Here is a 56,427-nt window from a genome sequence, read left to right on the forward strand (position 1 = left end):
CCCAATCGAAGCCACCTGAAACATCGAGTTCGGCGACTTCGCGCTCAAAATGGCAGGCGCGGAAACATAGGCGGCAGTGTGTTTGAGAAAGGAGCGGCGGTTCATGGACAGCATGAACGTGGTCACACGGATTGCTCTCTCACGCGACAGCGTCCAGACGCAACGCTATCGCGCGTGCGATTGCCCGCAGCTATCGCTTCACCCACGGCAAGACGATGTGCGAGGGATGCTCGCCGCCGTAGTAAATCGTGTTGGTGGCGATCACGGTGCGGCGCTGCTGCTGGAGCGGTTCGCCGGTGTTCGGGTTCACGTCAAAGCGCGGGAAGTTGCTGCTGCTGATGTCCACGCGGATGCGGTGGCCTTTTTTGAAGACGTTGCTCGTGGGATACAGCTTGATCGTGAAGGGATACACCTTCCCGGGCTCCATGAGCTTTTCCTCCTGCAGCGACTCGCGAAAACGGGCGCGCACGATGCCGTCGGTGAGGTTCAGATCGAAGCCATGCGGCCAGTCGGCGCTGGGTGGGTAAACGTCGATGAGCTTCGCGGTGAAATCGGTGTCCAGGGCCGATGACGAAGCCCACAGCTTCACTTCGATCTCGCCGGTGACCTCGATGTCCTCGCCCAGCGGTGGGGTTTCGAACACACAAACGTCCGGTCGGGCCGAAAGCGGGATCGGCTTCTGCCAGTTCCAGAATTTTTCGCCGCCGCGTTGATCCCAAGCGCCCTGCTGCATGATGCCGTCGCCGGAGGAAATGTTGCCGCCGAGTGTGGGCACTGGATTTTTCGGATCGAAGTCGTAGCTGACCGACCCGCCATCGTTTGTCCGCCTCACATCACTCAAGAGGCCGTCGGCATGCAGGTAGAACGGCGTCCGTTTCGCACGGGCCAGCGGCCATTCGTTTTCATCACGCCAGCTTCCGCCGTGATTGAGCAGACCGTCTTTCGTTTTGCCACCGTCACCCGTGCCCATGACGAAGAGGCGCACTTTCGAGGCGAAGGGCGCGGCTTTGCCGACGCTGTTGTCGATCCCCTTCATCCAGTGGTCGAACCACTCCTTGCGCCAGGCGAGTTCGTTCGCGATGGCGGCCTCGGCACCGAAATCGACCTGTCCGTGCTTCGATTTGCCCTGCGCGCCGTGAATCCACGGCCCCATGATGAGATAGACATCACTTTTCAGCGTCTTCGACAAAGCGGTGAAATTCGCCGCAGTGTTGCCAGCCCACGAATCATACCAGCCGCCGACGAGATAGACGGGCATGTCCTTGTAGCGTGAAGGATCGGCCAGGATGTTGTTCTGCGCCCAGAAGGCGTCGTCCTTGCCGTGGCGCATGGCCTGGATGAGCCAGTCCTCGTATTCGGGCGCCAGTTTCAGCGGCGTGGAGCCCGGACGCAGCGGCAGCAGCGAAAGATAGTCCCAGCGATGGTCTGCCATCTCCTTCAATTCAGCCTGCGTGGCCGGATCGAGCGCCGCGTTGCTGCCTTTGCCGGCGTTCAGCATGATCCAATTCCAGAAGCGCATCTCAAACGCGCCCGCGTTGCGCATGCTCTGCCGTCCCATGTTGGACACGGCATCGACGGGAATGACCGTGGTGAGCTGCGGCACTTTTTCGAGTGCCATCGCGTGCTGCGTGCCGCCGACATAGGAGGTGCCCACCATGCCGATCCTGCCGTTCGACCACGGCTGCGCCGCGATCCATGCGGCGCAATCAGCGCCGTCCTTGCCGTCGTCGGTCATCCAGTGCCAGATGCCTTCGCTGGCGTAGCGACCCCGCGTGTCCTGCGCAACGAACGCGTAGCCGTTCGCGGCAAAGAACTCGCCGTAGCGCTTGTTGCCGTCCTTGTTGTAAGGCGTGCGCGTGAGGATCACCGGCAGCTTTTCCGCGTTTCCGGCGGGAAGGTAAACGTCCGTGGCCAGCTTCACCCCATCTCGCATCGGCACCATGATGCTTTTCTCGACCTTGATGGCCGGTTCCTGGGCGTGCAGGCCGAAGACGGCCAGGAAAACCGTCGCGAGTGCGATGCGCTGGATCATGACCTTACTCCGCGAGCAGCTTCGCCACATTCTCCTCAAGACCGCCACGGGCGTTCGTGCTCACGACCATGCCCTTCTTGTTCACGAGCCACATGGCGGGAATCGAGCTGATGCCATACTTGGTCGAGATCTCATTCTGCCAGCCTTTGCCGTCGAAATACTGCGGCCACTCCATGCCACGCTCCTTCACGAAGGACTCCAGAGCGGCCTTGTCCTGGTCGAGCGAGATGCCGACGATCTCGAAGCCCTTCGGATGCAGTTCCTTGTAGGCTTTGAGCACGTTTGGCAGCTCCGCCACGCACGGGCCGCACCACGTGGCCCAGAAGTCGATAAGCACAACTTTGCCCTGGAGCTTGGAGAGATCGACCTCGCGGCCGTCCACGGCGGTGAACTTCATCTCCAGCGGTTTGGTTTTCAGCTCGGCGTTCACTTTGGCGCCCTGGATCTTGCCCTCGACCATCTTGTTCATCTTCTCGGCCGGGAAGTCCTTCAGGTGCTTCTCCGCCTTGGCGATCCATCCATTGATGTCCCCACCGGGCGCATCGGCGGCCTCGAGCGACTCCATCACATCGATCACGCTGGCCTGGGACTTCGTCTCCGGCTTGGCATCCTCGGCTTTGAGCACCTCGGCCAGTTCGACGGTGGATCCGGCGGGAGCAGGCACTTCGGCCATCTCACGTGCCCGCCCGACCATCTTGTCGAAGATCACCGCATCCCAACGCGACGGATGATTCGGTCCGGCCTTCAAAGCAGCCGCACGTGCGGTGTCGAACTCACTGATGCCTTTTTTCAGAAAGGCGACCGCCTCTTCACGCGAGTTGGGCCGCTCCTTCGGGTTCTTCAGGTTTTCCATGGCGTCAGCCACCTTCTGCCATTCGGCGTCGCCGTCAGCAGCTTGAAGAAGAGAAGAGATGGCCAGGACGACAGTCGTGACCCCGAGTCGGAGAAGGCGTTGGGCGTTCATGCGGGCAGCCTAAACGGCGGCAAAGGCTGCTGGCAATCTTTTACGCGAAGATTTCCGTCACCGCTTTGCCCTTGCCGTCCTCGGTCACGTAGAAGGGCCGGCCTTCGATCTCGAACTCGGTTTTCGGACTGATGCCCATGGCGGTCATGATGGTGGCGTGCAGGTCCATGACGCTGACGGGGTTCTTCGTGGCGATGAGCGGGCGTTCATCGGCGGTTTCGCCGTAGAGGTAGCCCTTCTTCACGCCGCCGCCGAACATGACGACGCTGGTGCCGCCGGTGAAGTGGCGATGCAGGCCGTAATGCTGCGCTTCCTGGATCTTTTCGACTTTGAAGGTCGCCTGGTCCGCCGCGTTGGAGCCGGGTTTGCCCTCGATGAGCGCATCGCGGCTGAATTCGCTGGCGATGACGATGAGCGTGCGGTCGAGCAGGCCCTTCTTTTCGAGATCGAGCACGAGTTGGGCGATGGGCGCGTCGATTTCCTTGTGCAGGCCTTCCACGGTATCATGGCCGCTCTTGTGCGTGTCCCAGTAGAGGAAGGGCACATATTCGGTGGTGACCTCGACAAAGCGTGCGCCGGCCTCAACGAGTCGGCGTGCGAGCAGGCAGCCGCGGCCAAAGCGGCCGGTGTCGTATTTTTTGCGGCTCTCCTCGGGCTCGAGTGTGATGTCGAAGGCCTCGCGCTCCTTCGCGCTGAGCAGGCGGTAGGCGTTGTCCATGCTGCGGAGCATGGACTGCTGCTGGTAGTCGCTCATGAAGTCACGCTGCGGACTTTGATCGACGAGTTTGCGGAAAAGGCGGTCGCGATTGGCGAAACGGTTCGCGTCCATGCCCTTCGGCGGCTTCACGGACTGCGCGGCGTCCTCGGGGAAGGGGAGATTCATCGGGCCGAACTCGCTGCCGAAGAATCCGGCGGTGGTGAAGGCCTTCAGCTCCTCGCTTTCGCCCACGCCTTCGAGACGCTGGCCGATGTTGATGAACGCGGGCATCACGGGATTGCGCGGGCCGAGCACCTTCGCCATCCATGAGCCGATGTGCGGGCACGCGACGGTTTGCGGCGGCACGTAGCCGGTGTGCCAGTGGTATTGATGCCGCGAGTGCAGAATGCTGCCGAGATCCGGCTGCACGGCGCTGCGGATCAAAGTCGCGCGATCCATCACCTTCGCGATGTTTTCGAGACCCTGGCAGATTTTGATGCCATCGACTGCGGTGTCGATCGCAGGGAAGGTCGAGAGCATGCGTTTCACTTCGAGGCCCTTCTCGAAGGGCAGGTAGCCTTTCGGATCAAAGGTGTCCGGCGCGGCCATGCCGCCTGCCATCCACAAAAGGATGCACGCATCGGCCTTCGCAGGCGGATGGGTGACTTTTTCCCCTGTTTTGGCCCAGATGGCCCGCGGCTCGCCGGTCATCCACGCGGCGGTGGAGGCGGCGGCGAGCTTCTTGAGGAAATCGCGGCGGACGAGGTGCTCGGGGAGGCTGGGATCAAGATCGGACATGATGTTAAAACGGAGCGGCTTGCAGGCCGTGTTGCAAGCAGTTCGAGGAATTGCCTCCCCTCCCCAAGATTCCTCGTTTGACGTGCGTCTCGCTGTCGCCATTTCCATACACCGTGCACATCGCCCACCAACTGCTGTTCGTCCTGCTGCCCCTCGCGCTCGCCGTGCGTCTGGCGCTGCGGCCATGGCCGCCGGCTGCGGATGTGGCGGGTGGGGTGATGCGTTTCAGCCTCGGCATTGGCAAAGCCGTGCTGCTGGTTCACCCTCTGCTGCATCTGAGTTCGATGGTTTTGCGTGGCGGCCCGGACAGCCTCAGCACCAGCGTGGCATGGACAGGCTTCCTGGCGCTGATGCTGGCGTTGCATTTCCTGATCACATCCGCGGGAGACCTGATCGCCGGTCTTTGCGGGCTGGCTGGAATCAAGCTGACGGACAAGGTGGAAGACGCCTTCAGTCTGCGCAGGCTCAACCACGGCAATCTTGCGCGACATCTGCCGCTGCTGATCTTTCTGGCAGCTGTCGGCACGCTGGCGCACGGCACCTGGCTGCCCTTGAAGGCGTTGTTCAGTCCGGCACCGCGCAGCATTGCCACGGTGTTCCAGGAAACGCGTGTGTGGACGGACTTTCACGTCGTCACGATGATCGCAGGGTTTGCCTGCCTGCTGGGCCTGCCATGGTCCCGGGACTTTTTGCGCGCCCCGCTGCCGTGGAAGGGCGTGATCTGCCTCTGCGTCTTCTTCCTCGCCGCCGTGATGCTCTGGACTCGTGTCTCCCCGATGTGATGAAACCGACCACGCCTCCCATCGATCCGAAAAAGCGCTCGTTCATTCCGCCACCGCCGGAATTGAGCGAAAAGGCGGCGTTGAACCTCATCCGTGCCTTCGCCTGCCTCCTCGCGTTGCCGTTCGTGTTCGAACTCGCGTCGTGGTTCACGGCGTCAAAGACGAACATGGCCGCCGCGACGGTGCGCAGCGGCATGCAGTGGCTGCTGACGCATGCACTGGGTGAAGGGAACCTCGCGGTGCATCTCGGCCGCGAAGGCTGGTTGTTCGATCAGCGTGAAATCGACCGCCTGGTGCATGCGAAACGCGATGAGGCCAGCCTGCAGGCCCGTTTGATCAAGCTGGCGGCCGATTTGAAGGCACAGGACGCGTCTTTGATCGTGGTCGCCATTCCATCACGAGCCGCCTTGTATCCGGAGCAGATTCGTTCCGGCAACTACCTGTCGCCCGTGCGGCTGCCGGAAGAAAACGCGAAGCTGGAAGAGCTGCAGGCCGCAGGGATCGATGTGATGGACACGACCGACGCGCTGTGGGAGTTCCGGGACCGGAACATGGTGTTCTTCGCCCAGGACAGCCACTGGACGCCCGATGCCATGAAGGCGGTGGCGCTGGCGGTGAACAAACGGGTGCGGGAAAAGTTCCCCCGCCTCGTCAGCAGCGAAACACCGATCATCAACGCCACGATCCTCGAACACACGGACAGCGGCGATCTGGCGGACCAGCTCGATCCGCTTCATGCGGACAGCCTCCTCGGACACGAGGAAGCAAGCCTCATGGCCATCAAAGGCATCGAACCGGACGCCAAATCGCCCGTCGTGCTGCATGGCGGCGAATGGATCCGCGTGTTTGATGAGGCTGGACTCAGCTTTGGCGGTGGTGAAAAGCCGCCGCTGGCGGGTTTTTCCACGCACCTCGGCATGCTGCTGGGCAAACCGGTCGATGTCCGCGGCATGCCTCAGCCGGGCGAGAGCTACGAGGGGAAAAAACTCGTCATCTGCGTGCTGGCAATCCCGGAACTGGTGCCATAGTCCGCGCTTTCCATGCTGCGGCTGCTTCTCCATTTCTTCTTTGGCGGCGTCTTCGTCTATGCAGGCCTGCTGAAGGTGGCCGACCCGATGTCATTCCTCGACGACATCCGCAGCTTTGACCTGCTGGGCGATCCGTGGGCCGCGTGGCTGGCGATGGGCCTGCCGTGGCTCGAAATCCTGGCCGGACTGGCCGTGATGAGCGGCTTCCTGCGCTCCGGCGGCATGCTGATCCTGAACGGCTCGCTGGTAGTCTTCCTGATCGCGATCTGCCTCGCGTGGTGGCGCGGCATCGACATCCGCTGCGGCTGCTTCGGCCACTCCGACGCCACCTCCAGCTATCGCGACCTCATTCTGCGCGATGTGCTGCTGCTGCTCGCCGGGATCGTGCTGGTCTGGCATGGCAAACCCAGGGTGCGTTCCTAGAATTTCGCTCAACTCAGCTTGCCTGAAACGCCTGACTCGGCTAAGCCCGATTCCATGGAGGCGGCTGAACAAAAGCACGGCAAACGCCGGCACAGTGGTTGTTTCATCCACGGGAGGCCCATTGAACATGGCCTCTGATCAAGCATCTCCTGGATCTGACCCGGCCGGATGGGCACCGCCCGAGCCGCAGGAGCTCCAGGCCATGCTGCCGAAGTATGAAGTTTCCTCGCTCATCGGACGTGGAGGCATGGGAGCCGTGTATCTCGGCCGGCAGGATGCGCTCGACCGGCCGGTGGCCATCAAAATCCTGCCGCCAGGGCTGGAGGAGATCGATCCGGCGTATGGAGCCCGCTTCCGGCAGGAGGCGATGGCTTTGGCAAAGCTCAACCATCCCGGCATCGTGGCCGTGTATGACTTTGGCCGCACGGAGCAAGGCCTGTGGTACATCGTCATGGAGTATGTGGACGGCACGGATGTGGCGCGCATGATCCAGGAGCGAGGCCGGTTGAGATCGAAGGATGCCATGGCCGTCACCGCCCATGTGTGCGATGCGCTGGCCTATGCGCATGCCAGGGGCATCGTGCATCGCGACATCAAACCGGCGAACATCCTCATCGGCGTCAATGGTGCCGTGAAGGTGGCGGACTTCGGGCTGGCGAAGGCCTGGCAAGCAGGAGGCCACAGCCTGACGATGAGCGGCATGGCGATGGGAACACCCGATTACATCGCTCCAGAGGCGCTGGCGGCGGAGGGAGAGGTGGGGGCGCAGGCCGATGTGTATGCTCTGGGAGTGATGCTTTACCACATGCTCACAGGTGATTTACCGCGTGGGCTGTTTGAGCTGGCATCCAAGAAGATCAACGGCCTCGACCCACGCTTCGACGACATCATCGCCCAGGCGATGAAGAATGATCCCGCACAGCGTTATCCCGGGGTGGAGGCACTGCGGCGTGATCTGGACGCGTTGTTCACGACGCCTGCGGTGAAGGTTGATCCCGCCGCCTCTCAGGCCCCCGCCGCCTTGAACACGGTGCCTCAACCAAGAAGGCCCGCGCCACCACCGGCGCGCCAGCCGACCCGCCCACAGCCCCGGAAAAAATCCTTCGATTGGAGCTTCTGGGGGCCTGTGGGGGCGATGGCAGTGGGTTTAGTGTCGTTCGTGGCGTCGCAAAACCTTCCGCCGTCCGAACGGAAGACCATTCAGCGCCTCGAAGGCGAGGCATTGCAAGTCGAGGAGGTTACCGCGGGCCGGGCGGCGACGCAGAAGACCGGGGCCTTCCACGCAGGCGTCTGGAGCGCTGATGCACATCTCTGGTGGGTGGGCGGAAAGCTGGGCGAGCGTCTCAAGCTCCAGTTCTCCGTATCCGAGCCAGGATTACAGCGTGTGAAGGCCGTGCTGACGGGGGCTTATGACTACGCAGTCGCTGAAGTGTCATTGGATGGCCGTGTCGTTCAGGGATCGCCTTTTGACATGCAGGTGGAGGCCATCGTCACCTCGGACATTTTGGATTGGGGTGTCTTCGATCTACGCGGCGGCGATCATGTTCTGGAAGTCAAGCTGGTGGCCAATCACGGCAAGGTGTGGAAAGACCGCGATGGGTTCTGCTTCGGGCTGGATTACCTCCAGTTCGAACCACAGGAGGTCCGAACGACGCCCGCCGTCGCAGGCACCGATGTGGCCCCGCAGGCGCGGCCAAGCAGTTCGCAGTGCTCTGGAGATCATGTGCGGCACATGAATGACGGCAAAGCCATCACGAGGCCAGATTCCGGCCGTGCTCAGCGCATGACCTGGCACCCGCATCGTGGTGGCATGGAATGGGTGCAGCTCGAATGGGAGACACCGCAAATCCTTGGAGAATGCCAGGTCGTCTGGTTTGTGGATGCGGCTTCGGCGCTGCCAGAGTTTTGGCGGTTGCTTTACCGGGAGGAATCCGGTGCCTGGGTGCCGGTGGATGCAGCCATGCCTGCCGCAGAGCAGAACAAATGGTGCGTGGTGAAGTTCCCTCCCATCAAGACCACCGCGCTGCGAATTGCTGCGCAATGCAAAGAAGGCTTTTGGGCGGGCATCTGCCACTGGCGGGCCATCACCGCGGATCCGGCTGATGCCATCCCAGCGCCCGTCAAACGTGATCTCCTGCTCTCAGAACTGTCGCCACTGCATGCGCAGTCCGGGTGGGGGCTCTACCGGGCCAACAACTACGGTGCCGTGGATGAGCGTCATGGACGCGGCGTCTTCCTCGGCGGGGTTCGCTGCACCCATTACCTGTGGGCGCATCCGATGAGCCGCACGGTGTTTGCCATCCCCAGCGGCTGCACCAGCTTCACCACCACCGGGATCGGGCCATCCGATCTGAGGACTGGCAAGCCCTCAGGCGGTTATGGGAGCTGGAAGCACATCATCGAAGTGGACGGGAAGAAGTTGTTCGAATCGAAGGAGCTCAAAACCTATCCCGGTCAGGAACTGCCCATCGCCATCAGCTTCCCGGCAGGTTCCAGACAGCTCACCCTCATCACCGACAATTGCGGTGATGGGAACAGCGATCACGCCTTCTGGGCGTATCCCACGCTCCAGGCGTCCGATGATTCCATCAAGCCGTTGGCCGCCGACGCTCAAAACCCGCCTGTGATCACGCTGCGGCTTGCCAGTGATCCCAAGAAAGCCTTCGGGGCTCAGCCGGGCGGAGATTTGAGGCACGGCACACAGCCCGTGGCATTCAGAGTTGTTCCAGGCATCGCCGACCGCAAACTCGTCTCCTTGGAAATGGTGGGCAGTCCGGGGCATTTCGTCCGGCATTCCTGGGCGGTGGCTCGTGTGCAAAAAAAAGCAGGCCCGGAGGATGATGTCTTCGACCTCGATGCCACCTGGAAGATGACTTTGATCGGAGATGCCAGGGCGCGTTTCGAGTCGCTGAACTACCCCGGCACCTTTTTGGTGGCCAAGGACGATGGCAGTGTCGTCCAGGTCAATGCCGCCCCTCTCAGCCATTCCGTTTTTCTTTTGAAGTAAACTGCAACCGCCGCCCGCACTTTCCGAATCTGTTCTTGAACTGTATGTCCTCTGAAGACTCCCCCACGTCAAACGACCCGCTTTTCGGCAATGCCGCCAGCGACCTCCTCCGAGGTGCCGCAGGCGGCGATGCACAGCCGCCTTCCGATCCACGTTACTGGCAGCCGCCAACGCCCGAGGAACTGCAATCCCGCCTCGAGGGCTACGTCATTGAGGCCTTCCTCGCCCGAGGCGGCATGGGCGCGGTGTATCGCGGCATGCAGGCCTCGCTGGAGCGGGCGGTGGCCATCAAAATCCTGCCGCCTTCGCTTGGTGAGCACGATCACAGCTTCGTCCTCCGCTTCAAGCAGGAGGCCCGCGCCATGGCGCAGCTCAACCACCCCGGCATCGTGAAGGTCTATGACTTTGGTGAGATGAGCGATGGCACGCTCTACTTCGTGATGGAGTTCATCGAAGGCACCGATGTGGCGCGCATGATCGCCAGCCAGGGGCGGCTGCACTCAGCGCATGCGATGGCCATCACCGCGCATGTGTGTGATGCGCTGCAATACGCGCACCAGCTCGGCATCATCCATCGCGACATCAAGCCGGCCAACATCATGGTGGGAAGTGACGGCACGGTGAAGGTGGCGGACTTCGGCCTCGCGAAGTCCTTCAACAGCGGGCACACCACGCTCACCATGACCGGCCATGTCATGGGCACGCTCAATTTCATGGCCCCGGAGGCGCTCATGCTCGGCAGCGCGGTCGATCACCGTGCGGACATCTATGCCGTGGGCGTCATGCTTTACCAGATGCTCACGGGAAGGCTGCCGCAGGGCCTGTTTGAGATGCCCAGCCTCCTCGTGCCGGGACTCGACCCGCGCTACGACGCCATCATCGCCTATGCGATGCGTGAGAATCGGGATCATCGCTATCAGAGCATCTATGACATGCGCTGCGCGCTGGATTCCATCCTCACGCAGCCGGTCTTACAAGTTGCCACGCTGCCTCAGGTCACCGAACTGCAGCAAACGACGGCGGCAACTGCCAGCGCCACGGCACCGGCCCGCACCAGTTCGCCACCGCCACCCCGTCCTGGCCAGCCGCGTTCTCCACAGGGCCCACGCCCTCCGCAGGGCAGCAAGGCGGCACCCGTGGTGAAAAAATCATCGGGCTCCGGCGTCTGGCTCGTCGTCGCCATCATGGTGCTGGGTCTGGGCGGCTTTGCGTGGATGCAGATGGGCAAATCGCACACGGATTCACCCAGAACGAATCTCCAGAAGATCGGCGATACCGTCATTCCTCAACTCAACTTTTACAAAGCCAGCCTCGCGGAAGCCTGTGAATTCGTGCGGGTCAAAGGCAGGGAAATCTCTGGCCAGCATGTGAACATCATCATCGGACCTGAGTTTGCGGAGAGCAGGCATGAGATCACCTGCAACTTCGCCCAGGTCTCACTCGCTGACGCGCTCGCCTACATCGCGGACATCTGCGATGCCGAGGTCGCCACTGCTCCGGAGTCATTTCGCCTCCGGCCCAGATCGACCAGGTCGCAGGCGCTCGATCCCTGGGCCGTCCAGTCCTTCGGTGAAGCAGGCAAGATCGTCATCCCCAGCGTTCGCTTCCAAAACGCCACCATTGAGGAAGCGGTCGAGTTCCTGACACTCAAGAGCCGTGATCTGGATCCCCAGAAAAAGGGCCTGGTGATCCTCCTGGACGAGACTGCCATCAGCGCCGCCGGAAAAGTCACCTACGACAGCCACAACATCACCGCAGCCAACGCTGTCGCACAGGTCGCCGCTGCGGCAGGGCTCGAGATCCACCGTGTGGGAGACGCCGCACGCCTGCGGGCATCGGCAAAGCCGAAGCAGCTGGCAACAGCGCCTTCACCTGCGCCAGCTCCCGCTACCGCGCAGCCTGTCACGCCACCCGCTGGCCCCATCAAGCTCCGCCCCTCCCGCGAGGACGGCGAGCCTTCGATCCTCCGCTTCGTCAACAAGCTCTCCGAAGAGGTGAAAATCCAGCTCGTGGACAGTCGTGGGCGACTCATCAAGGCATCAAACCTCAGAGCCGGTGCCACGAGCGGAAGGCACACCTTGATCGGGCAGGTATGGCTCATCACGTCGAAGAGCGGGGTGCAGCTCGGACTGGTGGAATCACGCACGGCGAAAAGCATCATCACCATCAGCACGGCAGGCATCGAGGAGAAGGTGGATCAGACGCCGGATCGCGAACTGGTCACCATGGTCCAGTTGACCGGTGCCAGCATCGGCGATGCCGTTTCCCTCCTGCGCCAGCGTGTCGCGGCTGCCGGACTCGCCACCAGGATCGAACTCGATCCGCGGGTCGATCCAAAGGCGGGCAGCATCCACCTGGATGCCCAGACGACAGCGCTCGAAGAAATCATCGAGATATGCGCCTACCATGCTGGCATGAGACCCAGCAAAGATGGCGTCAATTATCGCATCGTCCCTCGCTAACCCCTTTCTCATCCCCTCCTCTCAAAGACATGAAAACACACACCATCCTCATCGGCTTTTTCCTCACCCTCAGCGCCGCCGCGTTTGCCCAGGTGAAAGACATCCAGATCAACGCCAAGGTCGTCAGCGTGCCGCTGGACCCCGCCGCGCTTCGTGACGCCGGCCTCACGCTCGACAGCACGGCTGCCGTTTCAAAGCTCGGCGTCATTCCGGCGGAAAAAGTCGCCGAAGTGCTCGCCAAGCTCGAGAAAATGCCTGGCCACACGTTGCTGAACGCCCCCTCCGTCACGACCAAAAGCGGCACACGGGCTACGAGCCAGAGCACGCGCGAATTCATCTACCCAACGGAGTTCGTGCCGCCACGTTTCTCACCCGCAGCAGGTGACAAGCCAGTCACCTTGGCATCTGGTCAGGCCGTTACTGCCATTCCGTCCACCCCGGAGAGCTTTGAGATGCGAATGACCGGCTTCCGTCTGGAAATCGAACCTGTCATCGGTCCCGATGGCAACACCCTCGATCTGAATCTCGCCCCGGAACTGGTCACCTTTGAGGGCTTCGTCAATTACGGCTCCCCCATCAAGGCCGCGGCGCTCGACAAGGACGGCAAACTTCAGGAGGTCGTTCTGACGGAAAATCAGGTGCTCCAGCCAGTCTTCAGCACCGTGAAGAGCACCACCGGTGCCACGATGCCGAGCGGCCACGTGCTGGTCCTTGGAGGGGCCAGCAGCGGAACGCTGCCCTCCGCCACCAACAAGCCTGATCTCAAGCAGGAAGCCAAGCTCGACGGCAAGCCCACTCACGCCGTCTTTTTCTTCATTCAAGCCAAGGTGTTCACACCTTGAAAAAGGTATCCAATGACATCCAACATCGCGCCGTTGGGACAAAGAGTTCCATTTGAGGCAATACCGAAGCAATTCACAGGAAAGCTTGGCTTGCTGCCTTTCCTGCGCAGACATGCGCGGCGATGAGCATCGAACTGAAATACCATTTCGCTTCTGACAACACCTCCGGCGTGTGTCCGGACGCGTGGCATGCGCTGGAGGAAGCCAACAGGGGCTATCAGCCGAGTTATGGCGCGGATTCGATCACGGCGGAGGCCTGCGAAACGTTCCGGCGGTTCTTTGAGACGGATTGCGATGTGTATTTCGTCTTCAACGGCACAGCCGCGAATTCACTCGCACTGGCGACGCTGTGCCGCAGTTACAACAGCATCATCACCGCGCACGAGGCGCATGTGGAAACGGATGAATGCGGCGCGCCGGAGTTTTTCAGCCACGGGTCGAAGATCCTGCTCGCACGCAGCCCGCTGGGCAAACTGGACCCGGCGGATGTGGAACGCATCGTTTTGAGCCGCAACGACCTGCATTTTCCCAAACCGCGGGCGCTGAGCATCAGCCAGAGCACGGAACTGGGCACGGTGTATCGCCCGGGTGAGATCAAGGGCCTCGGGGCGGTCGCCAGACAGCACGGACTGGCGATCCACATGGATGGCGCGCGGTTCTTCAATGCGCTCGCTGGCTCCAACTGCACTCCGGCAGACATCACCTGGCGGGCGGGGGTCGATGTGCTGTGCTGCGGCGGCACCAAACTGGGCATGGCTGTGACGGAGGCTGTGGTGTTCTTCAACAAGGAGCTGTCGCAGGATTTTCAGTATCGTTGCAAGCAGGCCGGACAGCTCTGCTCGAAGATGCGGTTCATTTCCGCGCAATGGCTGCGCATGCTGACGGACGAGACCTGGCGCAGGCATGCGCAGAATGGCAACACGCTGGCAAGGCGGCTGTCAGATGCGCTTGGTCACCTGCCGGGCGTGCAAATCTTGTATCCGGTGGATGCGAACGCGGTGTTTGCGAAGCTGCCGGACAAGATGAAGGCCGGCCTCAAGGAGCGTGGCTGGGTGTTTTACAGCTTCATCGGCGGCGGCACGCGCCTGATGTGCTCCTGGCGCACCACGGCGGAAGATGTGGACGCGTTTGTCGCGGATGCGACAGCCTTTGCGTGAGGTAAATCAGTCTTCCACCGCCTCAGCGACCACTTTGCTCGTGCGTTTGAAGTTCAACTGCTGCACGCGGCGCAAATCGGCCTTGGTGGTGGTGACTTCGTAGTCCTCGATGGTCACGGTCTCGCCGACCTTCGGCAGATGGCCGAGCAGGTGCGTGACGTAACCGCCAATGGTGGTGACTTCATCACTTTCGAGCTCGATGCCGGTCTGTTCGGTGAGTTCGTAGAGGTTGAGAGTGCCTTCGACGACGAACTCGTCATCGCTGATGCGCCGCAGTTCGCTGGTCTCGTGGTCGAACTCGTCTTGAATGTCGCCGACGATCTCCTCAAGGACGTTGTCGAGCGTGACGACGCCGACGGCTCCGCCGAATTCATCGACCGCGAGCACGAAGTGGACATGCTTGTCGAGGCAGAAGCGCAGGAGCTTGTCGATGGGCATCAGTTCCGGAACCATGTGCAGCTCGCGTTTGATTTTGCGCAAGTCAGGCTGCGGTTTGCCGACGAGGGCGAGCAGGTCCTTGATGTGGATGATGCCGATGGCGTGGTCGAGGTGGCCTTCGACGAGCGGGTAGCGGGTGTGCTTGCTATCGATGGCGACTTTGAGGTTCGCCTCGAAGCTGTCATCCGCGTCCAGGGAGACGACGGAATTGCGTGGCGTCATGACATCGCGGACGCAGCGGTCGTTGAGGGCGAGCGCGTTGAGCAGGATGTCCTTTTCCGTCTCCGTCACCTCCTTGGACTTCTGGCTTTCGGCCACGATGTGGCGCAGCTCCTCTTCCGAGTGGGCGATCTCGTGCTCGGAGACGCTGGTGATGCCAAACAGGCGAAGAACGAGGTTGGTGCTGTTGCTGAGCAGCCAGATGGCCGGACGCGTGCAGACGTAAAAGAGGTGCAGCGGCCGGGCGATCCACAGCGTGGCGGTGAGGCTCTTGCGGATGGCGAGCACCTTCGGCGCCTGTTCACCAAACACGACGTGCATGTAGGTGACGAGCGCGTAGGCGGCCAGGATCGAGATGAGACTGACCGCCGCCTCACTACTGACGCCGATTTTGAACAGCAACGGCTGCAGCACGGTGGACACATACGGCTCGCCAAAGATGCCAAGCGCGATGCTGGTGAGGGTGATGCCTAGCTGCCCGGCGGAAAGGTAGGCGTCGAGGTCACGTGTGACGCTGCGGGCGAACTTGGCACCACGCACGCCGTCCTCGATGGCGGCCTGGAGCTGGCTGTCCCGCACTTTGACGATGGCAAACTCCGCGGCGACGAAGAAGGCGTTCAGCAGCACGATGGCGAGGATGATGACGACCCGCCAGAAGTGGTAGGAGGCGTCCGGTTGCCATTCGTGGGCCAGTTCGACGGCGGCGTTGGCGAGCAGGAGGGTCATGAGGGGACGCGGCAGGCTTTAGAGCTTCTCGTAGTTCCCATCGCATCGTTTTTCGAGGATGGTGAACCCGGCGGCCTTGGCGTCGGAAACAGATAGAGGTTTGGTGACTTTCGGCGTGCTGAAGCTGGAGATGAGCTTCTTCACGGGCTGTTTGCACAGCGGACACACTTCCAACGCGGGCCTGCTCATGGGACGCCGCAGGTCAAAACCTCTGCGGCAGGCAGGACAGCCCTTTTCGGGATCTTCCGCGATGTAGGAGTAGGTCGGCATGAAGAATGATCAACGCTCCGCCTCTCCGGGCGGCCAGCATCAGACGTGCTGGGCCGCCAGTTCGGACGTGGGGACTACCAACTGGACTTCGTCACGCCAGGAATCATGCCCTGGGAGGCGAGTTCACGGAAGGTCATACGGGACATCTGGAAACGACGAATGAAGGCACGACGGCGGCCGGAAACGCGGCAGCGGTTGGTGAGGCGCGTCGGGCTTGCGTCACGGGGAAGCAGGGAGAGGCCGACGAAGTCGCCCTTCGCCTTCAATTCAGCGCGAAGCTTTGCGTACTTTTCGACAGTTTTACGTTTGCGCTTTTCGCGCTCGAGCCAGCATGTTTTTGCCATAGGGGCGCGGAGTCTGCCCCAAAGCTTTCCGTTGGCAAGTTAAATTTCCGCTGGCAGACCCGGCGTTTCGCGCTAAAAACCGCCGCACTATGGTCATCTTTTCTGGAATGGTTCTCGCCGCCGCCCTGCTGTTTCTCGGCGTCCTTGTCTTCACCTATCTGGTGAAGGGCTGAGCCGGCAAAGCGCCGCGGCGCTCACTTGTAAAGAAAGGTCGTCAGCGGACTGGTGGCCGATGCCTCCTCCGTGCCCTGCCCCAGGCCAGTCTCATAGGCACTACGGCCGGCTTCCACGGCCATTTTGAAGGCCACCGCCATGCGCACCGGGTCGGATGCGACCGCGATGGCCGTATTAACCAGAACCGCGTCCGCCCCCATCTCAAACGCCTCCGCCGCATGACTGGGAGCGCCGATCCCAGCGTCCACCACGACCGGAACGGTGGCCTGGGTGAGAATGATCTCGATCTGCCGCCGTGTGGTGATGCCCTGATGCGAGCCGATGGGCGAACCGAGCGGCATGACCGTCGCTGTGCCCACGTCCTGCAAGCGGCGGGCCAAAACGGGGTCCGCATTGATGTAAGGCAGCACGGTGAAGCCTTCTTTGACGAGGATCTCCGCCGCCTTCAGCGTCTCAATCGGGTCCGGCAGCAGGTAGCGGGGGTCGGGATGAATCTCGAGCTTCACCCAGTTCGGCAACCCGGCCGCCACGGCCAGACGGGCGAGGCGCACGGCCTCCTCCGCGTTCATCGCTCCGCTGGTGTTTGGCAGCAGGAGCACTTCCTTGGGTATGAAATCGAGGATGTTGGCAAAAGGATCCCCCTTTCCCGTCAAATCGGCCCGCCGCAGGGCCACGGTGACGATTTCCGTGCCAGAAGCGACAATCGCGTCGCGCATGAGTTCGCCGCTCGCAAACTTCCCGGTCCCAAGCATGAGCCGGGAATTGAACTGACGATTGGCGATGGTGAGGGGCTGATTCGGCACGGGGCGTGAGCAATGAACCAAATCGAGCCTCACGCAAGCATCACCCGCTGCAGCAGCTCGGCCGTGGGCGTCTGGATGCCGATGTAGAAGTCGCCGAATTCGCCATACTGCGCCGTCACCTCGTCAAAGCGCATCTCATAAACAATGCTTTTGATCTGGAACACATCGTGCGCGAACAGCGTCACGCCCCACTCGTAGGCGTCGAGGCCGGTCGAGCCGGTGATGAGCTGGCGGACCTTGCCGGCATACTTGCGGCCGGTCTTGGCGTGACCGCCCATGAGTTCGCGTCGCTTCGCAAACTCGTTCGCATACCAGTTCGCGCCCACGTTGCGGCGCTTGCTCATCGGGTAAAAGCACATGACCTGCCAGTCCGGCATGTTCGGATACAGGCGGTCGTTGAAATACTTCGTCATGTGGCCCTTCCACTCGGCGAGACGCTTCTCGAAGGCTTCGGAACCCGGCGTGAGATTCTCCGTCTTCTCGAGCTGCGCCTTGAACTCATCCTCGCTCTGCGAGTACTCGGTCCATTCAGTCATCGAAAGGTAGCTGTAGCTCGGGGTCAGCACGTCCGGGCCGAGCGCCAGGCTGATCTGCTTTTCAAACTTCTGCGAGTCATGCAGGTCCGGCGTGAGGAGCATGAAGCCCAGCTCGGACTTCGGCGAAACCATCGCAAAGGCCAGCAACTGCGTGCCAGGGTGTTTGCGGATCGCTTCGACAGTGCGGGCCAGATTCTCACGACGTTCCTGCCGCTCCTCCGGCGTCAACGCGGCCCAGTAGCCATGATCGATCGTGTAAAACAGGTGCTGCACGATCCAACCCTCCTGGGAGATGAGCGGCTTGGATTCAGCGGGGCCGTTGGACGTGGGAAACGAGGTCGGGATGAGCATGGTCGGTGGTCAGGATGGGGTTGGGTTCCCCTTACGCTGAATTTTTGGCGGCTCAATGGACGATCCTTGGCTTTTGTTGGGATCGCGACAGCTCACTCACAGCCGATGTCATAGACCTGCACCTTCTTCGCCAGCGGCATGAGCGTCTGCTTCACAGCATTCACATGCACCGGGTGCTTCTCATAGGCGTCCATGTCCGCCTTACTGGCAAAGCGCATCACAAAGCCGACATCGAAGCTGTCATCCACGATCGGGCGCTCGCTCGGCACCGCCGTGCCAACGCTGAGGTGCTGGATCTGCTTGATCTCCGCCAAGAACTTCCTCGCCGTGGCGATCAGTGTGGCCCGGTCAGCGGCATTGCCCGGACGTTTCAGCCAGACGAGCACGATGTGCTCCACCTTGCCCTTGGCCGTCGTCTTGCAACCCAACGGACACGTGGTGCAGGAGCTGAAAATCAGGGAAACGAGGGCGGCGAGGATGAGATTGGCGTTCTTCATGACGTTCGGTAGTCTGGCACCTCATGAAAAATCCGTCGAGACTGTTTCTGCTCGTTTTCACCGCCTGGACCTGCGTGACTGCGCAGGAACCTCAGCCGTTTGACCGTCTCGTTTATCACGGAAAACCACGTCCGCTGGCCAAGGATGCCGTCACCAGCGACTGGCCGCGTGTTCTTGGCCCGACGGACGATGCGAAGTCGCCCGAGACCCACCTTTTGAAAAAGTGGGCCTATGGCGAACCACGACCCGTGTGGGAAGTCCAAATGGGCGAAGGCTACAACTCGCCCGCGATCAGCGGCGACTCCTGCGTCATCTTCCATGCGCTGGACGGCAAGGAGACCATCGAGTGCCTGCATCGCGAGACCGGCAGTCGGTTCTGGGACCATGCTTACCCGATCTCCTATCAGGATCGTTACGGCTTCGGCAGCGGCCCGCGCGGCAGTCCCGTGATCGCCGATGGCATCGTGGTCACCTATGGCGTCACCGGTGAACTGCGTGCACTGGAGCTGAAGACCGGCAAACTGCTGTGGAAACACGACCTGCTGGCCGAAATGCACGTGCCGCAGGATTTCTTCGGCGCTGGCGGCACACCCCTCATTCTCGATGGGAAGGTCATCCTGAACGTTGGCGGCAAAAAGAACGCCATCGATGATGCCGAAGGCCTGCGCGATCGCAAAGAACGCCTCGCCGAAGCCGGCGTGAGCGTGGCAGCCTTCGATCTGAAGAGCGGCGAGATCGTGTGGAAGGTCGAAGACGCGTGGGGAGCGAGTTACGCGTCTCCCATTCCCGCAATGCTGCACGGGCAGCTTAAAGTGCTCGTTTATGCCGGCGGCGAAAGCGATCCGGCCACCGGCGGCCTCATGTGCATCGATCCGGCCAGCGGAAAGCTGCATTCGAAGTTCCCGTGGCGTGACGACGAGTACATCCAGGCCATCGGCACCTCGCCCGTGGTCATTCCCGACAAAAATCGCGCCTTCATCACCACTGCGTATCCGAAAGGCCGGCCACTCGGCGGTGTGATGGTGGAATACGACGCTGACTTTCAGCCCAAGGAAGTCTGGCAGTCGAAAAAGCTCGGCGTCCACTGGATGAACCCGGTTTACCACGACGGCCACCTCTACGCCATCGATGGCGAGACGGAGCCCAAGTCCCGCCTCGTCTGCGTGAATGCCGACACCGGCAAGGAAGTGTGGGAGCAAAAGGTCGAGTGGGAAGACCCTGCCCTCTCACGTGAACTCGGCCGGGCCAATCCGGTGCGCCTGAGCATCCTGCGCGCGAGTTTGATCCATGCCGACGGCGCCTTCCTCTGCCTCGGCGAGGTCGGCTCACTCCACTGGCTCGATCTCAGCCCCGAAGGAGTCAAAATCATCTCCGAAGCCCAGCCGTTCTACGCCCTGAACACCTGGAGCCTGCCCGCCCTCAGCCACGGTCTGCTTTACGTCCGCCAGCAGGCCAAAGACCTGATGCAGAAAACCGGCGAGCGGATCATCTGTTTGGATTTGAGAGGGGACTGAGCGGCTCAAAACCGGATCACGCAGACACCGTAATCCAGCAGCGGCCTTCCCGTGTCCGTCATCGCACGGAAGCGTTTTGGAATCTGGTCATACTGAACCCGAGAAATTGTTTGAGCCGCTGAGAGTGCGGATTGGGAGATGGCTTTGAGTGCTCTCCCACCTCGTCCCAGCCATTCCTGAGGCTTCAGGAAGAAACAGCCCAGGTCATCGCGGATGCCGCTGAATCTGACAAGCTTCGCGCCTTCCGACTGTCTTTGCAGTCCGGGCAGCGAGTGGCTGAGCCGGTAACGAAACAAGAGGCAGGCTGCGGCAATAACGCGCCACAACGGCTGACTACTCCAGCCAATCCTCGAATTTCAAACCGGGAACCTTGGTGAAGTCCCGTGTGTTGCGGCTGAGCAGCGTGGCATCATGTGCCATTGTGATGGCGGCGATTTTGAGGTCGTTGGTGCCGATGCGGACGCGCTTTTTCTCCAGCGTCTCGAAAACGGCCGCCGAATCGTCGTCCAACATCAGAATAGGCCAGCGTGCGTGAGACTCGATGGTGCGGATCAGCCGTGCGTAAGCGGCGATCTGATGGCGGGGGCGGGTGTGGCGTTTGATCTCTGCCAGCCAGCCGCGGAGCTGCTCCTCACATGTAATTGCAGTGATGAACGCATCGTCACGGGCCTGTTCCAGACGTGAAAGCAGCCGCATCCCGGCCGTGGAACCCACTTCAAGCTCGCTCAGATGATCTGTGTCGAGCACCACCATGGGAAGTCAGTCTGTTTTCCTGCCTTTGCGCCACTGAGCCCCCAGCCGGAAGGCCCGGCGGGTCATTTCATCATCCGGCAGTCCACCAACGGTGCTGCGCCAATCCTTGGTCACAGGTGCGAGACCCAGCACCTTGTCACGCAGCGCGGCAAACTCGCTTTCGAGCGCGGCGAGACGCTTTCCGACTGTGGGGCGCTTGGTGAGTGTTTTGCTCATGGATGGCGGAGATTAGCAGTCAGGAAGGCGCTGCTCCACTTTTTTCATGCGGTTTACAGGCCTCGCTTCTTCACCGCCTCCGTCACAAACGGGGCGAATTCGCGGAAGCTCCAGGCGCTTTTGCTGAGGCCCCAGGCGGTGTCTTGTTTGTGATTCGGGTCGATTTCGGCGGTGATGAAGTCTTCCTGATGGCGGCGGCTTTGGACGAGGATCTCGCCGTGCGGGTCCATGACGTAACTGTCGCCGTAGCCGATGCCGGGATTCTTGGTGATGCCGGATTTCGCAGGATCGAGCACGACGTTGTTGCCACGGACGAAATAGACGCTGTTTTCATTGGCACGGGCGGCGTGATCGGCACGGACTTTCATGAAGTGGGAGATGAGGCCCTTGTCGCCGATGTAATTGAAGTGCGGGGCGAAGATGACGCGGGCCCCTTTGAGCGCGAGAATGCGGGCGGGCTCGATGTAGCCGCCGTCGGCGCAGATGAGGACGCCGAACTTGAGGCCATCGATCTCCCAGACGGGGAAGTCGCGGCCTTGCTTGTGAAACTTCATGTAGGCGGCGCATTTGCTGTAGAGGCCGAGTTTCTGGCCGTGATGGGCGACGACGACGGTGTTGTAGAGATCGCTGCCGCGCAGCTCGTTGAAGCCCGCGATGGCCACGGCGGCGTGACGGGCGGTGATGTCGCGGATGCGCTGCATCTGCGGTGAATCGGCGGCGAAGGCGCCTTTCCGGGCGAGTTCCTCGGTGTCGGGGTAGCCGGTGAAGAAACATTCGGGGAAGGAGACGATCTTCGCGCCCTCAGCATCGGCACGTTTGAGGCCTTCTTCGAAGCGGGCGAGGTTGTGCTCAAAATCCCCAACCCAGGGCTCGAACTGGCAGTGCGCGATCTTCATGGGCTGTGAACGCCGGGCGGACCGGGGATTTGGCAGAATGAATGAACTTCGCGCTTGGCGGAAAGAGGGCGGTTTGATAGCGTCTCGCACTCTTTTGCCCAATGAACATCGACCGCACCCTCATCATCCGCGCCTGCCTAGCGATCCTGGCCGTCCTGCTTGTCATGATCCTCTGGAACATGGTGCAAGACGCCAGCGATGGCATGAAGCTGGTGTTTGTGATCGTGGTCGGCCTCATCGGCGGCATCCTGAGTGTGAAGTATCTGATCCCATGGATCGGCGACGCGATGGGCGAGGCGATGTTCTCCTCCGGGGAGAAGGTGGAGCAGGATGAGATGACGAAGGCGGCCGTCAGTGTCTCCCAGGGAGACTACGAAGGGGCGATCGGCCACTACGAGAAGATGATGGAGGAGAAGCCCGAGGACCCCTTCCCCGTGGCTGAAATCTCCAAGATTCACGCGGAACGCCTGCATGACACCGACGCCGCCCTGCGCGTGCTGGAGGAGCATCTGCAAAGCCGCGACTGGCCGGTGGATGACGCCGCCTTCATCATGTTCCGCATCGCCGATGTGCAGTTGAAGCACCGCCATGACTTCGATGCCGCCCGTGACATGCTGGAGCAGGTGATCGGAAACTTCCCCAACACGCGCCACAGCGCGAATGCCCACCACAAGATGACCGAAATCGAGCAGGCGCAGTACAAGCTGCTCATGGACCAGCGGGCCAGGGCCGCCGCCTCCGGTGGGACGGCCGCTTGAGGATGCATTCACCTTCCCGGGGCCATGTTCGCGAAGTTCCAGTCCTGGCCGCGAGCGAACCCCTTGATGGTTCTGGCCCTGGCGGCTGTCGCGGGCATTCTCGCTTCCGAGTTCCGCTGGCTGACTGGCGGCAGCACGTCGTTCGTGATCACGACGGCCGCCGTGCTCGGCCTGGCCTGCCTCTGCGGGCGTGCCTGGCTCCTGACCGCCGGTGTGGCGATGCTGTTCGCCTTCATCCATGACACGCGGCTGGAGGAGACCTTCCGCCATCCGCTGCGGCTGGCGTTGCAATCAGCCGACAAACCGCTGCCGGCGACGATTCGCGGCAGTCTGCTGCCGGATTTCGACACCACAGCGGATGGACGCGCCCATGCGGTCTGCACCACGCAGCATGTGGAGATTCCCGCACGGGCGAGTTCCTTCGCACAAACGGCCACGGTGCTGGTGCGCCTGCCCTCCGGCATGCCTTTTCCCGGCGCAGGTGTGTATGAACTGACGGGCGAGATCTACCTGCCGCGCCCCGCATCCAATCCCGGCACCTTCGACGCGCAGGAGTTCGCGTTGCGCAACGGACGCGTGGCCCGGTTCGAGGCGCGGCACATGCACTTCATCGGCCACAGCGGCGAGTCATGGTACTGCGAGTTTCTGGAGACAGCGGAGCGCTGCCGGAAGTGGATCAGCGCACGCCTCAGCGAGGATCTGGAGGATGATCCTGAGACTGCGGCCGTCATCCGGGCGATGGCGCTCGGAGTCTCCGCCGAGGCGGACGATGAGATCGAGGACGCATTCCGGAACAGCGGCACGCTGCATGTGTTCGCCGTCAGCGGTCTTCATGTCGGCCTGCTGGGCGTGATCGTGCTCGCCCTGATGCGGCAGAGCGGCATCCGGCGCGGTGTTTCGCTGCCGCTGATGATCGCGCTGGTGTTTGTGTATGCGTTCATCACCGGCTGGCGGCCATCCGCGGCACGTGCGGCGTTCATGGTGGCCGTGTTTTCGGGCGGGGGACTGGTGGATCGTGAATCCTCGCTGCAAAACAGCCTCGGAGCCGCGGCGCTGCTGCTGCTGGGCTCGGACACGCACCAGCTCTTCATGCCGGGCTTCCAGTTGTCCTTCGGCGTGCTGTGGATCAGCTCCGCCGGTTCCGGGCCGCTGCTGGAGCGCATGATTCCCTTCACAAGGCTGGATCCCTTCCTGCCGCCGCAGCTCGCGAACGGGCGGCAGCGGCTGTGGAGCCAGTTCCGCCTGTGGCTGGCAGGCACTCTGAGCGTCTCCATCGCCGCGTGGATCGGCAGCCTGCCGTTCATCCTCGGTCATTTCCAATCAGTGACGCCTGTCGCCGTCATCGCCAACTGCGTGCTGGTGCCGCTGTCGTTCTTCTGCCTCGGAGCCACGTGCTTGAGCCTGTGCGCGGCCGTTTTGCATCTCTCGGGCGTGCAGATCGTCCTCAACAACATCAACTGGGCGCTGGCGAAGGCGATGATCGCCAGCGCCGCCTGGTTCGCAAACCTGCCGGGCGGGAATTTTCATTTTCAGCCGGCATCCGGCAGCGCCGTGACTCCAGCCGTCTGGCGGGTGCTCGACCTGCCGCATGGCGGCGCGGCCAGCCACCTTCATGCCGGTGGCAGGCACTGGCTGTTCGACACAGGCGATGAAACGAGCTTCCGCCGCGTTTTGAGGCCCTATCTGCACTCGAACGGCATTGACCGGATCGAAGGCGTCTTCCTCAGCCACAACGACGCGGATCACGTGGGAGCCATCGAGAAGGTCATCGAGACGTTTGGCGTTCCGCGGTTGTTCTGCAGCACGCAGGAGCCGGGGCGGCTCGATTCATCGCTGTCGTCATTGCGCCGCCTTGCGGAAAACGCGCGTGCGCCGGCATTGCGGAAGTTGCGCATTGATGAACGTGTCACACTGGCGGAGCAGGGCGGCCTCAAGATCACGGCACAGGTGCTCTATCCGGCGATGGAGGTGGAGAATGCGCGTGGCGATGATCGTGCGGCCGTGTTGATGGCCCACATCGGCCCCTGGCGTGTGTTGTGGATGAGTGACGCCGGCTGGAGGGCGGAAAAGGCGCTCGTGAACAGCGCCGCCGACCTTCAGTGCGATGTGCTCATCCGCAGCCAGAACGAGCACGATGTTTCGATGAGCCGCGAGTTCCTGCTCAAGGCCCGGCCACGCGTCCTGGTGTGTGGCAGCGACCCGCGTGAGGCAGAAACGACCCTTCCGCAGTCGCTGGTGGATTTCGCCCGTGAGCAGCACGTTCCGCTGCTCGACACCTGGAACGATGGCAGCATCGCCCTGGAGTTTGGCGATGTACTGCGAATCGTCGCCGCAGGAAGCGGGAGGACGGAAATTTTGCGCAAGCCTTGAACCACACGACTGCGGTTCAACGGAACGGCGAGAAGTGAATGACATGGATGCGCAGCTTCATGTCCGCCGCGCCCGGCTTGGACGGTCCCAGCACCTCGAGGATGCCTGACACACGATGGGTGACGAAGGCTAGGACAGCCGGGGAACGCTCATGGATCAGCGTGAAGCCACCGCGTGCAGGTCTGGTGTCGCGTGCCTGGCGCAAGGCTGCTGCGAGCTGTCGATCATCAATGGTCATCCAATCGAAGCCGGAAGGCTGGTCACGCGTGATCACGGCCGTGCTGCCGTCGAAAAGCTTCAAGCCACCCTCCGGACCGGGCAGCAGCATCAGGTTCGCGTTGTTTTCACGCAGCCAGTCCTGATCATCGGATGACAAGAGGGCATTCGGATCACGCAGTTTCTGCAGGAGGATGGCTGGAGGCGTGGGCGTGTCCAGCGGCCACAGACGGAGCAGGCAATCGCCGCCCTGTTCGGGTGATTCCAGCACCACCTCCCGGCGAATCGGGACCTGGGCGATTCTGTAGATGGTTTCATGCACCCTGAACTCGGTATCCGAGCCAGACATGAGCACGCCATTCTTGGTCCACTGGAGGTAAGGACCCGAGGTGAACTTCCGACCTGCAGAACCTTGGAGGTCCTGAAGAACGAGTCGTTTCATGCGTCCCTCAGGAGGCAGTTCCAGGGTGTTCTGCGGCTGGGAATGCGTGTAGCCATTGGCGATCAGCCAGAGATTGACGTGCCTTTCGACGAGCCGTGGGAAGTGTTTCTCCAGAAACTCCGCTTTGGGAGGCGCGGGCCGGGTGGTCAAAATGTAAAACAGGCATGACATGCCGGCGAACGGCAGGACCAGCGGGAGAACCCATCGACGGCCCGCATATCGGCTCACAGGCGGCCGCTGCGGTGGCGGCGCGATCTGGCGCAGCCTTTTCCAGAACCACAGCCAGACCACGATGGAAACGGCCGCAGCCGTCCATCCGACGGCCGCGATGATCGGCCCTGAATCAGGCGGAATGGTCGTCACCGTTCCGTCCTCCAGGTAGCGCTGCGTGCCGAGCTTTCCCATCAAGGCGACGAAGAGCACCACTGCGAGCACCAGGTTCCCCAGAAACAGTGGCAGGGCGAGCGCGGCAGCAGCAGCCAGTCCGAGGCCGGTCAACCTGCCCGCGGAGGACCGGATGATGTTCACCGACCCGATGCCGATGAGAGTGACAACGGTGGCCAGCAATGTGGTCACCACCGATACAGCCAGATTCCCGCTCCACCGGTCAAAGCTCCACTCCGGGGATTCGGCTGCACGCCGCATCATGATGCCGCCGGCGAAAAACACCCACCAGCCCAGCAGTGCGAACATGGCGGCCCCCGCCAAAGCATGGCGGGAGACTTTTTTCCGGCCGGCCGGCACAGCGTCTGGCAGAAACGGCGGCGTACCCGGCTTCGGCAAATGATGGAGAATGGGAGAGAGCGTGTGCTCGAAACGGAAAAGCACCGCTCCTGTGAGCAAGGCCGCCAGGCCGCTGATGAGCCCACCCCAGCGCAGTGACTCATAGGCATACGGACTGGTGTCGGACCAGGCATTCCAGAGCCGCGGCGTGAACTCGATCAGGTAGCTGGCTCCGAGAACGACCAGCCACAGGCCCAGCAGCCTCAGCGCGATGCCGAAGACCTCCCTGACTGGCGATGGCGGCAAGATAAGCGTGCGGTAACTCAACCGGATCAGCAAGCGCGTGCGCCAGATCAATATCCAGGCTGCCACGAGGCCCAGGAGATTCGGGATCTGCTTCTCGAAGAAACCAGCGGTCAATCGTTCAGGCTGCAGGGTCCATTCACGCCGGTCGAACAAGGGCAAAACCAAGCATAACAGGCCAAACAGCAGCCACGGCCAGCCGACGGTGCGAAGCAGACGGCCAAACCAGCGCTCGTAGCTTTCCCGTGGGTAGATTTGTGGCTCTGGCGGCGTCTTTGCCAGCGTGTCCAGATGCGTACGAAACTCGGCGACGGTCTGAAAACGCTGCTCGGGATCCTGCTGCAGCGCACGGCGCACGATCTCGTCGATCTGCGTGCTCATGGACGTGCGTTCCGCCAGCACCGGTAGCTGGCCGGAAGGCAGCTCGCCCGTGAGCAGCTCATACAGCACCACACCGAGCGAGTAGATGTCCGCGCGATGATCGGAACGAGCTGCCGCGTCCCGTTGTTCGGGCGCCATGTACTGCGGTGTGCCCGCCACGATCGTCGCACGAGACCTGCTGGCATCCGCAGCGGCCGTTCCGGCCTCCACCGGGCTGCCGCTCATCATTTTGGCGATGCCGAAGTCGGCGATCTTCACACGGCCGGCCTTGTCGATGAGAAGGTTCTCCGGCTTGATGTCGCGATGCACGATGCCGTGCTCGTGCGCGTATTGCAGCGCATCACAGATCGGTGGCACGATCGCCAGTGCCTGTTCCGGGCTGAAATGCGAGCCCTGCATCGCCTGACGGAGGTTCACCCCATCGACAAACTCCATCAGCAGGTAGTAGAAGCCGCCGGACTCCCCGAAATCGTGCACCGTGACGATGCTGGGATGGTTCAGCGCGGCGAGCGCCCGCGCCTCGTGTGCGAAGCGTGCGGCGAAGGCCGCGTCCTTCTTCTGCTCGGGCGCCAGCAGCTTGAGGGCCACGATGCGGTCCAGCGCCTTCTGCCGCGCCTTGTAAACCACGCCCATGCCACCACGGCCGATGCAGGCGAGGATTTCGAGGTGCGGGAAGTGCGGGGCGAGGTCCTCCGGCGTCAGCGGCGGCTGGGGCGGTGCCACAGGCCCCGTGGCATCCTGCGTGGGGCTCATGGCCACATCCATCAGGCAGACGGGGCAGAGTCCCGGCTGAAAACCGGCGGGAAGCAGGTCATTGCAGCGCGTGCACCGGGTGCTGGAAGGAGGGGAAGGCGGGCTCATGCGGGCTGCTTGACGCGTGTCGGCGGAATCGTTGCGAAAAAAACGTCCGCTTCAGCGGTTTCTCAAAGCATCGAAGAGCACCTGCATCTCCTCATTCACCGCAGACTCATCCTCCAGCGTCGAGGCAATCTCCCTCCGCACGAGAGTCCTGAAACGCTGCCGCAGACGGCTGGTGATCGCCTTGAGGGTGTTCACATTCACGCCCAGAGATGCGGCGAGCGCTGCTTGTTCGCCATGAACCGCGTCGCCGTTGAGCCAGGGACGCAGTTGCTCGAACACCGCGCCCTTTTCTTCGGCGTGCTGCTCCTCACGCAGGGCCTCCATCGCACGATTCAGCACGGTGAGCGCCCATTCGCGGTCAAAAGCCGCGTCCGGGGACATTTGGGAGGCGTCTGCCAGCGTGGGTGCGTCCTCCCCATCCAGTGAGACCGGGCTCTCACCGCCGCCACGCCGCAGACGCATCGCCGCCTCGCGTCGATGGGAGAGAAAATGCTTCACGGCACCGAGCAGGTAGGAGCGGAACCGCCCGCGTGACTGCTCCGCCTGCGTGATGCTGCTGCCTGCCAGCACCGTGGCGAAGAAATCGTGCGCCAGATCGCGGGCCTCATCCTCCGCACGGCCCTCGCGACGCAGAAAGGCGATCACCGGCGCATAGTAGGCCGCGCAGAGCTGCCGCAGGGCCTCCTGGCCTTCGGTGGAGGATTCGCGTGCCAGCACCACCCGGCTCCAGCGGGTGGTGTGAAACGTGAACGAGGTCGGCAGGGACATGGTGGCGAGCATAACCACCTCCCTGACGGATCGGAAGCCAATCGTTGCGGCTGAATCGCGATTCACGCACCAGCGGCGGACGAGGCGACACCACTCGCCCCGCCCGCCAGGGAGTCCTGCCCCCTCATGGCGGCGGGACACATTCAAAACAGCACTGTCAGCGCCACGCGGCCGCTGATGCCGGGCTGCGTGAAGCGGTCGAGATCCGCACGGGAGGTGTCGAGGCCGCGGACATCCTGATGCCGCCAGTGTTTTTCATTGGTCAGGTTGTAGATGCCGGCGTTGAGGCTCACGTTTTTCGTGATCTGCCAGCGGCCCACCAGGTCCAGGGTGAAGGCGCTCGGGACTTCAAACTGCCGGATGCCGCCCGGGATCGATGAACTGCGGTTCTGGCGGGCAAAAAAGGTCGAGACGAGCTCCACCTGCCACGTGTCACGGCGATAGCGCAGACCGGTGACCAGCTTGAACGGGTCGATGCTGGCGAGCGGCTGTTTATACTGGCCGTCGTAGCCCTGGACATAGGCGGCATTGCCGAACAGGCCGAAATTGCTTAGCGCCTCCGAGATGAAACCGAGATCCGCCTCGCCCTTGAACTCGACGCCAAATATCTCCGCCGACGACAGGTTGGTACTCTGGTAGATAAGAGGGTCGCCAGGGGCACCGGTGCCGCCGACCAGGAGGAAGGTCTCAATGAAGTCGGTGTAGTAGTTGTAGAAGCCTGCCAGGTTCCAGGAGGCATGCTTTCCCTGCCGGCGCACGCCCAGTTCGAAGCTGTGGCTCGTCTCCATCTCCAGATCTGGATTCGGAATGGTCTGATAGCCGAACGGAATGTTTGTGATCGTGGCGTTGAGTTCCTCGGCGCTTGGGTTGCGGAAACCGCTGGCATACTGGACGTAAGCGGCGTGCTCCTCATCAAACTTCACGAGGAAAGCCAGCTTCGGGGCGACGGCGAACTGCTCGAAGTCCTGCGGCGCCCGCCCGCCGCTGGCATTGCTGTAAAGCGGGTCCATCGAAGTGCTCACGCCATAGTACTCTGCACGAACACCAGGCGTCAGGCGGTAGCGCCCGTTTTCACCCCAGGAGATTTCATCCTGAAGGTAAAGGCCGGCACGTGAGGTGCGTGTGTCCGGCATGTCCTTCAGCGGGTAGGTGTCCGGGGTGAGGACCTTCGTCTGCGTGTTGGTGGTGAAATTGAACTCCGTGGCATCACGCACACGACGCACGTTCGAGGTCACCAGTTCGGCGCCATAGGCGAGGGAGTGCTTCACCGCGCCTGCGTCGAGGTCTTTGGTGAAGTTGAGGTTCAGGCCGACGTGATCCTGACGGTAAAGATAATCACGAATGCGGAGACGATCGTGGAACGTGGGCGTCAGCCGGTCGCGATCCTCATAAATGTGCTCGCGTGTCTCCGAGTTCTGGTAGTAGGCGTTCCAAGTCACCTTGTCGAAGAGCCAGCCGAGTCTGGAAGCGTCGAATTGATGCTCCAGGCTGAAGCGCATGCGATGGAGGTCGTCATTGAGGAGGTGGACATTCGTCCGGAACTGAAAACCGGCGCTCAGGAAGGTGCGGCGGGTGCTGACGAGGTCGTTGTCGCTCTCGCGCTCCAGGTACTCGCCCGTGAGCTCAAATCGATGGCGGTCGGAAGGGGTCCACACGAGCTTCGCCAGCCAGTTGTTCACGTTATAGCTGCTGGGATCGGGCTGGATGGCGCCACGATTGTCGAGTTCGTTGCCGTCACGCCGTGTGTAATGCAGCAGCCACTCCACATTGCCCGCACGCTGCGCGGTGCTCAACGTGTGCCCCCATGAATCGTCCGCCGAGTCGTATCGATTGATCACGCGGGTGACGAAGTCGTTGCCCGTGAGGTCGAGCAGGTCGGACGGATCGATGGTGGTGAAGGAAACCACGCCGCCGAGAGCGTCGCTGCCATACAGCGACGAGGCGGAGTTCTTGAGGATCTCGACCTGCTTGAGCGAATCCACATCAAGGTAGTCGCGGCCGATGTTGTAAGCGCCTCCAAACGAAAACACATCCGGCTGGCGTGCGCCGTCCACGGTCATCAGCACGCGGTTGCCATCCATGCCACGGATGTTGATGCTGGAGGTCCCGGCACGGGAATTGGCGCCGGGTCCCGTGCCGCCCACGCCGTAGGAAAGGCTCACGCCTGGCTCATAGCGCTGGTAGTCCCTCATGCTGGTGGCCAGGGAGAAGACGCTGGCATCATTATCGAGGACGGCGACGGAGGCCGGCACGTCCATGGCGGAGTGTTCGGTGCGCGTCGCGATGACCACGATCTCCGGCATCACGCCGCCGGTGGGGTTGCCGGTCTTGGTCAGCCTGGTTTCTTCTGCTTCTGTCTTGGGCACCTCCTGTGCGTGCAGCGAAAGGCAGCAGGCGAACAGGCAGAGAGCGAACGGGAGTACGGTCGATGTTTTCATGCGGCCCGGTGTCTAGGCTTCCGCGAATCACCGTGCTTCGGCTGGAATGACGAAGACTGCCGTTCATTTGCGCCGCCCGCCGTCTGACGTCATGCCACCGCAAAAACTGCGCAAACCAGCGTCATCACCCGGCCGCAGGACAGCGCAGCAGCAGGACGTCGGCCTCGGAACGTGCCACGAGGCGCAGCGGACAGGCGGCAGGCACGCGCAGGCGTTCGCCGCAGCGCAGCATGACTTCCGCACCATCCACAAAAGCTGCGGCGGACCCGTAGGTGACGACGACGGTTGTTTCATCCTGCACACATTCTTCAAAACACGGACAGCGTCGATCCAGACCCAGCAAGTGGGCCTGGACACACTCATTTCGAAAGAGGCAGCGCTGTGCCGCGCTGGTTTGAAGCCGGTTCATGATTGAGCGAAGGCGCGGGTTTCGAGCTTGGCCGCCAGCGCGATTTTTTCCGCATGCGTGCGTGCTTTCATGGTGCGGCGGCGGCATTCCTCAATGCGGCGCAGCAGCGCGGGGCTGAGAGTGGGGCGGAAATTCAGACGTGTGTGGAGATTGGAGTACTGCATGGCGTCTCCACGGATGTCATTGAGCCGGCTTCATGCTTTGCATGGTTTGCCGGGGACTGTTGATGATTTGAGCACCGTGTGAGGACTCAGCATTTCACCGCCAGTTTTCATCATTTCATCCCAAGCGCCGCGTTCACCATCGACGAAAGAAGTGTGTCATGAGACTCACCTCCTTCTCCCTCGTCCTCGCTTCCTTCATTATGATCATGCCGAACTCGGCTCTCGCTCACTCGGTCTGGATCGAGCCAACGAAGGAAGGCGCTTTGGCCGTCTATTTTGGCGAATGGGGCCACGAGGTGGAGAAGTCCCCCGGCCATCTCGATTCGCTCACCACCACGACGGCATGGAGCACGGCGGGCGGTGAAAAGCCGCAGCAACTCGTCGTCACGAAAAAAGACGACCGCTTTGACCTTGGTGGCGTGAAGCCCGCGCAGGTCGTGCAGGTGGAGACGGGCTTCGGCGTCATGAAATCCGGCGACAAGCCCGCCCGCCGCCCGATTTTTTACGCCCGCTGGCAGCCTGCGGGCGCTTGGGAGGCACAGCCGGCCCTCACGCTCGATCTCGTGCCTGCGGGCAAGCCTGGCGAGGTGCGCGTGTTGTTTCGCGGCAAACCCGTGCCGGAGGTGAAGCTCACGCATTGGTCGCCGAAAGCCTCCACGGACCTCGTTTCGGACAAAGACGGCCTCGTGAAGCTGCCGGAGGCGGTTCCGGGCCTGCACATGCTCACGCTGGCTCGCTCTTCGGAGGAGGTGCCGGGCTTTTTCCAAGGCAGCGCCTACGACATCGCCAGTCACAGCGTCTCGCTGACCTGGGTGGTGGAGAAGAAGTGAGCGTCACGCGGCGGCGGGCTGCCAGACCATGCTGAAGCCTTCCTTCTTGCTGAAGCGCACGAGATGATCGTCCACGATGTGGCGCATGCGTTCGACGGCCTGAGGCTCCTCGTGGGCGCAGGTGATGCGCAGCGTGGTTTCATCGGCGTGCATCTCGCAGGCGCCGGGCTTGAAATCGACCACGCCGCGTGTGGCGGTCCATTCGGAGGGTACTTTGCGGCTGAAGTGGCGGCAGAGCATTTCGAGATAGCGGCTGGCGAGCGGGGTTTGGATGCGGGTTTCGATGCGGGTCATGCGGCGGGAGGTGTGGTGTCTGTCTGCAAAGGGTGATCGATGAGCAGCACGGGATGTCCGAGGCTGCAGCGCTCCACGCGGGCCTCGATGTGCCAGGCGCGGCGCAGGATTTCAGGCGTGATGACCTCCGCCGTGGGTCCGCAGGCCAGCAGGCTGCCTTCGGCGAGGATCAGGGCGAGGTCGCAATGCCGCAGCGCGAGATTCAGATCGTGCAGGGCGACTATGGCGATGGTTTCGTGCTCGCGGGTGCTCCGGCGCAGGCTGGCGAGCAGTTCCATCTGCCAGCGCAGGTCGAGCGCACTGGTGGGTTCGTCGAGCAGCAGCAGCTCCGGCCTGCGCACGAAAATCTGCGCCAGACCGACGAGCTGGCGCTTGCCGCCGGAGAGCTCCGCGACGGGACGCAGCGCGAGTTCTTGGAGTCCCAGACCACACAGCACGCTGGCGATGCGTTTTTCCAATTCTTCGTCGTGGGCGAGGCCTGCGGCACGCGCTGATCCCAGGATCAATTCATACGCGAGGAGCGAACTCGGCTGCGGCAGCACCTGCGGCAGGTAGCCGATGCGGCGCAGACGTTCGTGGGAAGGGAGCTGGCTCAATTCGCGGTCGTGCAGACGGATGCGGGCCTGCGCGGGAATCAGTCCGGCCACGGCTTTCAAGAGCGTGGGTTTTCCCGCCGCATTGGCTCCGAGAACGGCCACGAGGCTGCCGGGCGCGATGGGCGGCATGTCGATGTTTTCCAACACACGACGTGCGCCATAACCGGCGTGCAATGCGGTGATGCGCAGCCCTTTCTCCAGGCTCATGAGCGCCTCCTTTGCATGAAGAGCAGCGTCACGAGCAGCGGGATGCCGGCCAGGGCGGTGACGATGCCGATGGGCAGCACCGCGCCGGGCACGAGCGCCTTGCTGGCGATAGCGGCGAGCGAAAGCACCAGTGCGCCCGCAGCCGCGCTGCCCGGCAGGTAGAAGCGATGATCCTCGCCAAACACGAGCCGCGCCAGATGCGGCCCCACGAGCCCGATGAAGGCGATGGCACCCGCGAACGACACCGCCAGCGCCGCGAGCAGGCTGGCGCGCACGAGGCAGACGAGCCGCAGCCGCTCCGTGGGGATGCCGAGGCTGGCGGCGTGTTCTTCCCCAGCACGCATCGCGGTCAGACGCCATGCGTCACGCAGAATCCACGGCAGCAGCAGCGCCAGAGCGGCGGCGAGGATGCCGTTTTTGATCCAGGAGGCACGGGTGACGCTGCCCATCGTCCAAAACACCACCTGCTGCAGCGCATCGGCGGCGGCGAGATATTGCAGCAGGGCCACCAGCGCGTTGCAGAGAAAAAACAGCGCGATGCCGAAGAGCACCACCATCTCCGGCCGGGCACCGAACAGCCGGGCGAGCACGAGGATGAGCCACGCCGCCGCCAGCGTGCATGCAAACGACAGCAACGGGATCATCACATGCTGGCCTGGGCCGCCGGCATGCCATCCGCCGATGATGGCGAGCGCCGCGCCGACGGTGGCGGCGGCGGTGAGGCCGAGCGAGCAGGGGCTGGCCAGCGGATTGTTCAGGACGGTCTGAAGCTGCGCTCCGGAGAGCCCCAGCGCCGCGCCCACGAGCACGGCCAGCAGCGCCTGCGGCAGCCGGATGTCCCACAGGATGACTTTTTGCGCCGCCGTGAGCGATTCGCGGTCAAACAGGCCGCGCAGCACATCCTGCCAGGCAAAGGCGGAAGGTCCCCATCCCACATCCAGCATCAAGGCGGCCACCACGGCGGCCAGAGCGGCCAGCAACAAGACAAAACGGCGCTTCACGATGCCGCGATAGCCATCCCCTGAAGCGGTCATGGCGTGAGCGAAATCCAGAACACACCGGCCTGCGGCAGTTTTTGAAAACGCGTGTGCAGCGTCTTGAGGGTCTCCTCCGGCCGCAGATCGGCGAACAGCTCCGGATGCAGCCATTTGGCGAAGACCTGCACGGCGACGACGTTGAGCGGCGAGTTGTAGTAATGATGCCAGATGGCATGCGCACGGCCGTTCTTCACCGCCGTGAGCTGGTCGATGCCGGTGCGCGTGAGGGCGTGACGGAGCGATTCACGCGCGGTGTTTTCATCCGCCTCCGCGCCGAGATGAATGCGCATCGTCTGGCCTGCGGCGGTCGCTTTGGAGCCGATGGCGGTGCCGATGTAGATTTCCGGCTGCACGGCGAGGAGGTGCTCCAGGCTCAGCGTGCCGAACTCGCCCGGGATGAGGGCGTTGGCGATGTTGTCGCCGCCTGCGAAGTCGATGAAGCGGCCCATCATGCCATGAGCCATGGTGCCGCAGCAGTCATCGCTCAAGCCGACGCGGTTTTCGATGAAGACGGCGGGTTTGTGTTTCACGTCCTTCAGGCGCGAGGCCACGCGTTCCAGCTCCGTCTCGTAAAAGCGGACAAACTCGTCCGCCTCGGCCTCGCGGCCAAAAATCTGCCCGAGGAGCCGCATGCTCTTCGGCGTGTTCACCAGCGGATCACTGCGGAAGTCGATGAAGACGACCTTCACGCCCGCGGCGGTGAGTTTTTCGACCGTTTCCTTCGAATGCGCGGCCGGCCCGTGCCCGCCGAGGCCGAAGACGGCCACCTCCGGCTGCAAAGCGACCATGCTTTCCACGCTGACCGTGTCCTCGGTGATGCGGCCAAAGGTCGGCACCTTCGCCACCGCTGGAAAGGCGGTGACAAAGTGCCGGTAACCAGCCGGATCAACCAACGGAAAGTCTCCGAGCATCCCGGCGATCTTCGCCGCCGGGTCATCGCGCTCCAGCAGCGCGATGGCGGATAAAAAGCGCCCCTCGCCCAGCAGCACGCGCGTGGCGGGCTTTTCGATCTCGACGACGCGGCCCGTGACATCGGTCAGCGAGGCTGAGCGGACGGTGAGTGCCAGCGAGAGCAGAAGAAGGCAGGTGAGGCGCATGAGGGGAGGTGATTTTAGAACTGGTAGGCCACCGCCAGACGCAACCCGAAGCCCTGCGCGGGCAGGCCGGACACACGACCGAGCGTGGCGTTGAAACCGGAGGTGGTTTGATCGACGTAGAAGCGGTCGAACAGGTTGGTGATGGCGAGTTGGAGAGTGAGTTCCTTTGATTTGAGCGGCTTCCAGTTCGCGTAGAGGTTGCTCACGCAGTAGGGAGACTTGCCGGGAATGCCGGCAGGCACGGCGTCAAAGCCCTCGACATACAGCAACTCGTAGCCGCAGGTCAGACGCCAGGGCTGGTGCGTGTAGTCCACGCTGGCACGCCAGGCGCGGCCCGTGGCGGTGCCGAAGCCGAAGTCCACGTCCGAAAGCGCCGCACCGTTGAAGCGCGGAAAGGACTGCGAGACGCTGAAGCGCGCCTCGAGGCCGTCATGACGCGCTCCGACTTCCGCAAAGTAGCCCCAGCTTTCGAGGCGCCCGCCGTTGCCACGCGTGGCGCCGCTGGTGACGATGGCATTGTCGATGGCCTGATGGAACACGGAGCCGGTGCCAAAGAAAGTGCCGTCATCGTAGCGGAAGCCGCCGTCCACATTGTGCGCGGTCTCTCCGCTGGTGCCGGGGCGGTTGGTGGTGCCGCCTTCAGAGCGGGTGATGGAGTCGATCGGCGTGACACCGCGGAAGGACTGCGCGTAACGCGCATAGAGCGCCAGAGGCCGCGTGACCTGCCAGGTGACGCCCACGTTCGGACTGAAACCGCTGTCGCCAAATTTCTGGCCGAGGAAATCGGTGAACTCGTAGTTGTCGTAACGCAGGCCGAAGGAGATCGTCAGCGGGTCGAGCACCTGCCATTCATCCTGGAAGTAGAGGCCGAGGATGCCGAGAACCTCGTCCGGAGCGGTGGTGTAGGTGATCGGCAGGGCAAAGCCGACGCTGCGGCCCTTGCCGGTGAACTCGGTGAAGTCACGGCGGTAGTCCATGCCGTAAGTCACGGCGTGGCGGCCGAGCGTGGAGGTGTTCCGCAGGTCGAAGCCCAGGCTTTCGACGCCGAGCTCGTACTGCGTCTCGCGGTCGATGCGGTAGTTCGAATAAAAGAGCGTGGCCTTGAGGTCCACGAGCTGGCTGTCGGGATCGAGCTCATACTTGAGCGTGGCGGTGTCCCGCAGCGAATTGTTTGCCACGGGGATGTTCGAGGCGCGCGGATGGGCGAAGAAGCCGGAAAAGTTCGGCCGGTGGAAGTACACGGCGTCGTCCTCCGCCCGCTCGTAGGTGAGGGTGACCTTCTGCTCGTCGGTGAGCTGCCCGTCCACGCGGAGGAAGCCGGTGCGCTGCGTGTGCGCGGTGAGCGGCACGGTGTTGCCGTTGCCGTCTTTGTAGTCGCCCACGTCGAAGTAGGTGAAGGCGGCGAGGGCGCTCCAGTTCTCGGAGATGCGGCCGTAGAGCGCGGCGGTCTGCTGGAAGCCGTCGCCATTGCTGTGGTAGCCGCTTTTGAGGAACATGCCGAAATCCTGGCCTTCCTTGAGGAAGTCTGACGCGCCCTTGTGCTCCAGGCGGATGCTGCCGGCCAGCGTGCCGGGGCCGTTGGTGGCCGCGCCGGGGCCGGCGCTGACGGTGACCTGCTGCATCAGCTCCGGCACGATGATGAACTGGCTCTGATGATGCGTCAGGTAGCCGGCCTGCGTAGCGCCGTCGATGGAGACATTGAGCAGCTTGTCCTCAAAGCCACGCACATAGATTTTCTGCGCCGCCGGGATGCCGCCGCCGACGAGCACCTGCGGGTTTCCAGCAAAGAGATCGTCCAGATCCATCGCCAGCGTGTTTTGAATCTGCTCTGCCTTGATGGTGATCTGCGTGGGCGGAGCCTCTTTCTCGGCCTCGACGATGACCTCGTCGAGCTTCTTTGGCTCCTCGGTCTTTTTGACCTGCTGCGCCAAGGCGGCGTTGGCGGTGAGGCACAGCAGCAGCGCGGCCATGCGGGCGGTGGAAGGCTTCATGGAGCCTGTCCTGGCTCGGGAGAGAGTTTGGATTTTCATGGGCGGCCAGCATCCGCTTTTCAGGCGGGCGGATTCCACCCCGCCACGGCATGATTCCGCCCGCCGGCGGTCAATTGCAGCTTTTTCGGGTTCTGTCCGAACTGCTGGCGGAAGGCGGCGGCAAAGTGGCTCGGATTGGAGTAGCCGACGCTCAGCGCGGCCTCCATGACGGAGGCCGCGCCGGACTCCAGCAGAGTGCGCGCATGTTCCATGCGCCGTGTTTTCAGATAGCCAAAGGCCGTGGTGCCGAAAATCTGCTGAAAGCCCCGCTTGAGCTTGCTCTCGCAGAGGCCGGCCGCCTGCGCCAGCTCTGCCAGCGAAGGAGGCTGTTCCATGCGGCGCACCAGCAGGTCGGCGGCAAAGCGGATTTTTTCCTCATCAGCGCGCAGCAGCCGTGCCTGGCAGCGGCGGCAGTCGTCATCACCGGACAAGGCCTGCACCATCTCCAGCAGCAGGTCTGCGAACCGTGCCTCCAGCATCAGACCCCGCGCCGGTCCCTGAAAAGGGCACAGGCGCACCTGCTCCACCGCGTTGCGCGCCGCGAGGCTCAGCGGCAGCGTGATGTCCGGCCGCCCCTCACCCCGCGCCAGACGCATTAGCCGTGCCACGCCTGCGGAGCGGTCTTCCGCGAAATACTCCAGCAGTCGGTCCTGCCGCAGCGCCACGGTGAGATGGGTGGAGCGCTCGCTGCGCAGGGCGCAATGCATTTGCAGCGAGGGGCCGTGGATGAGGCTCATCTGCCCACCGGTGCGGCCAAAATCCTGCGTCTGGCCGAGATGCCGCTCCCGCCACGCGCCTTCGATGGCAAAGGCCATGAGCACCGCCGGCGGGGCTTCCTCGTCATCCTGCACGCACACGTCCGTGTCGAAGCGCCCGCTGCTCCAGTGCATGGCCGCCCAGGAGCGCGCCTGGTGGAAATGCACCGCGCCCGAGGCCCAGGGGCCGCGCGGCCTGGCCACGGCCTCACGCCCGTCCGGCGTGGAGGCGCAGTCGTAGAGTTCGCCGATTTGGCGGGCGGATATCTGGAAGCGGCTGGGCATGGCACTCTTTCGTAAATGCAGCACGCAGGATGTGCTGCGGTTCTTTTGACACAAACTGGTGGTGAATTGAGCCGCTCCATCACTCGGCGCAAATCACCACCAGTTTACGGCATCCACGCAAAAGCATGGCCCGGCAGCCCATGCCAGGATGGTGTCACATGGCAAAACCTCTTCTGATTCTTTTCGGCACCGTGACGGGCAATGCGGAAATCTGCGCGGAACGCGCAGCGGACGCGGCGCGTGCGCGTGGCTATGATGTCACCATCGAAAGCATGGCCTCCACGGAGCCGGAGGTGCTCACCCAGTTCCCTACCGCGTTGCTCACCACCAGCACCTACGGTGATGGTGACCCGCCGGACGGGACGGAGGCCTTTTACGAGGCCGTGGTGCACTCGAAACGCGTCCTGTTCACCCGCCTGCGCTACAGCGTGCTTGCCCTCGGCGACTCCTGCTACGACCAGTTCTGCAAGTGTGGCAAGGACTACGATGACGCGCTCGAAAGGCTCGGCGGCACCCGCCTCTACCCGCGTGCGGACTGTGACACGGACTATGACGACGGGGCTGACCGCTGGATCGAAGGTGTTTTTGCCGCGCTGGAGGAAGAACGCGCGCTGCTGGCAGCCTGAGGCCTCCCGTATTTGAAACTTTTTAACCACATGGAAAACACCCACAAAACCTCCCGCATCGCCTTCAGTTTTCATCGTGGCGCACTCGACGTGGATCGCATGTCGCCTGCCTGCTGGACTTTCGATGAAGAAACCGGCTGTGCGCATGCGCAGCTCGATGCCCGGTGGGAGCGGCTGCTGCCGGCTCTCGAAAAGATCGGCCTCATGATGGCCTGCGCACCCTCCGGGCCGGTGACGACGGCCACGGCGGTGGGGCGGCTGCGTTTTGCCGCCGTGCCGGATTCGGCCGAATGGGTGTGCCTGGAGACTGGCATTGAACTGTGCCCGGCGAACCTCGGCGGGGTGCTCGCCGCGATGGAGCCGGTGGAAGGCGGGCGGATGACGGCTTCATTGCAATTTTTCGACCGTTCGGGTGAAGGCTGCCTGAAGCTCATGCTCACGAATCACAGTGACGTGGTCGCTTTCGAGGATTTCACGCGCCGTCATGCCATGCCGCGTCACATCGCGCATTTCGGGCCGTCTGGAGCCGCTGCTTCGCTGCTGTTGGCAGGGGAGCCGGACGCCCGCGAGGTGCGCAGCCTTTGGTCCGGGCTGCGCCGCACGCTGCCGACGAGTGCCTTCCCGGGTATGGAGGGTGTCTCGCGGCTGCGTGCGCTCGCGGTGGCGGGTCCGCAGCATGCGTGGCAGGTGCGGGAGAGCGCGGTGCTGCCGCTGGTGCGGGCGATGACGCTGGCGGATGCGCCGCTGGGCGTGGGCGTGCGCAATGAGGCGGTCTTTCTGCCCGTGGGCCTGTGCCCGGGCAACTGGGCGGACTGCTGCTGCGGCACGACCTTTTTTGCCAGTGCCGCGCAGCTCACGCTGCGGCATGAGCTGAACGCCTGCCAGTGCTGGGTGACGCGTTTCGAGCTGCGTGGTTCCGAGGTGCTGAGCCTGGAGATTTACGATGCCACCGGCCGCTTCCGCGCCGGTCTGGGCCTGCGAAATGAGGCGCATCCCATCCAGCGCGAGCAGTGGAACCACTGGCTGCGCGAGGCGGCCTGCTGAGCGCACCGGTTTTCATCCTTTTACCCCATTGATCCACCATGAAGACACCCACCCGCCACAAACCGCTCTCCCGCGAAGCCCGGCTCAATCAAGCACGGCGCATCGCCTCCATGCTCGCCGCCTTGTCCGTGCTCATCGGCCATGAGGTCAGGCCACCCCGCCAGACATCATCCGCCGCGTCCAGTCTCACCGCCCTGTCCTCTTAAATCCCCATGAAAACCAAACCCGTCCGCCGCTCCAAGGCCCAAAACACCGTCCTGCTCACCGAAACGCTCCGCCGTTTCCCTCCCGCTCTCGCGGGGCTGGCTTTTCGTCACCTGCTGCCGCGTTGATCCCTTTCTCTCACTCTCATCTCATATCCCTCATGAACTTTTCCATGCTTTCCTCGCTTCGTTTCGCCCTCGCGGCGCTTTTCATCTTAGCCCTGCCACCAGGACGCCTCTTTGCCCATGCGGTGTGGATCGAGCCGCTGGAGGAAGGTGGTCTGGCGCTGCGTTTCGGAGAATGGGGAGAGGAACCGGAGAAATCGCCGGGCAATCTCGACCTGCTCATCGCTCCACAGGCCGCCGCTGCGACGGATGGCATGGCAAAACCGGTGACGCTCGAAAAGAAAGCGGATCACTACCTGCTCGCAGGACTCATGGCGGAGCAGGCAGCCACGGGGCAGGCGGATTATGAGGTCATGGTGCGTGGTGGCTCGGGCAGAAGGCCGATTTTCACTGCCCGCTGGTGGCCGGCTGCGCGTCCCGCTTTGAAGCCCTCCGGCGCGGCGCTGGACCTGCTCCCGGCTGAAGGCGTGGCAGGACGTGTTTTTGTGAGTTTTCGCGGGAAAGCGGTCCCGGCGGGCACGGAGGTGAAGTTTCATGCGCCGGGCGTGGAGATGCTGAAACTCGTGGTGGACGCCACCGGTCATGTGCAGGTGCCTGAGGTGAAAAACGCCGGTCTCTGCCTGCTGTATCTCGGCCGCTACTCCGAGGAGGCGCCAGGGGAGTTTCAGGGCAAAAAATATGATGTGGCCAGCCACAGTGCCACGCTCTGCTGGAGGGTGGAAAAGTGAGGTGCTTACCCCGGTGTCCCCCGGTGGAGCTTTCTTTGGCCGCGGCGCTTGTTTGACGAGCAAAAATGATCCAGACACGAAATCAGCCCACGCAGGATCGGAATATGGAGTCATCATGAGAAGTTGTCCGTTGTTTCACACCCATGAGCCGCCCAAAGAGCACGAGCCGTATCCGCACCCATGAGCTGGAGGAGGTGTATGCCCTGGTGCCGGGCGGCGGGGTGGACGAGGCGGAGGTGGAGTATGCGCCGCAGCTCAGTTGGTTGCGTGGAAACACCATCGCCCGGCAGATCCGGGAGGGTTTTTATGTGCATTGGGCCTCGGAGGTGTTTGACCGGGAGGTGCGACTCTGCGGGGTGGAGGGGCAGGGCTTTTTTGTCTTCACCTTCGCCCTCGCAGGCATGTGGCAGGATGTGGTGGGTGCCCGGCGGAAGCTCTTTGACCGCCCCGGCGGGACGATGGCGGTGCTGCGCTGCGATCATATCGTGGAGCACCGGGCGCTGCCGACGCCGGGTGCGATGCACCTCACCATCGCCATCGAGCGGGAGCAATTACTCAAATGGTTCGGCGAGGGCGAGTTGGAGCAGCATCCGCGGCTCGGCCGCTTTTTGCGCGGGGAAGGGGACGGCTGCCTGATCCTGCCCCTGACCGCCCGTGCCCGTGAAACCGTGCAGCAGATGCAAAACTGCCCTTTTCGAGGCCTGACGCGTTCCCTGGCGATGGAGGCCCGCTGCATCGACCTTCTCGTCGAGATGATCGAGCAGACGGAAAGGCCGCAGCAGCTGCCGCAGGCCGGAAAAGGCCGTTTTTTGGCCAAAACCGAGCTGGAGCGTATTCACGCGGCGGCGGAGCATCTTGCCGGGTGTCTGAACCAGCCGCCTGCTCTCGAGGAACTGGCCCGGCGCTTCCATTTGAGCGAATCGAAGCTGAAAGCCGGGTTTCATCAGGCCTTCGGCACCACCGCTTTTGGCTACCTGCGCCGCCTGCGCATGCAGGAGGCCCGGCGGCTGCTGGAAACGGGTGCTTCCAGCATTCTGGAGGCCTCCCACCTCGTGGGGATCAGCAATCCGAGCCACTTTGCCGCCCTTTTCAAAGAGCACTTCGGGGTGAATCCGAAGCAGTTCCAGATGAACGCCATTCGGCGAAAATAGACCGTCAGGTGGTGGATTCTCATTTGAGATTGCGTCTCAATCGCGATCTCCTATGAAGCCCCTCCTATCTACCCTCCTCGCCCTTTGCGCGGGTTCTGCCGCCCTTGCGCAGGCTCCCGCCACCCAGCCGCCTGCCTCTGCCACCACGGAAAATCCGCAAAAACTCCCCGAAGTCGTCATCACGGCGGAGAAGGACAAGGGTTACAAGGCGGAATCCCCCTCCTCGGTCACCCGCATGAAGGAGCCAGTCATCGACTCCGCCCGGTCCGTGCAGGTCGTGACGCCGCAATTGATCCAAGACCGTGCGATCGTGAATCCGCAGGACGCCATCCAGACCGTCAGCGGCGTGCAGCGCAGCGCCTATAACACCGGCCATAGCGAGACCTACATCGTTCGCGGTTTCCGCCAGCAGAACTATATCAAGGACGGTTTCCGCGCAGGAAACGTCGCCGGTTCGAATCCCGTCACGATCAATGCAGGTCCGCCAACGGACGTGGCCAATCTCCAGAGCGTGGAGGTGCTCAAAGGACCTGCCGCCGTCGAATTTGGCCGCGGAGAGCCCGGTGGGCTCGTGAACTACGTCACCCGTGACGCGGAGTTCGACAATAACCTGGGCATCCAGCAGATGATTGGCAGCTTCGGATACTACCGCGCTCAAGTGAACACCAACTGGACAGCAGTGCCGGAGGTTCTGGCCATGCGCCTGGATCTCGGTTACGAGCAGGGCGGCAGCTTCATCGACCAAGTGGACGGTGACCGCTCCTTTGTCTCCTCAGCGTTGCGCTGGAACCTCGCCGAGCGCACGACCCTGAGCATCAAAGCCGAGTACAGCCACGACGACCACATCAACACTCCCGGTCTGCCTTATCAAAATCGCGGTGTGTTCGACGGTGTGCCGACCGACCGGTTCATGGGGGAGCGGGATTTCACCCGCATGGGCACCGACAGCTTCCGTTCCCTTGTCAAACTGGAGCACGAATGGAATGACGCGCACAAAACCACGCTTTCGGTGCATGGCGTGGAAACCAGCCAGGAGGGCGGCTACTTCATCCTCTTCAACTTCGGCAGCCCACCCGTGCCCGCCGGCTTCCCCCGCGCCGCAGCGGATTTGCAACTCACGGAGCAGAACTTCACAGTGCGCCTTGATCACCTCTACAAGGCTGAATTCGCCCACGCCATCCAGAACGATCTCCTGGTGTCCCTGGAGTACGACTATCAGCGCAACAACACACACCGCTCCCTCTATTCGCACACCCGGCTCGATCCCCTCAACCCAGCCTACACCGGATTCGCCCCCGGACCGATCTTTGGTGCCTTCCCCCTCGACGAGTTTCTGGACGTCGATGCCGCGTCATGGTCCGCCATGTTCATGAACCGTCTGAACATTCATGAGAAAGTTTTTCTGACCCTGGGAGCGCGAGTCGAATGGTTCCAGGCATCGATGCTCAGCTTCTATAATTCCCCGTTCTTCCCCACGACGAACACCGAATCCGAGCAGCTGAATTTCAACCCTTCCGCCGGCATCGTGGTGAAACCCGCCTCGAATGTTTCCCTCTACGCCAGCTTTGCCCAGAGCACGAACTCCTGGCAGAACGTCAACCGTCGCACCGCCAGTGGCGGAGGCCTTGACCCGGAATCTTCGCGCATGTTTGAAGTTGGCACGAAGGCGGAGTTCTTTGACGGCAGTCTGCTCGCCAGCCTGGCCTTTTTCCAGATCGACAAGACAAACGTCGCTGCTGCTGATCCCGCCAACCCGCTCTTTTCCATCAACGGTGGCAGTGAGCGCAGTCGCGGCTTCGAGTTCGACCTCAATGGTGAGATTGCCAAGGGTTGGAACGTCTCCTTCAACTACGCCTACATCGACACCCGCATTCGCAGCAGCCAGGCCGCCGGTCTGAGCGGCAGCCGCCGCCCCGGTGTGCCGGAAAACAGCGGCGGCATCTTCACCACCTATGAAATCCAGGAAGGCGCGCTCAAGGGCCTCGGTTTCGGCGGCGGCCTGTTCATGAGCGACCGCGTGAACAACTCCCCCGGCAACGCCGGCACGCTGCCCGGCTATGCGCAGACGGACGCGCTGGTTTACTACAAGCTCGGCAAGGCACGCTTCCAACTCAACGTGAAAAACCTCTTCGACAACGACATCTATTTCTCGCAAGGACAGGCCACCATGGTGCAGGCCGCGCCAGGCCGCACCTTCCTTGCCAGCGTGCGCTTTGACTTCTGATGGATTGGTTGGTTCGAGGATCTATCAGGCCGGGGGCGGTCTCATGACCTGCCCCCGGCTTTTATCATCTGAAAACGCCTCCCACGAAACACATCCCCCTTTCCATGACCGCCAATGCCACCCGCCGCTGGACCACGCTGCACCGCTGGAGCAGCCTGTTTTGCACGCTGAACCTCCTCCTGCTCAGCGTCACCGGCCTGCTGCTCATCTTTCATCATGAGATCGAGGACATGCTCGGAACCATGCCCGAAATGCATGCGGAAGGGCAGACGATGCAGCCGGCTGAATCCATCGTGCAAACCGCCTGCGATACGATGCCCGGCTCGCATCCGCTGACCTATTTCGAGGATGAAGACCATCCCGGGCTGGTGTTCGTGAATCTGGCTCCCTCAGGCAGCTTCGACTTCGCGGCAGGCAAGATCGTGGCCGTTGACGGCTTCACCAACACCGTCTCCAAACTGAAGCTGCAGGAGACCTTCAGCTACTTCGTGCTCATGCTGCACGCGAACCTCTTCGCGGGCTTCTTTGGCGAGCTTTACCTCGCGCTCGTCGGCGTGGCGTTCTTCGTCGCGCTGATCAGCGGCACCGTTTTGTATGCTCCCTTCATGCGGAACTTCCTCTTCGGCATGATCCGGCGAGATCGCGGCAGCCGCATCAAGCAGCTCGACCTGCACAACCTCATCGGCATCGCCACGCTGGCCTGGTGCAGTGTGGTGTGCCTCACCGGCATCGTCCTGGAACTCAGCAAGCCGATCCTGATGATCTATCAAAGCATGGATCTGGCCGCGATGACGGCTCCCTTCAAAGACAAGCCGAAGCCGGAGAAAGTCGTGTCGCTCGACCAGGTTCTGGGCGCGGCCAGACAGGCATGGCCGGGCCATCGCGTGTTGTTTGCCGTCTATCCCGGCACCGCCCTCACCGGCGACCACCACTTCACGGTCTTCATGGCCGCCGAGGAGGGCATCGCCAAACGCGTACCGAAGCTCACCCTGGTCGATGCCGCCACGGGTGATCTCACGGTGTCGCAGAACGCTCCGTGGTACATCCAGGCGCTGTTTGTCAGCGGCCCGCTTCATTTCGGCGACTACGCGGGCCTGCCACTGCAGCTCATCTGGGCCGCGTTCACCGTTTTGACCATCATCCTGTGCATCACCGGCCTGTGGCTCTTCATTTTGAAGCTCAAAAACCGCCAGGAAGCCCCCGCCGCGTCATGATTGCCAATCTCCGCCAGTCCACCTGGGCCATCCCAGCTCTCCTCGCCCTCGCCACCCTCACCGGCCTCCTCCTCGCCCTCGTCGCCGAAGGCGTGTGGGACTGGCTCGCGTGGGTGCTGGTGGCGCTGCCGGTGGGCGTGGTTGTGCGGTTCGTTTACATGCGGAAGTGATCCTTGATCATCCGCACATCATTTCACCGCCAGCTTTGCGCAAACCGCCGCAAGCGCGGCCGCGTAGCCGGAGTATCGCAGAAGTCCCCCATGAAAGCTTTTTCCCTTCTTTCCCTGCTGCTGGCCGCGTCCCTGGCCTCCGCGGCATCTGACACGCCGCCTGATCTGCCGCTGCCGGTCGCCAGTTTTGGCGCGGCGGGCACGCCGGATGGCTCGCTGTATTTTTACGGCGGTCACAGCGGCAAGCGCCACAAGTACAACCGCGACGAGGTGCATGGCGATCTCTTCCGCTGGAAACCTGGAGCGGAGCAATGGGAGGCGCTGCTTAAAGACGAGCCCGCACAAGGTGCCTCGCTCGTGGTGGCGAAGGATGGCGTCATCCGCATTGGCGGCATGGCGGCGCGGAATGAAAAGGGCAAGGCGCAGGATCTGTGGTCGAGCGAGACCGCGGCGCTGTATCGCGTGAGTGATGGAAAGTGGCATCCGCTGCCAAAACTGCCGCAGCGACGCTCCAGCCACGACAGCATTGTGTGCGGTGACACGCTTTTCGTGATCGGTGGATGGCGTTTGGAAGGTGACAGCGATGCCGTGTGGCATGAAACCTACCTCACGCTCGATTTGAGCAAGGCGGACGCGGCTTGGGAAAGTCATCCGCAGCCATTCAAGCGTCGTGCGCTCGCGGTGCAGGCCATCGGCGCGAAGGTGTATGCCATCGGCGGCATGACCGATGAAGATGAAACAACCACCGCGGTGTCCGTGCTCGATTCCGCGACGGGAACGTGGAGCGAAGGCCCCAAGCTCCCCGCGGACAAAATTGGCGGCTTTGGGTTCGCTGCTGTGGCGCATGAAGGTCGGCTTTTCGCGAGCGGTGTGAGTGGCGAGCTGCTGGAGCTGCGCGGTGAGGCCTGGGTGAGCGTCGCAAAGCTGGCGCATCCGCGTTACTTCCATCGCTTGCTGAGTGGCGGAGCCGGAAAAATCATCGCCATCGGTGGTGAGAGCCGTGAAGGCCAAAAAGCGCCGCCGGAGGTCATTTCATTGCCGGCGAAAGATTCGGCTCCGTTGCTCGAAGAAGCCAAAAAGTCCGCCAGCACGCGAAAAGCCAATCCTGCGCCGGTTTTCACCACGACGACGAAAAAGACCGAGAGCGACTGGCCGCGCTATCAAGGCGCTCGCGGCGATGGAACAACGCCGGAGGCCGGTTGGAACACGAAATGGCCCGCCGATGGTCCGCCCGTGCTATGGAAGGCGGAGCTGGGCAAAGGTCTCGCGAGCTTCGCGGTGGTCGGTGATCGCGTTTTCACGAGTGGAAACGACAGCGCGGATCACGACACGGTCTTCTGCCTCGATCTCGAAACAGGCAAGCCGCTGTGGAAGCACTCCTTTGGAGTGCCGACCAAGGCGCACGAAATGAGCATCGTGCCCTACGGCCCCGCGACGACGCCGACGGTGGCTGATGGACGCGTTTACATCATCAGCCGCGAGGGCGATCTGCTCTGTCTCAATGCGCAAAACGGCGCGGTGAAGTGGCAGAAGAGCTTTTTGAAGGACTTCGGCGGCAAGCGGCCGGTGTATGGATGGTCCACGAGTCCCGCGTTGCATGACGGCCGGCTCTATCTCGATGTCGGCGGCGTGGAAGGCTCAAACGTCTGCCTCGATGCCGTCACGGGCGAAACGATCTGGCAGACTGGCAGCGGCGAGGCCGGTTACGCGACACCGTTTGTGTCCGGCAAGCTGCTCGTGCTCTTCAAAGGCGAAGCACTCGAGCTGCGTGCCATCGCCGATGGCAAACTGCTCGCCCGCCACGCCACGGAGACGCGTGATTTTTGCAACTGCGCCACGCCGGTGCGTCATGACGATCTGTTTTTCATCTCGCACACCGGCACGATGGGCAGCCGCGTGCTCGCGTGGGATGAAACGGCCCTCACCGAGCTGTGGAGCGAGCGTGAGGTGGGCCTGCTTTTCCAAAGCGGCGTGCCGGTGCAGGGCCACCTCCTTGCATTCAACGATGCGAAACGCGGGGTGAACGACCTGCGTCTCATCGACCTCGCCACCGGCCTCTCTCGTTGGCAGACCGCCGAGATCGACAAAGGCAGCGCGATGGTCTGTGATGACGGTCACACGCTCATTTTGACGAGCAAAGGCGAGCTCGTGCTCGCGAAGCTCCTCGCGGACAAAATCGACATCCTCAGCCGTGTTCAGGTGCTGGGCGGGAAAAGCTACGTGCAACCCGTTTTGGCCCACGGCCGCATTTTGTGCCGCAACAACGACGGCAGCGTGGTGTGCCTGGATGTGCGGTGAGGCCTCGGAGCGAAGGCGAATTGGCTTCACCCTTTTTTTGCACCCAAATTGAGACTGAGTATCAACTAAACAATGCCCGCCGACATCATCCCGCCGCCTCAACGACTCTGGCACACCGCGCCAGACCGCGTCGAGAGTGACTGGTCCGGCGCGGTGCTGCCGGAGGCCCTCGTGGCGCATCTCAATCTCCGCGGCGAGGCCGAGCTGCACTGGCAGGATGGCACGCAGACGCTTATCCCGCCGCGCACGATTTGCTGGCTGCGGGCCGGCGAGCATGAGCTGCGTCTCGCCCGACGCCTCGCCTCGCGGGAGCGTCACGAGTGCCTCACGCTCGTCTTTCCCGATGCCTGGCTGCGGCAGACGCTCGGCGGGCTCGACAGCGAACTGAACGAGTCCTTTCGACCGCTGGTGAAGGGGCTCGATCGTGCCCTGCTGCGCCTGCCTTTGACCGAGGAAGACGAAGGCTGGGCACGCGGACCGATGCAGCCGCAGCTCTGCGTGCAGGCACGGCAGCTCCTCGAAACCGCACGACTCACCGAGTATCTCATCCACGCGCTGTTTCGTCCGGCGAACGAGGCCGATACCGCTGTCAGCCGCACGCTGCGCACCTCGCAGGAACGTGTGCGAAAGGTGAAGGAAGCGCTGCTGGAGCAGCTCGATGCACCACCGAGCCTAGACGAGCTCGCGGTCATCGCCGGCTGTGCCGCCAGCCATCTCAGCCGCACCTTCACACAGGTCGAGGGCCTCACCTTGTCGAACTGGCTGCGCCGTGCCCGCATCGAAAAAGCCGCCTCACTCATCGCCACCGGCCGCTGCAACGTCTCCGAAGCCGCGCTCGAAGTCGGCTACCAAAGCTTCTCCCATTTCAGCCGCGCCTTCGCCGAGGAAAAAGGCGTCCCGCCGAGCCAGTGGGTGCGGCGGCTTAACGAGGGCCATTGACTTTCACCCCTCACAAGCCGGCGCTTTCAGGCAGTTCACCGAGACGTGCGATGATATCGCCCAGCCTGCGGTTGCGGATGACCTCGAGCTTCACCTCACTGCCGGGAGGCTGCATGCGGATGATGTCCAGCAGGTCACGGGGGGAGCGGAAGGCCATGCCCTGAAACCTGGTCACCACGTCCCCGGGTTTCAAACCGGCCTCCGCCGCCGGTGAATCGGGACTGATGTCGGTGATGAGTGCTCCGCGTCTCGCGGTACCCCACACCGGGTCGATGTCCACCGGCTCGCTGCTGACCTCCAGTCCGAGGAAACCGCGTCCCGATTTTTTCGTGCCTGCGGTCTTGGCGGCCGTGTCCTTGATCTCCTTCAACACTTCGTCCACCACCATTTTCGCGCTGTTCGAAGGCACCGCCAGCCCCACGCCCTGCCAGGCCTGCACCTTGATGTCGCCACGGAAGATCGCCACGTTCACACCGATGATCTCCCCCTTGATGTTCACCAGCGGGCCGCCGGAGTTTCCTGGATTGATGACCGTGTCCGTCTGGAGGTAATCCATCTGGCTGTCGCTGAGATGCCGGTCGCGTGCGCTGATGATGCCCTGCGTGACCGTGCCGCTCAAACCGAACGGATTTCCCACGGCAAACACGATCTGCCCCACACGCGCCTCGTCGGAGTTCGCGAACTTCAGCGGCGGGAAATCCTTGCGATTGCCCTCGATCTTCAGCAGGGCGATGTCGCGGCCCGGATTGGCACCCAGGAATCTGACGGGATACTTTTTGTTGTCGTTGGTGATGATCTCCACCTCCGCCACACCGTCGATGACGTGAAAATTCGTGAGGATGTGCCCCTCCTTGCTGATGATTGCTCCCGATCCGAGCCCGGGAACCAGTTGTGCCCTCTGGCCGACCAGGCCGCGCAGCGGATCCCAGCCGACGCGTCCTGGCTGGAGCGTTTTGGTGCTGACCGTGACCACCGAGGGCAGCACGGCGGCGGAAAGGGTCGCAAATTCGTCATTCAGCCGGCTGAGGACCGACATGTCCGCGAGATCGAGCTTGGGTTTCGCAGCCGGCGTGAATGCGGCAGGCGCACCGGGTTTGTCCCCGCGCAGCAGATTCTTCACCCCATACTGCTTGTCGTCCTTGCGCCAGAACCCGAACAAGACCGCGGCGACGGCGAAGATGAAGAAGGCAAACAGCAGACGGCGGAGGTTTTCCATGGGAAAAAATGCGCCAGCGTGGTGGAACTTCCAAGATCAAACTTCAGCTCCCGCCTCGATCCCGCGCTTCAAGCGGCCTTTTGCGGGCAGATGATCACGAGTTTCTGGCGCGGCGCTGGCGGCTCCGCCGGCTCGCTCAACGCCCGGTCCAGCGCGGTGGTGATCTCTTCCGGCTGGAAGGGCTTCGTCACGTAATCGCAGGCACCACGACGGATCGCCGTCACGATGTCCCGCGTCTCCGAACAGGCTGAAACCATCACGAACCGTGTGGAAGGTGAGGCTTCACGAGCATCGCGGATGACATCCAGGCCGTCCACATCACCCAGGCGGCGGTCCATCAGCACCACCTCGGGCGTCAGTTCCCGGATCGCCGCCAGTCCCGCCCGTCCGTTGTCAAAAGCCATCACCTCATGCCCTTCAGACCGGCAGAGCGTGGACAAGAGCTTCAAGACCGGCTGATGATCTTCAATAACGATGAGATTTGCCATAATGAGTCCATTTTTACCACTTCCCGCCCCGCACGGCAAGGCGGCGTGTAAGAAACTTGTAATTCGCCCGCTCTGCCATTCGGTGCCGCCCCGCATGAACCGCCTTCTCGTGAACTTTCCCCCTTCCCCGCCATGAAAATCGCCTTCGTGGGAGCTTCGGGGTATGGGAATGTCGGAGACGACACCTACCCGCTTGTCTTCGCCCAGGAGCTGCCAGGGCATGAGCTGGTGGTTTACAACTCCGACCTGCCCAAGGCACTGCCGGAGGACGTGGGGCTGCTGGTGCTCGGTGGCGGAGGCATCCTCTACAACAATCCAAAGGAGGGCCCGCAGGACGCGGAGTCGTCGCACTTCCGCTGCATGAAGTTCTACATGGATGCCGCCATCGCGAGGGGCATCCCGTGGGGCGTTCTTTCCTGCGGATTCCAGTTCCAGATCCATCGGGAAGGCGAATATGCGACCTCACTGAAGCCGTGGGTGCCCTACCTGCAAAAGGCGGCCTTCATCACGCTGCGTTCGCCAAACTGCGTGCGGCTCGCGCAGGAGATCAGCGGCCGGGATGACGCGCAGTTCTTCCCGGACGCCGCTTATCTCTATCGACCGGTGATTGAACCGCCGCCAGAGCCGCCCGAGTTCATCACGCTGGTGCCGGCGGGGCTGGTGAACGCGCGAAATGCGCTGCTGAACCACCAGATGCGCCAGTTTGCCGCCAGCCGCACGCCGGTGCGCTGGCTGGGCATGGGTGCACCGGTGGATGACGACAAACTGCTCGCGGAAGCGGCGGAACGTTTTCCGCAGACTCAGATCATCGCCCGTCCGGGACCTCAAACCGCGTTCGCCACCATCGCCTCATCACGTTTCGTCATCTCAGGCCGCTATCACGGCATGATCTTCGCCCGCATTCATCGCGTGCCGTTCATCACGCCCGTCGATTCGCCCTACAAGATCCGCATGGAGGATCTGGACGCGGACATCTCCGCTGCCGCCGGTCATTTTGAGGTGTTGCGGCGTTTCCTTTGATGAATCACCAGCGACGAAGGAACGCCTCCAACTCGCCCATGTCAGTGTCGGCAAACTCGCGTGCGAAGGTGCTGTCGCGATCCAAACCGAAGGCGTAGCCGGTTTTGCGTGCGGCCTCGATGAACTTTGGCGGATAGCACACGGCCAGCGGCTTGTTTTCAAACCACGCCGCCTGCTGCAGACTGGACCAGCTGCTGATGCAGGCGCGGCTGGACTTGATGAGGTTCAGCGTGGCCGGAACGCTCAGGTTGTCGAGCACGGTGACGTTACCGCCGGCGAAGGCCTGCGCGTCCTCGCGATCATGCTGCGCTTTTCCGCGTTCGGAGCGGGGATAGCTGCGGGTGAGGAGGTAAACCGGCCAGGGCAGCGTTCGCAGGAGCGCGACGATGCGTTCGATCAACGATGAAGGGAACGAGCGCAGCGATGAAACGCCCGCGAAAGGCTGGAAGACGATGTGGTCCTGTGAATCGACCTCGTCCGGCGCGTCAAACACAGGCACGTGGCCTTCGGCGGAGCCACGGATGAGATCCTCGTATTTCACCCCGGCAAATTCACACAGCGCCCGGCTGATGTCCGCACCACGCAGCCCGGCGTCGAGGAACTCGGCGTATTTGTGCCCCAGATCGTAGAGGATGAAGTTCTTCGCGTTGCGATGGTGGCGGAAGATTTCGATCGTGTAGGGATTGTGCGAGGCCACGATCACCGGCAGCGGCGATGTTGTTTCGCTCAGAACCCGATAGCTGGCGTTCAGGTAGCAGGTGCGGATCACATCTCCGAGTCCGGCGGCGAATAGAGCGACTGACATGTGCCAGCATTCGAGCGGGTCGTCTGACTGACAAGCGGCTTCTCACTTGGTCGTGCCAGCCGGCGAATCCGCAGGCTTGGCAGCGGCTGGAAGCGGTTGTTTGATCAGGTCGTCGCTGATCTGGAAGGCTGCGCCCTTCTGCCAACTGTCAGCACCTTCCGCGATCTCGCCCGGCTTGATCTCCTCCGCGCGATCCTTCCGCTTCTCGTTCGAGTCCGTGTCGAAATCCTTGTCGCGCTGCTCAACCATGGCCTGGTTGACCTGTCCGTCGGCGGTGAAGCCCATCATCAACTTTGGCAGGCCGAGGGGAAGCTTGTCGCCACGATCGATCTGCCAGGTGTGCCACGTCTTGCCGTAGGTGGTCACGAGCTTTTGCATCAGCTCGTTCTCCGCGATGGCGGGAATGCCGGGCGCGATGAGCTGGCCGCTCATCACCTCGTATTTGTGCGAGTGCCAGAGCTTCTTCTCGTCCTCCGGCAGCGTTTTGAACAAGGCCTCCGAGATGATGTACTCGATGCCGATGAGCCGGGCGTTCTTGTCATGGGAGTCGTAGATCACGCACTGCAGCACCTCCTCGTTCTTGTGGCCGCAGTAATGGTGCGCGCGCACCTGGCGCTTCATGTCGTCCGCGTAGAAGTGAAAGCCGCAGACGTGGGCGTGGATGCCGTTGATCGGCCCTTCGCCCTGCAGCAGCTCCGCTCCGGCCTCCAGCAGCTTCGTCTTCGTGGTCTTCTCTTTCCCCGGCGTCTGGTGGTCGTGTTCCTTGGAAGGCGGCTGCTGCGCCACCAGCATGACGCTGCCGATGCAGGCGATGAAGATGAGGGCGGCGGTCAAGGCGGGTGTTTTCATGGTGTTCGTGAGGTGCGGAAGGCGGATCGCCATCCATCACCCTCAGGGTCTTGCCTCATGCCGCCCTGATGAGCGACTCAGAGCACGGCCGCCGCAACGCATGTGCCTGTTTGCAGCCCAAAAAAACCCTGCGGAGGCGAAACACCACTTTCGCGCCCCGCAGGGAAGTGACCCAACCTGATTTGAGGGATCAAAAGGTGACGCTGCCGCCGACGTAGAAGTTCCGGCCGTAGGCGGGGTCGATGCCGTCGTTGCGGACGCGGGCGTAGTAGCTTTCGTCGAAGACGTTGTTGAGGCCGGCCATGACGGTGAAGTTCTCATGCACCTTGAACTCGGCGGTGAGGTCCCAGGTCATGTAGGCGGGGATGTCGAACTGCAAAGTGCCGCCGTCCTGGGCGTTGTGGTCGGCGACGAAGGTGCCGAGGAAGCCGACCTTCACCTTGTCACGGTATTTGTAGATGAGGCCGGTGCGCAGCATGTAGTCCGGCGCGTATTGCGGGGTGGCACCATCGGCAGGGCCGCCGTGGAGCTCGGCCTGCAGGAGCGAAAGATTGCCGTAGAGGCTCAGGGAGCCGGCACGATTCGGCTTTTCAGCGCCGCTGAGCGAGTCGGCCAGACCGATGAGGTCGATGTCGAAGGCACCATCCCAGCCGTAATTGATGCTGCGGCCGACACTGCGAAGCGTGCCGGCGTTGATGCCGAAACGGTTGTCCATGTCGATGAGGAACACGCTGGTGTCGAAGGTGAACCAGGTGGCCGGCTTCCCGCGAAGGCCGAGTTCATAGCTCCAGGTGAGGCTGGGATCGGCGTCGGTGGCGATCGTGCCGGGCTGGGCGACGATGGACTCGGTGAAGATGGTGGTGCGGTAGCTCTGGGAGACGTTGGCGTAGAGCGACGTCTCGTGGCCGAGGTCGTAGGCGATGCCGAGGCCGAACAGCGGCTGCGGTTCAAAGACGCTCTTGCTGCTCTCACCCGTGAAGGCTCCGGTGGCCGGGGCAAAGTTCCGCGTGTGGACGTTTTGATTGATGAATTCCATGCGGAAGCCGGGCGTGATGGTGAGACGACCGAAGGTGAACTTGTTTTCGAGAAACAGGGAGCCGTAGAACAGCTCACGGCGGGAGTCGGCGGTGATGATGCCGTCATTCGCATCCGCCGTGGCTCCGCGTTTGTCCACGCGGGGGGAGAAGTTGTAGTAGAACTGCATGCCTGCGGCCAGCGTGTGCTCATTCCCCCAGGCCTCCCAGTCGTGGCGGATGCGTGGCTCCAGGCCGAGGGTGTAGAATTCCTGGTTCTCGATCGTGTTGCTGGCCAGGTCGGGCACGGTGCCGAACTGCGCGAGACCGACGGCGCTGGTGCGCTGGCGCTTGCTCCAGCGCTGGTAGTAGCCGCCCCAGGCCTTCACGCTCAGCTCGGTGCCGGGCTTGATCTGGTGCTGCAACTCGGCGCTGCCGACGTAGCGGCGGAGTTCGAAGCGGTCATGCACCTTCGTGGTCATCTCCGGAGTGGAGGCAAATGCCGCCGCCGTGAGGCCGCCAGGCTCGCCATGCTCCTCCTCATACATGTCCACGTTGAAGATGAGGCGCGTGTCGTCATCGAAGTGATAGACCAGCTTCACGTTCCCGCCGTCGAGACGGTAGTCGCTGTTGAAATTGCGGAAGCCGTCGCTGCTGCGGTGGTTGAAGTAGCCGTAGTAGCCCAGATTGCCGATGGTGCCGTCGGCGGCAGTGTAGCTGGAGAAGAGGTTGTCCGTGCCGAAGATGTTCTGTGTGCGGAAACCGAAGGCTTTGTCACGCCGCGGCATGTACGTGATGTAGTTGAAGGCTCCACCGGGCTGCGAGCCGTACATCAGGCCGCCGCCGCCACGGATGAACTCGATGCGGTCCACCACATCCAGCGGCGGGGTGTAATAAGCCTCCGGGTAACCAAAGGGGTCAGCGTGGATGGGGATGCCATCTTTGAGCACCTGCATGAACTGGAAGCGATGCGGCTCGCCGAGGCCGCGATAGCCGACGCTGACCAGCGGTGTTGTTTCCTCGGAGAACAGCAGGCCAGGCGTCTGGGCCAGCGCCTGACGGTAGTTGTTGGCCTGCACTTTTGGCAGCGCGTCGAGGTCGATGATCGTGGCCCGCTTCCCGGCGAAGATCTTCGTGCCTTCCACCGCCTCAGGGAAGACCGGCTGCACGTAGTAGTCGCTCTCGGCCTCACCATACACGGTGACGGCTTCGAGTTCGATCGCCCCGCCAGCCGGTTTGGGCTGGGTCACCGGGTCATTCACGGTCTGGGCACGCGAGTGTGAGGCCAGGGCGAGGAAGAGCACAGCGGCTGCGGCGAGTGCCGGGCCGAGCGCTGCGGGAGAGGCTGGGAGGGATGGCTTCATGGTTGAAATTGAGATTCTGTCGCAGATTGAGGGCGCGGATGATATCGGGATCCCGC

At 62.6% G+C, this 56,427-nt stretch carries 50 protein-coding genes; 22 read left to right on the forward strand and 28 right to left on the reverse strand.

The annotated features are described in order from the left end of the window. Positions 1-190: 190 nt before the first annotated feature. Genes IAE77_RS12970 through IAE77_RS12980 form a run of 3 tightly spaced genes read right to left on the reverse strand, consistent with a single transcriptional unit; the run spans position 191 to position 4,491 of the window. Positions 191-2,032 (reverse strand): CocE/NonD family hydrolase, encoded by a 1,842-nt coding sequence (locus IAE77_RS12970; RefSeq protein ID WP_294227118.1) that lies wholly within the window; start codon positions 2,030-2,032, stop codon positions 191-193. Positions 2,033-2,036: 4 nt separating this feature from the next. Then, the gene (locus IAE77_RS12975) at positions 2,037-2,996 is read right to left on the reverse strand and encodes a TlpA disulfide reductase family protein (protein ID WP_294227120.1); all 960 of its coding nucleotides are present in this window, start codon (positions 2,994-2,996) and stop codon (positions 2,037-2,039) included. Positions 2,997-3,036: 40 nt separating this feature from the next. After that, a complete protein-coding gene (locus IAE77_RS12980) occupies positions 3,037-4,491 on the reverse strand; it encodes a DUF1501 domain-containing protein (RefSeq protein WP_294227122.1) in 1,455 nt (484 codons plus the stop codon). 113 nt (positions 4,492-4,604) lie between these two features. Here IAE77_RS12980 and IAE77_RS12985 point away from each other — a divergent pair, with 113 nt between their 5' ends. The 7 genes from IAE77_RS12985 (at position 4,605) to IAE77_RS13015 (ending at position 14,192) form a co-directional block, all read left to right on the forward strand. Beyond that, positions 4,605-5,273, forward strand: coding sequence for a hypothetical protein (locus IAE77_RS12985; protein WP_294227125.1), 669 nt, complete (start codon positions 4,605-4,607; stop codon positions 5,271-5,273). Next, on the forward strand, positions 5,273-6,301 hold the full coding sequence (locus IAE77_RS12990; RefSeq protein WP_294227127.1) for a hypothetical protein: 1,029 nt from the start codon (positions 5,273-5,275) through the stop codon (positions 6,299-6,301). Before IAE77_RS12985 ends, IAE77_RS12990 begins: the two co-directional genes overlap by 1 nt. A 12-nt stretch (positions 6,302-6,313) precedes the next feature. Next, a complete protein-coding gene (locus tag IAE77_RS12995; RefSeq protein WP_294227128.1) occupies positions 6,314-6,724 on the forward strand; it encodes a MauE/DoxX family redox-associated membrane protein in 411 nt (136 codons plus the stop codon). Positions 6,725-6,851: 127 nt separating this feature from the next. After that, entirely contained in the window at positions 6,852-9,731 is a 2,880-nt protein-coding gene (locus tag IAE77_RS13000; RefSeq protein ID WP_294227130.1) for a protein kinase, read from the forward strand. Positions 9,732-9,775: 44 nt separating this feature from the next. Next, the gene (locus IAE77_RS13005) at positions 9,776-12,193 is read left to right on the forward strand and encodes a serine/threonine-protein kinase (RefSeq protein ID WP_294227133.1); all 2,418 of its coding nucleotides are present in this window, start codon (positions 9,776-9,778) and stop codon (positions 12,191-12,193) included. A 29-nt stretch (positions 12,194-12,222) separates the two neighbouring features. Beyond that, positions 12,223-13,035, forward strand: coding sequence for a hypothetical protein (locus IAE77_RS13010; RefSeq protein WP_294227135.1), 813 nt, complete (start codon positions 12,223-12,225; stop codon positions 13,033-13,035). A gap of 122 nt (positions 13,036-13,157) precedes the next feature. After that, positions 13,158-14,192 carry a low specificity L-threonine aldolase gene (locus IAE77_RS13015; protein WP_294227137.1) on the forward strand — a complete coding sequence of 345 codons (1,035 nt, stop codon included), beginning with the start codon at positions 13,158-13,160 and terminating at the stop codon, positions 14,190-14,192. A 6-nt stretch (positions 14,193-14,198) separates the two neighbouring features. Here the strand turns inward: IAE77_RS13015 and IAE77_RS13020 are convergent, their stop codons facing one another. The 6 genes from IAE77_RS13020 to IAE77_RS13045 all read right to left on the reverse strand — a co-directional run bounded on the left by IAE77_RS13020 (position 14,199) and on the right by IAE77_RS13045 (position 18,550). Beyond that, positions 14,199-15,575 (reverse strand): hemolysin family protein, encoded by a 1,377-nt coding sequence (locus IAE77_RS13020; RefSeq protein ID WP_294227138.1) that lies wholly within the window; start codon positions 15,573-15,575, stop codon positions 14,199-14,201. An 18-nt stretch (positions 15,576-15,593) separates the two neighbouring features. Further along, positions 15,594-15,845 carry a zinc ribbon domain-containing protein gene (locus IAE77_RS13025; RefSeq protein WP_294227140.1) on the reverse strand — a complete coding sequence of 84 codons (252 nt, stop codon included), beginning with the start codon at positions 15,843-15,845 and terminating at the stop codon, positions 15,594-15,596. 74 nt (positions 15,846-15,919) lie between these two features. Further along, complete coding sequence (gene rpsN / locus IAE77_RS13030; protein ID WP_294227142.1) at positions 15,920-16,189, reverse strand: 30S ribosomal protein S14; 270 nt, start codon at positions 16,187-16,189, stop codon at positions 15,920-15,922. Between the two features lie 194 nt (positions 16,190-16,383). Then, positions 16,384-17,166 (reverse strand): thiazole synthase, encoded by a 783-nt coding sequence (locus tag IAE77_RS13035; protein WP_294227144.1) that lies wholly within the window; start codon positions 17,164-17,166, stop codon positions 16,384-16,386. A gap of 29 nt (positions 17,167-17,195) precedes the next feature. Continuing rightward, positions 17,196-18,053 (reverse strand): hydrogen peroxide-dependent heme synthase, encoded by an 858-nt coding sequence (hemQ, locus tag IAE77_RS13040; RefSeq protein ID WP_294227147.1) that lies wholly within the window; start codon positions 18,051-18,053, stop codon positions 17,196-17,198. Between the two features lie 92 nt (positions 18,054-18,145). Further along, positions 18,146-18,550 carry a Dabb family protein gene (locus tag IAE77_RS13045; protein ID WP_294227149.1) on the reverse strand — a complete coding sequence of 135 codons (405 nt, stop codon included), beginning with the start codon at positions 18,548-18,550 and terminating at the stop codon, positions 18,146-18,148. A gap of 23 nt (positions 18,551-18,573) precedes the next feature. Here IAE77_RS13045 and IAE77_RS13050 point away from each other — a divergent pair, with 23 nt between their 5' ends. Further along, on the forward strand, positions 18,574-20,064 hold the full coding sequence (locus IAE77_RS13050; protein WP_294227150.1) for a PQQ-binding-like beta-propeller repeat protein: 1,491 nt from the start codon (positions 18,574-18,576) through the stop codon (positions 20,062-20,064). 333 nt (positions 20,065-20,397) lie between these two features. Here IAE77_RS13050 and IAE77_RS13055 read toward each other — a convergent pair whose 3' ends face one another. Genes IAE77_RS13055 through IAE77_RS13065 form a run of 3 tightly spaced genes read right to left on the reverse strand, consistent with a single transcriptional unit; the run spans position 20,398 to position 21,929 of the window. Then, the gene (locus IAE77_RS13055; RefSeq protein WP_294227152.1) at positions 20,398-20,817 is read right to left on the reverse strand and encodes a type II toxin-antitoxin system VapC family toxin; all 420 of its coding nucleotides are present in this window, start codon (positions 20,815-20,817) and stop codon (positions 20,398-20,400) included. Between the two features lie 6 nt (positions 20,818-20,823). Beyond that, positions 20,824-21,033 (reverse strand): hypothetical protein, encoded by a 210-nt coding sequence (locus tag IAE77_RS13060; protein WP_294227154.1) that lies wholly within the window; start codon positions 21,031-21,033, stop codon positions 20,824-20,826. A gap of 53 nt (positions 21,034-21,086) precedes the next feature. Beyond that, entirely contained in the window at positions 21,087-21,929 is an 843-nt protein-coding gene (locus tag IAE77_RS13065; protein ID WP_294227155.1) for a carbon-nitrogen hydrolase family protein, read from the reverse strand. Positions 21,930-22,030: 101 nt separating this feature from the next. Between IAE77_RS13065 and IAE77_RS13070 the strand changes: the two genes are divergently transcribed. Continuing rightward, positions 22,031-22,687 carry a tetratricopeptide repeat protein gene (locus IAE77_RS13070; RefSeq protein WP_294227157.1) on the forward strand — a complete coding sequence of 219 codons (657 nt, stop codon included), beginning with the start codon at positions 22,031-22,033 and terminating at the stop codon, positions 22,685-22,687. 24 nt (positions 22,688-22,711) lie between these two features. Further along, entirely contained in the window at positions 22,712-25,057 is a 2,346-nt protein-coding gene (locus tag IAE77_RS13075; protein WP_294227160.1) for a ComEC/Rec2 family competence protein, read from the forward strand. Positions 25,058-25,073: 16 nt separating this feature from the next. Here IAE77_RS13075 and IAE77_RS13080 read toward each other — a convergent pair whose 3' ends face one another. The 5 genes from IAE77_RS13080 to IAE77_RS13100 all read right to left on the reverse strand — a co-directional run bounded on the left by IAE77_RS13080 (position 25,074) and on the right by IAE77_RS13100 (position 31,762). Then, complete coding sequence (locus IAE77_RS13080; RefSeq protein WP_294227162.1) at positions 25,074-27,983, reverse strand: serine/threonine-protein kinase; 2,910 nt, start codon at positions 27,981-27,983, stop codon at positions 25,074-25,076. Between the two features lie 51 nt (positions 27,984-28,034). Continuing rightward, positions 28,035-28,751 carry a sigma-70 family RNA polymerase sigma factor gene (locus IAE77_RS13085; protein ID WP_294227164.1) on the reverse strand — a complete coding sequence of 239 codons (717 nt, stop codon included), beginning with the start codon at positions 28,749-28,751 and terminating at the stop codon, positions 28,035-28,037. Positions 28,752-28,894: 143 nt separating this feature from the next. After that, entirely contained in the window at positions 28,895-31,189 is a 2,295-nt protein-coding gene (locus IAE77_RS13090; RefSeq protein ID WP_294227167.1) for a TonB-dependent hemoglobin/transferrin/lactoferrin family receptor, read from the reverse strand. A gap of 124 nt (positions 31,190-31,313) precedes the next feature. Continuing rightward, positions 31,314-31,598 carry a hypothetical protein gene (locus IAE77_RS13095; protein ID WP_294227169.1) on the reverse strand — a complete coding sequence of 95 codons (285 nt, stop codon included), beginning with the start codon at positions 31,596-31,598 and terminating at the stop codon, positions 31,314-31,316. Beyond that, positions 31,595-31,762, reverse strand: coding sequence for a hypothetical protein (locus IAE77_RS13100; protein WP_294227171.1), 168 nt, complete (start codon positions 31,760-31,762; stop codon positions 31,595-31,597). The genes IAE77_RS13095 and IAE77_RS13100 overlap by 4 nt, the downstream gene beginning before the upstream one ends. A gap of 158 nt (positions 31,763-31,920) precedes the next feature. On the opposite strand from IAE77_RS13100, the gene IAE77_RS13105 reads away from it, so the two are divergent. Continuing rightward, positions 31,921-32,592 carry a hypothetical protein gene (locus tag IAE77_RS13105; RefSeq protein ID WP_294227173.1) on the forward strand — a complete coding sequence of 224 codons (672 nt, stop codon included), beginning with the start codon at positions 31,921-31,923 and terminating at the stop codon, positions 32,590-32,592. Between the two features lie 3 nt (positions 32,593-32,595). Here IAE77_RS13105 and IAE77_RS13110 read toward each other — a convergent pair whose 3' ends face one another. Genes IAE77_RS13110 through IAE77_RS13135 form a run of 6 tightly spaced genes read right to left on the reverse strand, consistent with a single transcriptional unit; the run spans position 32,596 to position 38,893 of the window. After that, positions 32,596-32,886: a DUF2218 domain-containing protein gene (locus IAE77_RS13110; RefSeq protein ID WP_294227175.1), complete on the reverse strand. Its 291-nt coding sequence runs from the start codon at positions 32,884-32,886 to the stop codon at positions 32,596-32,598. Next, positions 32,883-33,689, reverse strand: coding sequence for an ABC transporter ATP-binding protein (locus tag IAE77_RS13115; protein ID WP_294227176.1), 807 nt, complete (start codon positions 33,687-33,689; stop codon positions 32,883-32,885). Before IAE77_RS13115 ends, IAE77_RS13110 begins: the two co-directional genes overlap by 4 nt. Further along, positions 33,686-34,723, reverse strand: coding sequence for an iron ABC transporter permease (locus tag IAE77_RS13120; protein WP_294227177.1), 1,038 nt, complete (start codon positions 34,721-34,723; stop codon positions 33,686-33,688). The genes IAE77_RS13115 and IAE77_RS13120 overlap by 4 nt, the downstream gene beginning before the upstream one ends. Continuing rightward, on the reverse strand, positions 34,720-35,823 hold the full coding sequence (locus IAE77_RS13125; RefSeq protein ID WP_294227179.1) for an ABC transporter substrate-binding protein: 1,104 nt from the start codon (positions 35,821-35,823) through the stop codon (positions 34,720-34,722). Before IAE77_RS13125 ends, IAE77_RS13120 begins: the two co-directional genes overlap by 4 nt. A gap of 14 nt (positions 35,824-35,837) precedes the next feature. Beyond that, positions 35,838-37,814, reverse strand: coding sequence for a TonB-dependent receptor (locus IAE77_RS13130; protein ID WP_294227181.1), 1,977 nt, complete (start codon positions 37,812-37,814; stop codon positions 35,838-35,840). Between the two features lie 59 nt (positions 37,815-37,873). Then, complete coding sequence (locus tag IAE77_RS13135; RefSeq protein ID WP_294227183.1) at positions 37,874-38,893, reverse strand: AraC family transcriptional regulator; 1,020 nt, start codon at positions 38,891-38,893, stop codon at positions 37,874-37,876. A gap of 158 nt (positions 38,894-39,051) precedes the next feature. On the opposite strand from IAE77_RS13135, the gene IAE77_RS13140 reads away from it, so the two are divergent. From IAE77_RS13140 to IAE77_RS13185, 10 genes are all read left to right on the forward strand, one after another. After that, positions 39,052-39,519 carry a flavodoxin domain-containing protein gene (locus IAE77_RS13140; RefSeq protein ID WP_294227185.1) on the forward strand — a complete coding sequence of 156 codons (468 nt, stop codon included), beginning with the start codon at positions 39,052-39,054 and terminating at the stop codon, positions 39,517-39,519. A 30-nt stretch (positions 39,520-39,549) separates the two neighbouring features. Next, the gene (locus tag IAE77_RS13145) at positions 39,550-40,563 is read left to right on the forward strand and encodes a hypothetical protein (protein WP_294227187.1); all 1,014 of its coding nucleotides are present in this window, start codon (positions 39,550-39,552) and stop codon (positions 40,561-40,563) included. Between the two features lie 38 nt (positions 40,564-40,601). After that, complete coding sequence (locus tag IAE77_RS13150; RefSeq protein ID WP_294227189.1) at positions 40,602-40,769, forward strand: hypothetical protein; 168 nt, start codon at positions 40,602-40,604, stop codon at positions 40,767-40,769. A 158-nt stretch (positions 40,770-40,927) separates the two neighbouring features. Next, positions 40,928-41,620, forward strand: coding sequence for a hypothetical protein (locus IAE77_RS13155; RefSeq protein ID WP_294227191.1), 693 nt, complete (start codon positions 40,928-40,930; stop codon positions 41,618-41,620). Positions 41,621-41,763: 143 nt separating this feature from the next. Continuing rightward, a complete protein-coding gene (locus tag IAE77_RS13160) occupies positions 41,764-42,771 on the forward strand; it encodes a helix-turn-helix transcriptional regulator (protein WP_294227193.1) in 1,008 nt (335 codons plus the stop codon). Between the two features lie 52 nt (positions 42,772-42,823). Further along, positions 42,824-44,995, forward strand: coding sequence for a TonB-dependent siderophore receptor (locus tag IAE77_RS13165; RefSeq protein WP_294227195.1), 2,172 nt, complete (start codon positions 42,824-42,826; stop codon positions 44,993-44,995). A 104-nt stretch (positions 44,996-45,099) separates the two neighbouring features. Next, positions 45,100-46,209 carry a PepSY-associated TM helix domain-containing protein gene (locus tag IAE77_RS13170; protein WP_294227197.1) on the forward strand — a complete coding sequence of 370 codons (1,110 nt, stop codon included), beginning with the start codon at positions 45,100-45,102 and terminating at the stop codon, positions 46,207-46,209. Beyond that, a complete protein-coding gene (locus tag IAE77_RS13175; protein WP_294227198.1) occupies positions 46,206-46,379 on the forward strand; it encodes a hypothetical protein in 174 nt (57 codons plus the stop codon). Before IAE77_RS13170 ends, IAE77_RS13175 begins: the two co-directional genes overlap by 4 nt. Positions 46,380-46,469: 90 nt before the next feature. Next, positions 46,470-48,677, forward strand: coding sequence for a PQQ-binding-like beta-propeller repeat protein (locus IAE77_RS13180; protein ID WP_294227200.1), 2,208 nt, complete (start codon positions 46,470-46,472; stop codon positions 48,675-48,677). Between the two features lie 72 nt (positions 48,678-48,749). Continuing rightward, entirely contained in the window at positions 48,750-49,616 is an 867-nt protein-coding gene (locus IAE77_RS13185) for an AraC family transcriptional regulator (protein WP_294227202.1), read from the forward strand. A gap of 10 nt (positions 49,617-49,626) precedes the next feature. Here the strand turns inward: IAE77_RS13185 and IAE77_RS13190 are convergent, their stop codons facing one another. Beyond that, positions 49,627-50,832, reverse strand: a complete 1,206-nt coding sequence (locus IAE77_RS13190; protein WP_294227204.1) for a trypsin-like peptidase domain-containing protein — start codon at positions 50,830-50,832, stop codon at positions 49,627-49,629. A gap of 68 nt (positions 50,833-50,900) precedes the next feature. Further along, positions 50,901-51,542 carry a response regulator gene (locus tag IAE77_RS13195; RefSeq protein ID WP_345780980.1) on the reverse strand — a complete coding sequence of 214 codons (642 nt, stop codon included), beginning with the start codon at positions 51,540-51,542 and terminating at the stop codon, positions 50,901-50,903. Here IAE77_RS13195 and IAE77_RS13200 point away from each other — a divergent pair. Beyond that, positions 51,453-52,340 (forward strand): polysaccharide pyruvyl transferase family protein, encoded by an 888-nt coding sequence (locus tag IAE77_RS13200; RefSeq protein ID WP_294227207.1) that lies wholly within the window; start codon positions 51,453-51,455, stop codon positions 52,338-52,340. The genes IAE77_RS13195 and IAE77_RS13200 overlap by 90 nt on opposite strands. A gap of 4 nt (positions 52,341-52,344) precedes the next feature. On the opposite strand, the gene IAE77_RS13205 is transcribed toward IAE77_RS13200, so the two are convergent. The 3 genes from IAE77_RS13205 to IAE77_RS13215 form a co-directional block, all read right to left on the reverse strand. Continuing rightward, positions 52,345-53,145, reverse strand: a complete 801-nt coding sequence (locus tag IAE77_RS13205; protein ID WP_294227209.1) for a hypothetical protein — start codon at positions 53,143-53,145, stop codon at positions 52,345-52,347. A gap of 42 nt (positions 53,146-53,187) precedes the next feature. After that, positions 53,188-53,994: an OBAP family protein gene (locus IAE77_RS13210; protein WP_294227211.1), complete on the reverse strand. Its 807-nt coding sequence runs from the start codon at positions 53,992-53,994 to the stop codon at positions 53,188-53,190. A 190-nt stretch (positions 53,995-54,184) separates the two neighbouring features. Then, positions 54,185-56,371, reverse strand: a complete 2,187-nt coding sequence (locus IAE77_RS13215) for a TonB-dependent receptor (RefSeq protein ID WP_294227213.1) — start codon at positions 56,369-56,371, stop codon at positions 54,185-54,187. Positions 56,372-56,427 lie beyond the last annotated feature (56 nt).

Source organism: Prosthecobacter sp., from assembly GCF_014879935.1.
Lineage (GTDB): Bacteria > Verrucomicrobiota > Verrucomicrobiia > Verrucomicrobiales > Verrucomicrobiaceae > Prosthecobacter.

Excerpts from the sequence above, each read along its gene's own strand:
- IAE77_RS13205 (WP_294227209.1), bottom strand. The coding sequence starts at position 53,145 with ATGTCAGTCGCTCTATTCGCCGCCGGACTCGGAGATGTGATCCGCACC.
- IAE77_RS13170 (WP_294227197.1), top strand. The coding sequence starts at position 45,100 with ATGACCGCCAATGCCACCCGCCGCTGGACCACGCTGCACCGCTGGAGC.
- IAE77_RS13130 (WP_294227181.1), bottom strand. The coding sequence starts at position 37,814 with ATGAAGCCTTCCACCGCCCGCATGGCCGCGCTGCTGCTGTGCCTCACC.
- IAE77_RS13165 (WP_294227195.1), top strand. The coding sequence starts at position 42,824 with ATGAAGCCCCTCCTATCTACCCTCCTCGCCCTTTGCGCGGGTTCTGCC.
- IAE77_RS13060 (WP_294227154.1), bottom strand. The coding sequence starts at position 21,033 with ATGAGCAAAACACTCACCAAGCGCCCCACAGTCGGAAAGCGTCTCGCC.
- IAE77_RS12995 (WP_294227128.1), top strand. The coding sequence starts at position 6,314 with ATGCTGCGGCTGCTTCTCCATTTCTTCTTTGGCGGCGTCTTCGTCTAT.
- IAE77_RS13020 (WP_294227138.1), bottom strand. The coding sequence starts at position 15,575 with ATGACCCTCCTGCTCGCCAACGCCGCCGTCGAACTGGCCCACGAATGG.
- IAE77_RS13075 (WP_294227160.1), top strand. The coding sequence starts at position 22,712 with ATGTTCGCGAAGTTCCAGTCCTGGCCGCGAGCGAACCCCTTGATGGTT.
- IAE77_RS13000 (WP_294227130.1), top strand. The coding sequence starts at position 6,852 with ATGGCCTCTGATCAAGCATCTCCTGGATCTGACCCGGCCGGATGGGCA.
- IAE77_RS13065 (WP_294227155.1), bottom strand. The coding sequence starts at position 21,929 with ATGAAGATCGCGCACTGCCAGTTCGAGCCCTGGGTTGGGGATTTTGAG.
- IAE77_RS13095 (WP_294227169.1), bottom strand. The coding sequence starts at position 31,598 with ATGAACCGGCTTCAAACCAGCGCGGCACAGCGCTGCCTCTTTCGAAAT.
- IAE77_RS12990 (WP_294227127.1), top strand. The coding sequence starts at position 5,273 with ATGAAACCGACCACGCCTCCCATCGATCCGAAAAAGCGCTCGTTCATT.
- IAE77_RS13200 (WP_294227207.1), top strand. The coding sequence starts at position 51,453 with ATGAAAATCGCCTTCGTGGGAGCTTCGGGGTATGGGAATGTCGGAGAC.
- IAE77_RS13140 (WP_294227185.1), top strand. The coding sequence starts at position 39,052 with ATGGCAAAACCTCTTCTGATTCTTTTCGGCACCGTGACGGGCAATGCG.
- IAE77_RS13025 (WP_294227140.1), bottom strand. The coding sequence starts at position 15,845 with ATGCCGACCTACTCCTACATCGCGGAAGATCCCGAAAAGGGCTGTCCT.
- IAE77_RS13155 (WP_294227191.1), top strand. The coding sequence starts at position 40,928 with ATGAACTTTTCCATGCTTTCCTCGCTTCGTTTCGCCCTCGCGGCGCTT.
- IAE77_RS13050 (WP_294227150.1), top strand. The coding sequence starts at position 18,574 with ATGAAAAATCCGTCGAGACTGTTTCTGCTCGTTTTCACCGCCTGGACC.
- IAE77_RS13070 (WP_294227157.1), top strand. The coding sequence starts at position 22,031 with ATGAACATCGACCGCACCCTCATCATCCGCGCCTGCCTAGCGATCCTG.
- IAE77_RS13005 (WP_294227133.1), top strand. The coding sequence starts at position 9,776 with ATGTCCTCTGAAGACTCCCCCACGTCAAACGACCCGCTTTTCGGCAAT.
- IAE77_RS13010 (WP_294227135.1), top strand. The coding sequence starts at position 12,223 with ATGAAAACACACACCATCCTCATCGGCTTTTTCCTCACCCTCAGCGCC.
- IAE77_RS13100 (WP_294227171.1), bottom strand. The coding sequence starts at position 31,762 with ATGCAGTACTCCAATCTCCACACACGTCTGAATTTCCGCCCCACTCTC.
- IAE77_RS13055 (WP_294227152.1), bottom strand. The coding sequence starts at position 20,817 with ATGGTGGTGCTCGACACAGATCATCTGAGCGAGCTTGAAGTGGGTTCC.
- IAE77_RS13120 (WP_294227177.1), bottom strand. The coding sequence starts at position 34,723 with ATGACCGCTTCAGGGGATGGCTATCGCGGCATCGTGAAGCGCCGTTTT.
- IAE77_RS13080 (WP_294227162.1), bottom strand. The coding sequence starts at position 27,983 with ATGAGCCCGCCTTCCCCTCCTTCCAGCACCCGGTGCACGCGCTGCAAT.
- IAE77_RS13045 (WP_294227149.1), bottom strand. The coding sequence starts at position 18,550 with ATGAAGAACGCCAATCTCATCCTCGCCGCCCTCGTTTCCCTGATTTTC.
- IAE77_RS13215 (WP_294227213.1), bottom strand. The coding sequence starts at position 56,371 with ATGAAGCCATCCCTCCCAGCCTCTCCCGCAGCGCTCGGCCCGGCACTC.
- IAE77_RS13195 (WP_345780980.1), bottom strand. The coding sequence starts at position 51,542 with ATGCCCTGGCAGCTCCTGGGCGAAGACAAGCGGGTAGGTGTCGTCTCC.
- IAE77_RS13160 (WP_294227193.1), top strand. The coding sequence starts at position 41,764 with ATGAGCCGCCCAAAGAGCACGAGCCGTATCCGCACCCATGAGCTGGAG.
- IAE77_RS13115 (WP_294227176.1), bottom strand. The coding sequence starts at position 33,689 with ATGAGCCTGGAGAAAGGGCTGCGCATCACCGCATTGCACGCCGGTTAT.
- IAE77_RS13175 (WP_294227198.1), top strand. The coding sequence starts at position 46,206 with ATGATTGCCAATCTCCGCCAGTCCACCTGGGCCATCCCAGCTCTCCTC.
- IAE77_RS13145 (WP_294227187.1), top strand. The coding sequence starts at position 39,550 with ATGGAAAACACCCACAAAACCTCCCGCATCGCCTTCAGTTTTCATCGT.
- IAE77_RS13125 (WP_294227179.1), bottom strand. The coding sequence starts at position 35,823 with ATGCGCCTCACCTGCCTTCTTCTGCTCTCGCTGGCACTCACCGTCCGC.
- IAE77_RS12975 (WP_294227120.1), bottom strand. The coding sequence starts at position 2,996 with ATGAACGCCCAACGCCTTCTCCGACTCGGGGTCACGACTGTCGTCCTG.
- IAE77_RS13135 (WP_294227183.1), bottom strand. The coding sequence starts at position 38,893 with ATGCCCAGCCGCTTCCAGATATCCGCCCGCCAAATCGGCGAACTCTAC.
- IAE77_RS13105 (WP_294227173.1), top strand. The coding sequence starts at position 31,921 with ATGAGACTCACCTCCTTCTCCCTCGTCCTCGCTTCCTTCATTATGATC.
- IAE77_RS12970 (WP_294227118.1), bottom strand. The coding sequence starts at position 2,032 with ATGATCCAGCGCATCGCACTCGCGACGGTTTTCCTGGCCGTCTTCGGC.
- IAE77_RS13150 (WP_294227189.1), top strand. The coding sequence starts at position 40,602 with ATGAAGACACCCACCCGCCACAAACCGCTCTCCCGCGAAGCCCGGCTC.
- IAE77_RS13210 (WP_294227211.1), bottom strand. The coding sequence starts at position 53,994 with ATGAAAACACCCGCCTTGACCGCCGCCCTCATCTTCATCGCCTGCATC.
- IAE77_RS13180 (WP_294227200.1), top strand. The coding sequence starts at position 46,470 with ATGAAAGCTTTTTCCCTTCTTTCCCTGCTGCTGGCCGCGTCCCTGGCC.
- rpsN (WP_294227142.1), bottom strand. The coding sequence starts at position 16,189 with ATGGCAAAAACATGCTGGCTCGAGCGCGAAAAGCGCAAACGTAAAACT.
- IAE77_RS13085 (WP_294227164.1), bottom strand. The coding sequence starts at position 28,751 with ATGTCCCTGCCGACCTCGTTCACGTTTCACACCACCCGCTGGAGCCGG.
- IAE77_RS13090 (WP_294227167.1), bottom strand. The coding sequence starts at position 31,189 with ATGAAAACATCGACCGTACTCCCGTTCGCTCTCTGCCTGTTCGCCTGC.
- IAE77_RS13190 (WP_294227204.1), bottom strand. The coding sequence starts at position 50,832 with ATGGAAAACCTCCGCCGTCTGCTGTTTGCCTTCTTCATCTTCGCCGTC.
- hemQ (WP_294227147.1), bottom strand. The coding sequence starts at position 18,053 with ATGCTCATCCCGACCTCGTTTCCCACGTCCAACGGCCCCGCTGAATCC.
- IAE77_RS13185 (WP_294227202.1), top strand. The coding sequence starts at position 48,750 with ATGCCCGCCGACATCATCCCGCCGCCTCAACGACTCTGGCACACCGCG.
- IAE77_RS13015 (WP_294227137.1), top strand. The coding sequence starts at position 13,158 with ATGAGCATCGAACTGAAATACCATTTCGCTTCTGACAACACCTCCGGC.
- IAE77_RS13110 (WP_294227175.1), bottom strand. The coding sequence starts at position 32,886 with ATGACCCGCATCGAAACCCGCATCCAAACCCCGCTCGCCAGCCGCTAT.
- IAE77_RS12980 (WP_294227122.1), bottom strand. The coding sequence starts at position 4,491 with ATGTCCGATCTTGATCCCAGCCTCCCCGAGCACCTCGTCCGCCGCGAT.